This is a genomic window from Streptomyces sp. NPDC005551, assembly GCF_042871785.1.
Taxonomy (GTDB): domain Bacteria; phylum Actinomycetota; class Actinomycetes; order Streptomycetales; family Streptomycetaceae; genus Streptomyces.
Map to the genome: position 1 here is coordinate 115344 of NZ_JBIAJE010000014.1, position 57021 is coordinate 172364.

48 protein-coding genes and 2 tRNA genes (1 of these 50 cut by a window edge) are annotated in these 57021 nt (G+C 71.5%); 8 read left to right on the forward strand and 42 right to left on the reverse strand.

Translation table 11 applies throughout. The features are described from left to right. Nucleotides 1-52: 52 nt before the first annotated feature. From ACFYP4_RS31580 to ACFYP4_RS31605, 6 genes are all read right to left on the reverse strand, one after another. Nucleotides 53-898 carry a shikimate dehydrogenase gene (locus ACFYP4_RS31580; protein WP_358855548.1) on the reverse strand — a complete coding sequence of 282 codons (846 nt, stop codon included), beginning with the start codon at nucleotides 896-898 and terminating at the stop codon, nucleotides 53-55. Beyond that, nucleotides 895-2703 carry an endolytic transglycosylase MltG gene (gene mltG, locus ACFYP4_RS31585; RefSeq protein ID WP_388790104.1) on the reverse strand — a complete coding sequence of 603 codons (1809 nt, stop codon included), beginning with the start codon at nucleotides 2701-2703 and terminating at the stop codon, nucleotides 895-897. Before mltG ends, ACFYP4_RS31580 begins: the two co-directional genes overlap by 4 nt. Before the next feature lie 120 nt (nucleotides 2704-2823). Next, nucleotides 2824-3288, reverse strand: coding sequence for a Holliday junction resolvase RuvX (gene ruvX, locus ACFYP4_RS31590; protein WP_358855550.1), 465 nt, complete (start codon nucleotides 3286-3288; stop codon nucleotides 2824-2826). 10 nt (nucleotides 3289-3298) lie between these two features. Continuing rightward, the gene (gene alaS, locus ACFYP4_RS31595; protein WP_358855551.1) at nucleotides 3299-5971 is read right to left on the reverse strand and encodes an alanine--tRNA ligase; all 2673 of its coding nucleotides are present in this window, start codon (nucleotides 5969-5971) and stop codon (nucleotides 3299-3301) included. Beyond that, nucleotides 5971-6309 carry a DUF6167 family protein gene (locus ACFYP4_RS31600; protein ID WP_358855552.1) on the reverse strand — a complete coding sequence of 113 codons (339 nt, stop codon included), beginning with the start codon at nucleotides 6307-6309 and terminating at the stop codon, nucleotides 5971-5973. The genes alaS and ACFYP4_RS31600 overlap by 1 nt, the downstream gene beginning before the upstream one ends. Before the next feature lie 7 nt (nucleotides 6310-6316). After that, nucleotides 6317-6751, reverse strand: coding sequence for a DUF948 domain-containing protein (locus tag ACFYP4_RS31605; protein ID WP_358855553.1), 435 nt, complete (start codon nucleotides 6749-6751; stop codon nucleotides 6317-6319). A gap of 164 nt (nucleotides 6752-6915) precedes the next feature. On the opposite strand from ACFYP4_RS31605, the gene ACFYP4_RS31610 reads away from it, so the two are divergent. Next, nucleotides 6916-9099, forward strand: coding sequence for an ATP-binding protein (locus ACFYP4_RS31610; protein WP_388790109.1), 2184 nt, complete (start codon nucleotides 6916-6918; stop codon nucleotides 9097-9099). 33 nt (nucleotides 9100-9132) lie between these two features. Here ACFYP4_RS31610 and rpsD read toward each other — a convergent pair whose 3' ends face one another. The 5 genes from rpsD to ACFYP4_RS31635 form a co-directional block, all read right to left on the reverse strand. Further along, nucleotides 9133-9747: a 30S ribosomal protein S4 gene (gene rpsD / locus ACFYP4_RS31615; RefSeq protein ID WP_358855555.1), complete on the reverse strand. Its 615-nt coding sequence runs from the start codon at nucleotides 9745-9747 to the stop codon at nucleotides 9133-9135. A 335-nt stretch (nucleotides 9748-10082) separates the two neighbouring features. Continuing rightward, the gene (locus tag ACFYP4_RS31620) at nucleotides 10083-11438 is read right to left on the reverse strand and encodes a replication-associated recombination protein A (RefSeq protein ID WP_358855556.1); all 1356 of its coding nucleotides are present in this window, start codon (nucleotides 11436-11438) and stop codon (nucleotides 10083-10085) included. 66 nt (nucleotides 11439-11504) lie between these two features. Then, nucleotides 11505-12143, reverse strand: coding sequence for a vitamin K epoxide reductase family protein (locus ACFYP4_RS31625; RefSeq protein WP_388790113.1), 639 nt, complete (start codon nucleotides 12141-12143; stop codon nucleotides 11505-11507). A 451-nt stretch (nucleotides 12144-12594) separates the two neighbouring features. Continuing rightward, nucleotides 12595-13857 carry a histidine--tRNA ligase gene (hisS, locus tag ACFYP4_RS31630; protein WP_388790116.1) on the reverse strand — a complete coding sequence of 421 codons (1263 nt, stop codon included), beginning with the start codon at nucleotides 13855-13857 and terminating at the stop codon, nucleotides 12595-12597. A gap of 11 nt (nucleotides 13858-13868) precedes the next feature. After that, complete coding sequence (locus ACFYP4_RS31635) at nucleotides 13869-14579, reverse strand: MBL fold metallo-hydrolase (RefSeq protein ID WP_358854270.1); 711 nt, start codon at nucleotides 14577-14579, stop codon at nucleotides 13869-13871. 187 nt (nucleotides 14580-14766) lie between these two features. On the opposite strand from ACFYP4_RS31635, the gene ACFYP4_RS31640 reads away from it, so the two are divergent. Together ACFYP4_RS31640 and ACFYP4_RS31645 are read left to right on the forward strand one after the other, a co-directional pair. Continuing rightward, on the forward strand, nucleotides 14767-15588 hold the full coding sequence (locus tag ACFYP4_RS31640) for a peptidylprolyl isomerase (protein ID WP_388790118.1): 822 nt from the start codon (nucleotides 14767-14769) through the stop codon (nucleotides 15586-15588). A gap of 135 nt (nucleotides 15589-15723) precedes the next feature. After that, on the forward strand, nucleotides 15724-16953 hold the full coding sequence (locus ACFYP4_RS31645; protein ID WP_358854268.1) for a DUF349 domain-containing protein: 1230 nt from the start codon (nucleotides 15724-15726) through the stop codon (nucleotides 16951-16953). Between the two features lie 78 nt (nucleotides 16954-17031). Here ACFYP4_RS31645 and ACFYP4_RS31650 read toward each other — a convergent pair whose 3' ends face one another. The 18 genes from ACFYP4_RS31650 to pgsA form a co-directional block, all read right to left on the reverse strand. Further along, on the reverse strand, nucleotides 17032-18180 hold the full coding sequence (locus ACFYP4_RS31650) for a caspase family protein (protein WP_358854267.1): 1149 nt from the start codon (nucleotides 18178-18180) through the stop codon (nucleotides 17032-17034). Further along, a complete protein-coding gene (locus ACFYP4_RS31655) occupies nucleotides 18161-18583 on the reverse strand; it encodes a hypothetical protein (protein WP_358854266.1) in 423 nt (140 codons plus the stop codon). The genes ACFYP4_RS31650 and ACFYP4_RS31655 overlap by 20 nt, the downstream gene beginning before the upstream one ends. Beyond that, the gene (locus tag ACFYP4_RS31660; RefSeq protein ID WP_358854265.1) at nucleotides 18576-20012 is read right to left on the reverse strand and encodes a serine/threonine-protein kinase; all 1437 of its coding nucleotides are present in this window, start codon (nucleotides 20010-20012) and stop codon (nucleotides 18576-18578) included. The genes ACFYP4_RS31655 and ACFYP4_RS31660 overlap by 8 nt, the downstream gene beginning before the upstream one ends. A gap of 23 nt (nucleotides 20013-20035) precedes the next feature. After that, the gene (locus ACFYP4_RS31665; protein WP_358854264.1) at nucleotides 20036-22588 is read right to left on the reverse strand and encodes a RelA/SpoT family protein; all 2553 of its coding nucleotides are present in this window, start codon (nucleotides 22586-22588) and stop codon (nucleotides 20036-20038) included. Between the two features lie 253 nt (nucleotides 22589-22841). Beyond that, entirely contained in the window at nucleotides 22842-23381 is a 540-nt protein-coding gene (locus ACFYP4_RS31670; protein ID WP_358854263.1) for an adenine phosphoribosyltransferase, read from the reverse strand. Further along, the gene (secF, locus tag ACFYP4_RS31675) at nucleotides 23378-24502 is read right to left on the reverse strand and encodes a protein translocase subunit SecF (RefSeq protein ID WP_358854262.1); all 1125 of its coding nucleotides are present in this window, start codon (nucleotides 24500-24502) and stop codon (nucleotides 23378-23380) included. Before secF ends, ACFYP4_RS31670 begins: the two co-directional genes overlap by 4 nt. Nucleotide 24503: 1 nt before the next feature. Continuing rightward, a complete protein-coding gene (secD, locus tag ACFYP4_RS31680; protein ID WP_358854261.1) occupies nucleotides 24504-26279 on the reverse strand; it encodes a protein translocase subunit SecD in 1776 nt (591 codons plus the stop codon). Between the two features lie 140 nt (nucleotides 26280-26419). Then, on the reverse strand, nucleotides 26420-26902 hold the full coding sequence (gene yajC / locus ACFYP4_RS31685) for a preprotein translocase subunit YajC (RefSeq protein ID WP_358854260.1): 483 nt from the start codon (nucleotides 26900-26902) through the stop codon (nucleotides 26420-26422). Between the two features lie 164 nt (nucleotides 26903-27066). After that, a complete protein-coding gene (ruvB, locus tag ACFYP4_RS31690; RefSeq protein ID WP_358854259.1) occupies nucleotides 27067-28137 on the reverse strand; it encodes a Holliday junction branch migration DNA helicase RuvB in 1071 nt (356 codons plus the stop codon). A gap of 61 nt (nucleotides 28138-28198) precedes the next feature. Further along, nucleotides 28199-28810, reverse strand: a complete 612-nt coding sequence (gene ruvA, locus ACFYP4_RS31695) for a Holliday junction branch migration protein RuvA (RefSeq protein ID WP_358854258.1) — start codon at nucleotides 28808-28810, stop codon at nucleotides 28199-28201. Beyond that, a complete protein-coding gene (ruvC, locus tag ACFYP4_RS31700) occupies nucleotides 28807-29337 on the reverse strand; it encodes a crossover junction endodeoxyribonuclease RuvC (RefSeq protein WP_388790126.1) in 531 nt (176 codons plus the stop codon). Before ruvC ends, ruvA begins: the two co-directional genes overlap by 4 nt. Before the next feature lie 109 nt (nucleotides 29338-29446). Next, nucleotides 29447-30199, reverse strand: a complete 753-nt coding sequence (locus tag ACFYP4_RS31705) for a YebC/PmpR family DNA-binding transcriptional regulator (protein WP_388790129.1) — start codon at nucleotides 30197-30199, stop codon at nucleotides 29447-29449. A 48-nt stretch (nucleotides 30200-30247) separates the two neighbouring features. Beyond that, a complete protein-coding gene (gene pdxT, locus ACFYP4_RS31710) occupies nucleotides 30248-30853 on the reverse strand; it encodes a pyridoxal 5'-phosphate synthase glutaminase subunit PdxT (RefSeq protein WP_358854255.1) in 606 nt (201 codons plus the stop codon). Nucleotides 30854-30859: 6 nt separating this feature from the next. Beyond that, complete coding sequence (pdxS, locus tag ACFYP4_RS31715) at nucleotides 30860-31783, reverse strand: pyridoxal 5'-phosphate synthase lyase subunit PdxS (RefSeq protein ID WP_388790133.1); 924 nt, start codon at nucleotides 31781-31783, stop codon at nucleotides 30860-30862. A 193-nt stretch (nucleotides 31784-31976) separates the two neighbouring features. Further along, nucleotides 31977-32522 (reverse strand): hypothetical protein, encoded by a 546-nt coding sequence (locus ACFYP4_RS31720; RefSeq protein ID WP_358854253.1) that lies wholly within the window; start codon nucleotides 32520-32522, stop codon nucleotides 31977-31979. A gap of 302 nt (nucleotides 32523-32824) precedes the next feature. After that, nucleotides 32825-33985 (reverse strand): glycosyltransferase family 4 protein, encoded by a 1161-nt coding sequence (locus ACFYP4_RS31725; protein WP_388790136.1) that lies wholly within the window; start codon nucleotides 33983-33985, stop codon nucleotides 32825-32827. After that, entirely contained in the window at nucleotides 33982-34908 is a 927-nt protein-coding gene (locus ACFYP4_RS31730) for a phosphatidylinositol mannoside acyltransferase (RefSeq protein WP_388790139.1), read from the reverse strand. Before ACFYP4_RS31730 ends, ACFYP4_RS31725 begins: the two co-directional genes overlap by 4 nt. Beyond that, entirely contained in the window at nucleotides 34905-35627 is a 723-nt protein-coding gene (pgsA, locus tag ACFYP4_RS31735) for a phosphatidylinositol phosphate synthase (RefSeq protein WP_358854274.1), read from the reverse strand. The genes ACFYP4_RS31730 and pgsA overlap by 4 nt, the downstream gene beginning before the upstream one ends. A 216-nt stretch (nucleotides 35628-35843) precedes the next feature. Here pgsA and ACFYP4_RS31740 point away from each other — a divergent pair, with 216 nt between their 5' ends. Both ACFYP4_RS31740 and ACFYP4_RS31745 read left to right on the forward strand, forming a co-directional pair. Further along, entirely contained in the window at nucleotides 35844-38042 is a 2199-nt protein-coding gene (locus tag ACFYP4_RS31740; RefSeq protein ID WP_358854250.1) for an elongation factor G-like protein EF-G2, read from the forward strand. Nucleotides 38043-38215: 173 nt separating this feature from the next. Then, entirely contained in the window at nucleotides 38216-39889 is a 1674-nt protein-coding gene (locus ACFYP4_RS31745; protein WP_358854249.1) for a hypothetical protein, read from the forward strand. A gap of 52 nt (nucleotides 39890-39941) precedes the next feature. On the opposite strand, the gene ACFYP4_RS31750 is transcribed toward ACFYP4_RS31745, so the two are convergent. Beyond that, the gene (locus ACFYP4_RS31750) at nucleotides 39942-40505 is read right to left on the reverse strand and encodes an HIT domain-containing protein (protein WP_358854248.1); all 564 of its coding nucleotides are present in this window, start codon (nucleotides 40503-40505) and stop codon (nucleotides 39942-39944) included. Nucleotides 40506-40572: 67 nt separating this feature from the next. Here ACFYP4_RS31750 and ACFYP4_RS31755 point away from each other — a divergent pair, with 67 nt between their 5' ends. Next, nucleotides 40573-41229 carry an ion channel gene (locus ACFYP4_RS31755; protein ID WP_358854247.1) on the forward strand — a complete coding sequence of 219 codons (657 nt, stop codon included), beginning with the start codon at nucleotides 40573-40575 and terminating at the stop codon, nucleotides 41227-41229. Nucleotides 41230-41256: 27 nt separating this feature from the next. On the opposite strand, the gene thrS is transcribed toward ACFYP4_RS31755, so the two are convergent. From thrS to ACFYP4_RS31770, 3 genes are all read right to left on the reverse strand, one after another. Further along, nucleotides 41257-43233, reverse strand: a complete 1977-nt coding sequence (gene thrS / locus ACFYP4_RS31760; protein ID WP_358854246.1) for a threonine--tRNA ligase — start codon at nucleotides 43231-43233, stop codon at nucleotides 41257-41259. 121 nt (nucleotides 43234-43354) lie between these two features. Further along, nucleotides 43355-44572, reverse strand: a complete 1218-nt coding sequence (locus ACFYP4_RS31765; RefSeq protein ID WP_388790146.1) for a hypothetical protein — start codon at nucleotides 44570-44572, stop codon at nucleotides 43355-43357. Beyond that, nucleotides 44569-45135 (reverse strand): DUF4365 domain-containing protein, encoded by a 567-nt coding sequence (locus ACFYP4_RS31770; RefSeq protein ID WP_358854244.1) that lies wholly within the window; start codon nucleotides 45133-45135, stop codon nucleotides 44569-44571. The genes ACFYP4_RS31765 and ACFYP4_RS31770 overlap by 4 nt, the downstream gene beginning before the upstream one ends. A 168-nt stretch (nucleotides 45136-45303) precedes the next feature. Between ACFYP4_RS31770 and ACFYP4_RS31775 the strand changes: the two genes are divergently transcribed. After that, the gene (locus tag ACFYP4_RS31775) at nucleotides 45304-46029 is read left to right on the forward strand and encodes a 3'-5' exonuclease (protein ID WP_358854273.1); all 726 of its coding nucleotides are present in this window, start codon (nucleotides 45304-45306) and stop codon (nucleotides 46027-46029) included. A 58-nt stretch (nucleotides 46030-46087) separates the two neighbouring features. On the opposite strand, the gene ACFYP4_RS31780 is transcribed toward ACFYP4_RS31775, so the two are convergent. Together ACFYP4_RS31780 and ACFYP4_RS31785 are read right to left on the reverse strand one after the other, a co-directional pair. Further along, nucleotides 46088-46159, reverse strand: a tRNA-Val gene (locus ACFYP4_RS31780). Nucleotides 46160-46198: 39 nt separating this feature from the next. Next, complete coding sequence (locus ACFYP4_RS31785) at nucleotides 46199-46645, reverse strand: SRPBCC family protein (protein WP_358854243.1); 447 nt, start codon at nucleotides 46643-46645, stop codon at nucleotides 46199-46201. An 87-nt stretch (nucleotides 46646-46732) separates the two neighbouring features. Here ACFYP4_RS31785 and ACFYP4_RS31790 point away from each other — a divergent pair, with 87 nt between their 5' ends. Beyond that, nucleotides 46733-49162, forward strand: coding sequence for an SCO7613 C-terminal domain-containing membrane protein (locus tag ACFYP4_RS31790; protein ID WP_388790149.1), 2430 nt, complete (start codon nucleotides 46733-46735; stop codon nucleotides 49160-49162). Nucleotides 49163-49178: 16 nt separating this feature from the next. On the opposite strand, the gene ACFYP4_RS31795 is transcribed toward ACFYP4_RS31790, so the two are convergent. The 7 genes from ACFYP4_RS31795 to ACFYP4_RS31825 all read right to left on the reverse strand — a co-directional run. Then, nucleotides 49179-51911 (reverse strand): Tat pathway signal sequence domain protein, encoded by a 2733-nt coding sequence (locus tag ACFYP4_RS31795; RefSeq protein ID WP_358854241.1) that lies wholly within the window; start codon nucleotides 51909-51911, stop codon nucleotides 49179-49181. A gap of 82 nt (nucleotides 51912-51993) precedes the next feature. Beyond that, entirely contained in the window at nucleotides 51994-52629 is a 636-nt protein-coding gene (locus ACFYP4_RS31800) for a hypothetical protein (protein ID WP_358854240.1), read from the reverse strand. A 1-nt stretch (nucleotide 52630) separates the two neighbouring features. Then, the gene (locus ACFYP4_RS31805) at nucleotides 52631-53503 is read right to left on the reverse strand and encodes a carbohydrate ABC transporter permease (protein ID WP_358854239.1); all 873 of its coding nucleotides are present in this window, start codon (nucleotides 53501-53503) and stop codon (nucleotides 52631-52633) included. Further along, nucleotides 53500-54468: a sugar ABC transporter permease gene (locus ACFYP4_RS31810; RefSeq protein ID WP_358854238.1), complete on the reverse strand. Its 969-nt coding sequence runs from the start codon at nucleotides 54466-54468 to the stop codon at nucleotides 53500-53502. The genes ACFYP4_RS31805 and ACFYP4_RS31810 overlap by 4 nt, the downstream gene beginning before the upstream one ends. Continuing rightward, complete coding sequence (locus tag ACFYP4_RS31815; protein ID WP_388790162.1) at nucleotides 54468-55754, reverse strand: ABC transporter substrate-binding protein; 1287 nt, start codon at nucleotides 55752-55754, stop codon at nucleotides 54468-54470. Before ACFYP4_RS31815 ends, ACFYP4_RS31810 begins: the two co-directional genes overlap by 1 nt. A gap of 693 nt (nucleotides 55755-56447) precedes the next feature. Then, nucleotides 56448-56519, reverse strand: a tRNA-Val gene (locus tag ACFYP4_RS31820). A gap of 81 nt (nucleotides 56520-56600) precedes the next feature. After that, nucleotides 56601-57021 carry the 3' portion of a TIGR02611 family protein gene (locus ACFYP4_RS31825; RefSeq protein ID WP_358854237.1) on the reverse strand. The gene runs 14 nt beyond the window's last position, so only the last 421 of its 435 coding nucleotides appear in the window; its start codon lies off the right edge, out of view; it ends in the stop codon at nucleotides 56601-56603.

Here is a 57021-nt window from a genome sequence, read left to right on the forward strand (position 1 = left end):
GACCGGCCCCAGGTCCATCAGGCGGACGGCAGCGCGGAGCTGCCCGGGGGTCTCAGTGCCCCGCGAGCGCGTGCTCGCCCGCCTTGCGCATGGCGTCCAGCGGCGCGGGCGAACGGCCGGTCATCAGCTCGACCTGGAGCACCGCCTGGTGCACGAGCAGGTCGAGGCCGCTGACGACGGCGCCGCCGTACGCCGACCAGCGGGCGGCCAGCTCGGTGGGGAACGGGTCGTACAGCACGTCGAACAGAGTGGCGGGGCGCTCGGGCACGGCGGCGGCGAGCGCGTCCGTGGCACCCGCGGGGGTGGTGGCGATCACGAGGGGCGCGTGCAGGGCCTGTGCCGCGTCCTGCCAGCTCGCCGTCCGCACGTCGATGCCGAGCCGCTCGCCCCACTGCCGCATCTCGGCGGCACGCGTTTCGCTGCGGACGTAGGCGACGACCTCGCCGGTGCAGATCCGCGCCAGCGCGGCCAGCGCCGAGGAGGCGGTGGCACCGGCGCCGAGCACGGCGGCGGAGTCGACCTGCTCGATGCCCCGTTCCCGCAGGGCGGCGACCATGCCGGGGATGTCGGTGTTGTCACCGGTGCGCCGGCCGTCCTCGGCGAAGACGACCGTGTTCACCGTCTCGACGGAGGCGGCCGTCTCGCTGATCTCGTCGAGCAGCGGGATGACGGCCCGTTTGAGCGGCATGGTCAGTGACAGCCCCGCCCATTCCGGTCCCAGCTTCCCGACGAAGGCGGGCAGCGCCTCCTCGTCGACCTCGAACCGGTCGTAGGACCAGCCGCCGAGACCCAGCCGCTCGTACGCGGCCCGGTGCAGCACCGGGGACAGGGAGTGGGCGATCGGAGAGCCCAGTACGGCGGCTCTGCGCTTGCTGACGTCGGTGCCGGTGCCGCTCATTGCCCCTTCTGTTCTTCGAGGTACTTCTCACGGTTGCGGTTCTGCTCCGCGTTCGTCTCGGCGAACAGCGTCCTGTCCTCGCTGACGGAGACGAAGTAGTACCAGTTGCCCTTGGCCGGCTTGAGCGCGGCCTCGATGGCCACCTCGCCGGGGTTGCTGATCGGTCCCGGCGGCAGACCCTTGATCTTGTACGTGTTGTACGGGTCGTCGAGCCGGCGCAGTTCGTTGACGGAACCCGTCGCGAGCTTGGACTCGCCGCGGAGGTAGTTGACGGTCGAGTCGAAGTCGAGCAGTCCGTAGGTCTCGGTGTTGTCCGGCTTCAGGCGGTTGTAGACGACCGTCGCGACCTTCTCGAAGTCGCGCTTGTACTTGCCCTCGGCCTGGACGAGGCTCGCGACCGTCAGCACCTCCAGGGGGTTCTTCAGCTTCAGGTCGTCGGCCTTGGACTCGATGCCGAGCTCGGCGTACTTCTCCTTGGCCAGGTCGACCATCTGCTCCAGGACCTCCTTGGGCTTCATGCTCTTGGCCACCGGATAGGTCGACGGGAAGAGGAATCCTTCCAGCGGGTCCTTGATGTTCTTGCCCGTGTTCGCCCAGGAGGGCAGGCCGAGGTCAGGCCATTCCTTCCGGGCGACGCCCCGGGTGGTGCCCTTCTTGATCTCGAGGGCCTTGTCGACGGCCGCGTAGACCTGGGCGTTGCGCTCACCCTCGAAGACCGTCAGGTTGTTCCGGCTCTTCGGGTCGAGCATCAGGGCCACGGCGCTCTCCGCGGACATCCGGGTCTTGAGCAGGTAGGAGCCCGCCTGGATCTCGTCGCCGTCGGGGTTGTTCGTCTGCGCGCTCACGAAGGCGTCGACGCTCCTGACGACGCCGGCCTCCTTCAGCTTCTGGCCGATCGCGGAGCCGAAGGCGCCCTTCGGGATGACGACCGTCACCTGGTCGTCCGTGCCGTCCCCCGCGTAGTCGGGCGCCGAGCCGAAACGATTTTGGTAGAACTGGTAGCCGAAATATCCGACTCCGCCGAGGCCGCCGCCGAAGACGAGGACGACCACGAGGCAGGCGCACCCGTTGCGGCGCTTGCGGTCCTTGCCGCCGCCCCGGCCCCGCCGGTCCCCGCGCCGGCCGCGGCCGTCCGCGTCGTCGTCGGAGTCGTCGTCATCGTCCGCGAAGAAGGCGTGCTCGCCCTGGTCGGGTCCGGGATCCCAGTCGGTCTGCGGCTCCGGTTCGGCACGGCGCCGGGCGGGCGGCTCGGGCGGCGGGTACGCGTCCGGGGTGTTGTAGAAGTCGGGCTGCTCACCGCCGGCGTAGGGGGCCGCGTGGGCACCGTAGGGGTCGACCGGGTCGGCGGGGTACGGGACCTGGGCGTTCGACCCGGTGTTCCAGCCGCCGTCGTCGGACTCCTGCTGTCCCTGGCCGGCGTACTGCCGCTGTTGTCCCTGGTCGGGGTACTGCCCGCCCTGCCCCTGGAACTGCTGCCGGTCCTGGTCGTACTGCGGCTGTCCGCCCTGGCCGTACTGCTGATGATCCTGCTCGCCGTACTGCTGCGGGGCCTGGCCGTGCTGGTGGTTCTGCTCTGCGTAGGGCTGCCGGCCCCGGTCGCCGTACTGCTGCCGGTCCTGCTGCTCGTACGTGGCCCGGTGGCCGTTGTCCCAGTCGCCGTACTGCGGCTGCTGCGGATGCTGCTGCGGCTGGCCGCCGTAGGGGGACTGGCCCTCCTGGGCCTGCCCTCCCCATCCGCCGTCCCCGTACAACGGGTCCTCCGGATGCCACGGTTCGGAGCCTGGGCCCCGGCCATACTCAGTCATCGATCCCCTAGAGCCGCGAGGCGGTGGCTACTGGCGCCTGGCACGGCTCCTGTCCGCCTCTTCTCTGTGCGGCGACTGTTCGAACACCGCCGCATCGCGCGGAACGTTACCGTATCGCGATCAGATGACCACTTCGACGCCCTCGCCGGGCGCCCCGCCTGACGCCCGTTCGGACTCCAGGGCCTGCTGGAGGATGATGACGGCGGCCGCCTGGTCGATGACCGACCTGCCCTTCTTGGACTTCACGCCCGAGGCGCGCAGTCCCTGACTGGCCGTCACCGTGGTCATTCTCTCGTCGAGGAGCCGCACCGGGACGGGTGCGATGCCCCGGGCGAGCTCCTGGGCGAAGGCGCGGACCTTGACCGCGGCCGGGCCCTCGCCCCCCTTGAGGGAGCGAGGGAGTCCGACGACGACCTCGATCGGCTCGTACTCCTCGACGAGCTGCCGCAACCGGCGGTGCGCGGCCGGGACATCGCGTCCCGGCACCGTCTCCACCGGGGTGGCGAGGATCCCGTCGGGGTCGCACGAGGCGACCCCGATGCGGGCGTCCCCGACGTCGATCGCGAGCCGACGTCCTCTGCGCATCTCCAGACCCTTACTTGGCCGTCTCGGCGACGAGGCGCTCGACGGCGTCCACGGCGTCACCGATGGCGGCCGGGTTCTGGCCGCCGCCCTGGGCGACGTCCGGCTTGCCGCCGCCACCGCCACCGAGGGTCTTGGCGGCCGTACGGACGAGTTCACCGGCCTTGAGGCCGCGCTCGCGGGCCGCCTCGTTGGTGGCGATGACCGTGAGCGGCTTGCCGCCCACGGTGCTGAACAGGGCGACGACGACGGCCCGTCCGCCCTGGATGCGGCCCCGCACGTCGAGCACGAGCCTGCGCAGGTCGTCGGCGGTCGTGCCGTCCGGGACCTGCCCGGTCACCAGCGCGATGCCGCGTACGTCCTTGGCGGACTCGGCGAGACCGGCGGCGGCCTGGAGGACCTTCTCCGCGCGGAACTTCTCGATCTCCTTCTCGGCGTCCTTCAGCTTGCCGAGCATGGCGGAGATCTTCTCCGGGAGCTCCTCGGGGCGGCCCTTGACCAGCTCCTGGAGCTGGGCCACGACCGTGTGCTCACGGGCGAGGAAGTTGTAGGCGTCGACACCCACCAGGGCCTCGATGCGCCGCACGCCGGAGCCGATGGACGACTCGCCGAGCAGCTTGACCAGGCCGAGCTGGGCCGTGTTGTGGACGTGCGTGCCGCCGCACAGCTCCTTGGAGAAGTCGCCGATGGTGACGACGCGCACGCGCTCGCCGTACTTCTCTCCGAACTCGGCGATGGCGCCCTGCTTCTTCGCCTCGTCGATGCCCATGACCTCGGCGTGCACGTCCAGGTCGCGGGCGAGCACCTCGTTGATCTGCTGCTCGACGTCCGTCATCACGGTCGTGGGCACGGCCGACGGGGAGCCGAAGTCGAAACGGAAACGGCCGGGCTGGTTCTCGGAGCCGGCCTGGGCGGCCGTCGGGCCGAGAGCGTCCCGCAGGGCCTGGTGGGTGAGGTGCGTGGCCGAGTGGGCGCGGGCGATCGACGTGCGGCGGCGCACGTCGATGGTGGCCTGGGCCTTGGCGCCGACGGTCACCTCGCCGACCTGGACGACGCCCTTGTGTACGTACACGCCGGGAACCGGCTTCTGGCAGTCGCGGACCTCGATGACGGCGCCGGTGTCCACCCGGATGCGGCCGGTGTCACCGATCTGGCCGCCGCCCTCGGCGTAGAACGGCGTGCGGTCGAGGACGATCTCGACCTCGTCGCCCTCGGTGGCGGCCGGCGAGGAGGCGCCGTCGACCAGGATGCCGACGATCGTGGACTCGCCCTCGGTCTGCGTGTAGCCGACGAACTCGGTCTCGCCGGCGGCGTCGGCGATTTCGCGGTAGGCACCGAGGTCGGCGTGGCCGGTCTTCTTGGCCTGGGCGTCGGCCTTGGCGCGCTCCCGCTGCTCCTTCATCAGGCGGCGGAAACCGTCCTCGTCCACGGAGAGGCCCTGTTCGGCCGCCATCTCCAGGGTGAGGTCGATCGGGAAGCCCCAGGTGTCGTGGAGCAGGAACGCCTTGTCGCCGGAAAGCACCGTGCCGCCGGCGGACTTCGTCTCGGTGACGGCGGTGTCGAGGATGTTGGTGCCGCCCTTGAGGGCCTTGAGGAACGCGGCCTCCTCGGCGAGGGCGACGGTCTCGATGCGCCGGCGGTCGGAGACGAGCTCCGGGTACTGCCGGCCCATCATCTCGATCACGACGTCGATGAGGTCCTTGACCACCGGGCCGGTGGCGCCGAGCAGCCGCATGTTGCGGATGGCGCGGCGCATGATGCGGCGCAGGACGTAGCCACGGCCCTCGTTGCCGGGGCTGACGCCGTCGCCGATGAGCATCACGGACGTGCGCATGTGGTCGGTGACCACGCGCAGCGAGACGTCGGAGTTGTGGGCGGCGCCGTACTCGACGCCGGTCAGCTCGGTGGCCTTCCTGATGACGGCCATGGAGGTGTCGATCTCGTACATGTTCTGCACGTTCTGCAGAATCATCGCGAGGCGTTCCATGCCGAGGCCGGTGTCGATGTTCTTCTGGGGCAGCTCGCCGAGGATCTCGAAGTCCTCCTTCGAGGTGCCCTCACCGCGCTCGTACTGCATGAAGACCAGGTTCCAGATCTCCACGTAGCGCTCGTCGTTGACGGCCGGGCCGCCCTCGACGCCGAACTCGGGGCCGCGGTCGTAGTTGATCTCGGAGCACGGGCCGCAGGGGCCGGGGACGCCCATGGACCAGTAGTTGTCCTTCTTGCCGAGGCGCTGGATGCGCTCGGCGGGCACGCCGATCTTCTCGCGCCAGATCTGCTCGGCCTCGTCGTCGTCGAGGTAGACGGTCACCCACAGGCGCTCCGGGTCGAGCCCGTAACCGCCCTTGTCCTGGGGCGAGGTGAGCAGCTCCCAGGCGTGCGTGATGGCGCCTTCCTTGAAGTAGTCGCCGAAGGAGAAGTTGCCGCACATCTGGAAGAAGGTGCCGTGGCGGGTGGTCTTGCCGACCTCTTCGATGTCGGGGGTGCGCACGCACTTCTGCACGCTGGTGGCGCGCGGGAACGGCGGCTTGACCTCGCCGAGGAAGTACGGCTTGAACGGGACCATGCCCGCGGGGACCAGGAGCAGAGTCGGGTCGTCCGCGATGAGCGACGCCGAAGGGACGACGGTGTGACCGCGCTCCTCGAAGAAGCTCAGCCAGCGGCGGCGAATCTCGGCCGACTCCATCAGTGGTCCTCATTCCGGTTGTACGAGTGCGTCGACCTCTCGACGTACTCGGGGTTGCTGCGGTTCTCGATGGCGGCCAGGCGCCGCGGGGCGGGCAGTCCGGGGTCCGTGGCGGCGTTCAGCCCGAGTGCCTCGTCGAGCTCGGCCTCGCGCTGGAGCATGCCCTCACGGACGTCGAGGGCGAAGTCCTTGAGCCGGTGGCCCGCCTCGATCGCCTTGTTCGCGGCCTGTGCCGCGAGGCTCTCGGGAGTCAGCTGCCTGATCTTGCGGTTGACCTTGGTGGTGGCCCATACGCCGGCGGCTGCGCCCGCGGTGAACCAGAACGTACGGCGGAACATCGCTGCGTCAGTCCTTCTTCCGCTTTCCCCGTCGCGCGGACGGGACGGTGCGTCCCACGATCACGGTGCGGCGGGACGCCTTGGGGGGCTCGTTCTCACGTCGGACACCGAGTGCCCGGCGGACGCCGTAGCCGAACGCCGCGACCTTCACCAGGGGGCCGCCGAAGGTGGACGCGACCGTCGTGGACAGCGCCGACGCGTTCGACGTGACCTCCTGGACGTCGGAGGCGATGGCGTCCACCCGGTCGATCTGGGTCTGTGCGGAGCGCACCGCCGAGGAGGCGTCGGCCAGCAGCGGGACGGCCTGGTCGGTCACGTCCGCCACGAGCTTGGTGGTCGCCCTGAGCGTCTGGGCCAGTCTCGCCAGTGCCACGGCGAGGAAGGAGACCAGGATCGCCCAGAACACGGCCACCAGGATCCCGGCCACCTCTCCACCGGACACTCTGATTGCACCCGCTCCCTGATACGTGCCTGAACTTCGAAAAGTCGTCCCCCGAGCCTATCGCGCCGGGGCCGCCGCTCCGCACCCGATTACCGCCGCCCCCGCCCGGAGTTCGCGCGAACCGATTGTACGGAGCGCGCACGTGTCAGTACGCTCCGTGTCCCATGCGCCCTTCTCACCCGCCCCGGCCCGCGGGCTCCCCGTCCCCCCGCAATCTCCCCCTGGAACTCAACGCGTTCGTGGGGCGCTCGGCGGAACTGAAGCGGCTGGACGAGGCACTGGAGTCGGACCGGCTGGTGACCGTGACGGGCATGGGGGGCGTCGGCAAGTCGCGGCTCGCGGCACGCGCGGCGGCACGGACGGACCCGGGCGACGGAGCGTGGCGGGTGGAGCTGGCCGCGGTCCGTGAGCCGGAGCTCGTGGAGTACGCCGTGCTGGAGGCCCTGGGACTGACGGACACCACGTCCCGGCTGCCGCGCGAGGTACTGCTCGACCATCTCGCCGGGCGTCGGCTCCTGCTGCTCCTGGACGGTTTCGAGCATCTGGTGGACGCGTGCGCCCCGCTGGTGGGCGAGCTGTTGCGGGCCGTGCCGGGTCTGCGGGTGCTCGCCGCGGGGCGCAGGCCGCTGGAGGTCGAGGGCGAGCAGTTGTTCCCGCTGGCGCCGATGACCGGGGCGGAGGCCGTGGAGCTGTTCGGGGTGCGGGCCGCGGCCCGGGTGCCCGGGTTCGCGGTGGACGACGCGAACCGGTCCGCCGTCCTGGAGCTGTGCCGGCGCCTCGACGGGATTCCGCTCGCCGTCGAACTGGCCGCGGGCCGGCTGAGCACGCTCTCCCCCGCGCAGCTGCTGTCGCGCCTGGAGGACCGGTTCCGGCTGCTGACGGGCGGTGGGCGGGACGTGCCGCCGCGCCACCGGACGCTGCGTACGGCGATCGGCTGGAGCCACGAGCTGTGCACACCGGAGGAACGGCTGCTCTGGTCGCGCCTCTCGGTGTTCGCCGGGCGGTTCGACCTGGAGGCCGCCGAGTACGTGTGCAGCGGTGACGGGCTGCGCGCCGAGGACGTCCTCGACGTCCTGGGCGCACTGCTCGCCCAGTCCGTGGTCACCCGCGAGGAGGGCCCCGCCGGCGTCCGCTACCGCATGCTCGCCACGGTCCGCGCGTACGGCGCCGAGTGGCTGGAGGCGATGGGGGACGCGGGGCGGCTGCGCCGCCGCCACCGCGACTGGTTCATGGGCCTGGCCACGTGGTGCGAGCTGGACTGGTTCTCGCCGCGCCAGGGAGAGGTCGCCGCGCGCATCGAGGCGGAGCTGCCGAATGTGCGGTGCGCTCTCGAGTACTGCCTGACCGAGCCGGGCGAGACACACCTGGGCCAGTACCTGGCGGGAAGCCTCTGGTTCTTCTGGGTCGGCTGCGGCCGGCTCGCCGAGGGGCGGCACTGGCTGGACCGCAGCGTCGAACCGTCCTCGCAGGACGGGGCGTACGAGCAGTCGCGGCTCAAGGCGCTCTGGGTGCTCGGCTACGTGGCGGTCCTCCAGGGGGACGCGGTGCCCGCGCTCGCCGCGCTCCAGGAGTGCCGTGCCGAGGCCGAGCGGGCCGGGGACCCCACGGCGGTGGCGTACGCGGAGCACCGCACCGGCTGCCTGGCGCTGGTCACGGACGACATGCCGCGCGCGGAGGGCCTGCTGCGCTCTGCGCTCGGCCGCTACCGCGAGATCGGCGAGCTCAACAGCAACGTCCTGATGGGGCAGGTCGAGCTGGCGATGGCGAGGGCGTTCCAGGGCGACCTGCCGGGTGCGGTCGAGCTGTGCGAGGACGTCCGCCGGGTCTGCGAGGACCACGGGGAGCGCTGGGCGCTGGCGTACGCGCTGTACGTGCTGGCCTACGGGGCATGGGCCGGGGGCGACCGGCGGCGGGCGCGGGATCTGCTGGAGGAGTGCCTCGGCATCGGGCACGCCTTCCACGACCTGCTCGGCACGGTCCTCGCCGTCGAGCTGCTCGCCCTGGTGACCGCGGAGGACGGCGATCCGGCCGAGGCGGCGCTGCTGCAGGGCGCGGCGTCCCGGATGTGGCCGTCGGTGGGGCTGCCGCTGTTCGGTTCGGCGTACTACAACGCGCCGCACGAGCGCTGCGAGGCGACGGCACGGGAGCTGCTGGGCGACGAGCGGTACGAGGAGTGCGTCCGGGAGGGCGCCCGGCTGGAGCAGGAGGCGGCGGTGGCCCGGGCGCTCGGGCGGGCCGGGAAGCGGACGCTCGCCGCGGTGCCGGCGCCGCGGTCGACGCGGGCACGCGGGGACATGCGGAAGCCCGCCGCCTCGCCCACCCCGAAGGGCGGCGAGACGGCGGGCTGACACGCAGGTGGTGCTACATCCGCCGGAAGACGATCAGCGGGCGTAGTACTCGACGACGAGCTGCTCGTCGCAGATCACCGGGATCTCCTTGCGGTTCGGCTCGCGGTCCAGGCGGAAGGCCAGGGCACGGAGGTTCACCTGGAGGTAGCGCGGGGTCTCGCCGTCGGGGGCGAAGCCACCCTCACGCGCGACCTCGAACAGCGGCTTCTGGCGGCTGCGCTCGCGGACCATGACGACGTCGTCCGGCCGGACGCGGAAGGACGGCTTGTCGACCTTCTGGCCGTTGACCTCGATGTGGCCGTGGACGACCATCTGGCGGGCCTGGTAGATCGTGCGGGCGATGCCCGAACGCAGGACCAGCGCGTCGAGACGGCGCTCGAGCTCGATGACCAGGGCCTCACCGGTCTTGCCCTGGGTCTTCGCGGCACGCTCGTAGGCGCGGACGAGCTGACGCTCGGACACGTCGTACTGCGCGCGCAGACGCTGCTTCTCGAGCAGACGGACCTTGTAGTCCGAGTTCTGCTTGCGGCCGCGGCCGTGCTCGCCCGGCGGGTAGGGGCGGGCCTCGAAGTACTTGACGGCCTTCGGGGTCAGCGCGATGCCGAGGGCACGCGACTTCTTGACCTTGGGGCGGGACTGGTTCGGCATGAACCAAACACCTCGTGTTTCTGATGTGAATACGGCTTCACCAGGGTTAGGGGAGGTCGCAATCCGCAGCCGGGGAAACCCTGCGGGTCCGTTGCGGGACCTGCCGGGCAGCCGCTCTCCGGTCTGGGCACATACGTGCAGCACGCGAGTGGCCCACCGACCTGTTCCCGGTGGTCCGGGAGGGTGGTGGGCTGCCCGCGACACCTTCGACGGTGCGCGACGCTCCTGGATCCCCTGTGCCTCGCGGCGCACGGGTTCCGGCTGGATGTCCCGTTCTGGTGGTGCCGACCGGAGCCGGACACGGGACGCAGCGCTTCAGGGAGTCTACAGGGTGGTCAGGGCCGTCCTCGACCGAGGTGCTTCCTGGTCCACTCGACGGCGTCCGCGTAGCGCGCCTCCGCGCCGTGGCGGGTGGGTGTGTAGTACTCCCGGTCCTTGAGCTCCTCCGGTGCGTACTGCTGGGCGGCGATGCCCTCGGGGAGGTCGTGCGGGTACACGTACCCCTGCGCGTGGCCGAGCTTGGCCGCGCCCTTGTAGTGCCCGTCGCGCAGGTGGGCGGGCACGGGGCCGGCGTGGCCCTTGCGCACGTCCTCCATGGCGGCGCCGATGGCGGTGGTCGCGGCGTTCGACTTGGGGGCCAGGGCGAGGGCGATGGTGGCGTGGCTGAGGGTGAGCGCGGCTTCCGGGAAGCCGATCATGGCGACGGCCTGGGCGGCGGCGACCGCGATCGGCAGCGCGTTCGGGTCGGCGAGGCCGATGTCCTCGCTGGCGGAGATCATCAGGCGTCGGGCGATGAAGCGGGGGTCCTCGCCGGCCTCGATCATCCGCGCCAGGTAGTGCAGGGCGGCGTCCACGTCCGAGCCGCGGATGGACTTGATCAGGGCGCTCGCGACGTCGTAGTGCTGGTCGCCGTCGCGGTCGTACTTCACGGCGGCGCGGTCGACCGTCTCCTCCAGGGTCTGGAGGGTGATCTCGGGCTCGCCCTTGTCGAGCGCGGAGCCGGCCGCGGCCTCCAGGGCGGTGAGGGCCCGGCGGGCGTCGCCGCCGGCGATCCGCAGCAGGTGCTCCTCGGTGTCCTCGGGGAGGGTGACGGCCTCCTTGAGGCCGCGCTCGTCGGTGAGGGCCCGGCGCAGCAGTCCTCGCAGGTCGTCGTCCGTGAGCGGTTCGAGGGTCAGCAGCAGGGAGCGGGACAGTAGGGGGGAGATCACCGAGAAGTACGGGTTCTCCGTGGTCGCGGCGATCAGGGTCACCCAGCGGTTCTCGACGGCCGGGAGCAGGGAGTCCTGCTGGGCCTTGCTGAAGCGGTGGATCTCGTCGAGGAAGAGGACCGTCTCCTTGCCGAAGCCGCCCGTGGCCCGGCGGGCGCCCTCGATGACCGCGCGCACTTCCTTGACGCCCGCGGTGATCGCGGACAGCTCGACGAAGCGCTTGTTCGTGGCCTTCGAGACGACGTACGCGAGGGTCGTCTTGCCGGTGCCCGGCGGGCCCCAGAGGATCACGGAGGACGGTCCGGCGGGGCCGCCGCCGCTCTCGCCCACCAGTCTGCGCAGGGGCGAGCCCGGCTTCAGCAGGTGCTGCTGACCCACGACCTCGTCGAGGGTGCGCGGGCGCATCCGGACCGCCAGGGGACTGCTGGACGGGTCCTTCTCCTGGCGTTCTTCTGCTGCGGCGGTGAACAGGTCGGGCTCCACGCACAAAACCCTATGCCACGCCACTGACAACGCCGCCGGGCCCGGTCGGCCGGGGGCCCGCCGGGGTCAGCTGGTCCAGAAGTCCCACCAGCGGGTGAGGATCAGCATGCCGATGATGCCGATGTGCAGCACGGGCAGGACCCAGGTGAACTCGCCGAAGAAGCTCTTCACCGGGCGCGGTGCCGGCAGGAAGCCGTGGCGGATGTTCGAGGAGGTCACGTACCAGAACATGAGGATCGTGGCGACCCAGGCCAGGCTGCACCACAGGCACAGCGAGTTGATCCGGTACAGGGACTGGAACTGCAGCCAGGTGCAGAAGGCGACGCCGAAGAGGGTGCCGGCGTTGAAGGTCAGCCAGTACCAGCGGGGGAAGGTCGCCCGGGCGAGCAGGCTGACGCCGACGCAGATCACGATGCCGTACGCGACCAGTCCGAGCATCGGGTTGGGGAACCCGAAGACGGAGGCCTGGTCGCTCTTCATGATGTTGCCGCAGGAGACGACCGGGTTGAGGCTGCAGCCCGGCACGAAGCCCGGGTCCTCCAGCAGCTTGAACTTGTCGATCGTGATGACCCACGCGGCGAGCAGACCGGCCGCGCCGGTGATCACCAGCAGCAGGGCGAAGGCCGGGCTGCCGCCCACGGTCCGCGGAGCGCCGCCGCGCTCCCGGTCGAGGGAGACGCCGTCCTTGACTGTCGTCTTGCTCATCACGCCGATCCGTTACTGGGAGTGGGCTCTGCGGGCACGGTCATTGTGCCGCACGCACGCGCGTGTCCACCGTTCGATGGACATAAGGAGGTACGGAAGGCCGTGCCGTCGCGTTCGCCGCTCCCGGGAGCCGGTCGGCCCGACGGAACACGCGATCAACTCGCGGCGGGCCCACGGAGACCGCCCCAGCAGGACGGGTAGGTGATCGCGGTCGACCCCGCCGGCCTCGGATTCCGGCACGGAGAGGTGTTCCGCCCGGCCCGGACCCCGGCAGCGTCCGGCAGGGGGAATCCGCACCCGTGAAGTTGACGGCCCGGCCGACCGTGAGGCATTCGTCCCGATAACGCCGGAAGTCGCATGACCGCCGGGTGGCCGTCGCCGCGAAAACGCCGGACGGGCCGGGGCCTCCCGGTGCGGGAGGCCCCGGCCCGTCCGACGGGACCGGCGGCCGTCAGCCCAGGCGGGATTCCAGCTCCGCCACGATCTCGTTGACCCCGATCGGGGTCTGCTCGCCGGACTCCATGTCCTTCAACTGGACGACACCCTCGGCGAGATCGCGCTCGCCGGCGACGATCGCGTAGCGGGCGCCACTGCGGTTGGCGTTCTTCATCGCGCCCTTGAGGCCCTTGCCGCCGTACGAGAAGTCGGCCGCGACGCCCACCTTGCGCAGCTCGTTGACCTTCGCGAAGAGGAACCGCCGGGCCTCGTCTCCGAGCGGCACCGCGAAGACGCTGGTCGCCGACGGGATTTCGAGCGAGACGCCCTCCGCCTCCAGTGCGAGGACCGTGCGGTCGACGCCGAGCGCCCAGCCGACGGACGGCAGCGCGGGGCCGCCGATCATCTCGGACAGCCCGTCGTAGCGGCCGCCGCCGCCGACCGCGGACTGCGAACCGAGTCCGTCGTGGACGAACTCGAAGGTCGTGCGCGTGTAGTAGTCGAGGCCGCGCACCAGCTTCGGGTCGTCCTCGAAGGAGACGCCCGCGGCCGTGATCAGCTCGCGCACCTCCTCGTGGTACGCCTTGCACGCGTCGCACAGGTAGTCCCGCAGCAGCGGAGCGCCGGTCAGCTGCTTCTGGACGTCGTCGCGCTTGTCGTCGAGGACCCGCAGGGGGTTGATGTCGGCGCGGCGCAGCGTCTCCTCGTCGAGGTCGAGGCCGCGCAGGAAGTCCTGGAGGGCGGCGCGGTAGACGGGACGGCACTCCTTGTCGCCCAGGGAGTTCAGCAGGATGCGGAACTCGCGCAGCCCCAGCGAGCGGTACGCCTGGTCGGCCAGGATGATCAACTCGGCGTCGAGCGCCGGGTCCTCGGCGCCGATCGCCTCGGCGCCGACCTGCGAGAAGTGGCGGTACCGGCCCTTCTGCGGGCGTTCGTAACGGTAGTACGAGCCCGAGTACCAGAGCTTGACGGGCAGGTTGCCGGCCTTGTGCAGGTTGGCCTCCAGCGCGGCGCGCAGCACGGAGGCGGTGCCCTCGGGGCGCAGCGCCAGCATGTCGCCGCCCTTGGTCTCGAAGGCGTACATCTCCTTGGTCACGATGTCGGTGGACTCACCGACACCGCGGGCGAACAGCTCGACGTTCTCGAAGCCGGGCGTCTCGATGTACCCGTAGCCGGAGGTGCGCAGCGGGGCGGCGATGGCCTCGCGCACGGCGAGGTAGGCGGCGCTGTCCGGCGGGATCAGGTCGTACGTGCCCTTGGGGGCCTTGAAGGTGCTCACGGAAGGTCTCGTCACATTCCTCGTCGGGGAGCCTCGGGTGCTCCCTGGCCGGCGGCGGCCACCTGCCGCAGATACGGGTTGGTGGCGCGCTCCTGGCCGATGGTCGTCTGGGGGCCGTGGCCGGACAGCACCACGGTCGAGTCGTCGAGCGGCAGGCACACACGGGCCAGCGAGTCGAGCAGCTCGGCCGCGTCGCCGCCGGGCAGGTCGGTGCGTCCGACGGAGCCGGCGAACAGCAGATCCCCGGAGAAGAACACGGACGGGATGTCCGCGCTCTCGGGCATGCGGAAGGTCACCGACCCCTTGGTATGGCCGGGCGCGTGCGCGACGGAGAGGTCGAGGCCCGCGAGCCTGAGCTCGGCGCCGTCGGTGAGTTCCTTCACGTCGTCGGGCTCCCCCACGGTCAGTTCGCCCATCAGCGGCATCCCGATGGAACGGCCGAGCGCCTTCTCCGGGTCGCTCATCATGTAGCGGTCCCGGGGGTGGATCCAGGCCGGTACGTCGTGCGCTCCGCAGACCGGTACGACCGAGGCGACGTGGTCGATGTGGCCGTGGGTGAGGATGACCGCGACAGGCTTGAGCCGATGCTTGGCGAGTGCGTCCTCGACTCCCTGGGCGGCCTGGTGGCCCGGGTCGATGATCACGCACTCCTCACCCGCGGCGGGGGCGACCAGATAACAGTTGGTCCCCCAGGCCCCGGCGGGGAACCCGGCAATGAGCACGATCGTCCTTCGTTTGTGTCGTACGAGGTCATACGGCGTCGTACGGGGCGGGTGGCTGCGGATCAGAGCCTACCGGCGCTGCCGTTTCCTCAGCGAACCCATATACGGTACGGGGCACACGCAGGCGGTCGGCTCTCTGAACGCACGCGTCCCCTTTGCCGAACGAGACGCACGAGGAGAAAACCCGGTGGTCAGCCAGGAGCAGCGGCGGCGTCAGCTCGCCCGGGAGAAGTTCTTGCGGCAGCAGCAGCGGCGTACGGCCGCGCGGCGCAGGACGCACGCACGCAACGCGGTGATCGCGTCGGTCCTCGGCGTCGTCGTGGTGGGCAGCGTCGTGTCGTACGCGACCGGGGTCTTCAAGAACGACGACAAGAAGACCAACGCGGGTGCGGAGGTGACGCCGAGCCCCTCGGCGCCGAGCAAGGCGCCGGACCCGTGCAAGAAGGCCGCCCCGGGCAAGGTGGAGTCGCTGAGCTGGAAGAAGGAGCCGGCCGTCACCATCGACAAGTCCGCGGACTACGCGATGAAGCTGGCGACGACCTGCGGCGACATAGACGTCGACCTGAAGACGGCCGCGGCGCCGCACACGGTGAACTCGTTCAACTTCCTCGCGGGCAAGGGGTTCTTCGACCACACCAAGTGCCACCGGCTGGTGACGAAGAACATCTACGTGCTGCAGTGCGGTGACCCCCAGGGCACCGGCAGTGGCGGCCCGGGCTACACGATCCCGGACGAGAACCTGAAGGACAAAAACCTGAAGGGCGGCATCTACCCGGCGGGCACGGTCGCCATGGCCAACACCGGCCAGAAGCACACCGGCGGCAGCCAGTTCTTCCTCGTGTACCGGGACAGTCAGCTGCCGCCCAATTACACACCGTTCGGGACGATCTCGAAGTCCGGCATGACCGTTCTGAAGAAGATCGCCGCGGCCGGGGAGAGCTCCGGCCAGGGCGACGGCGCACCCAACGCGACCGTCGTGATCAACAAGCTGACCGTGACGAAATCCTGACCGCCAGCTGCGAAACTTCGGTCGCGCGGGATGCGGACAGCCGCCCCGCCGGTCGCCTATGTTGGCCGTGACGAAACTGTGGACGATGCCCGGGGGCGCGGAAGCCTCCCGCGGGCATCATGTGGAGGAGGCGCTGTGAGCAGCGACCCGTGGGGCCGCGTCGACGAGACGGGGACCGTGTACGTGCGTACGGCCGAGGGTGAGCAGGTCGTCGGTTCCTGGCAGGCCGGCTCCCCCGACGAGGCGCTGGCCTACTTCGAGCGCAAGTACGAGGGCCTGGTTGTGGAGATCGGCCTCCTCGAGAAGCGAGTGAAGACCACCGACCTGTCGGCGAAGGACGCCCAGGCCGCCATCGCGCACATCCGTGAGCAGGTGGACGCCCACCACGCGGTCGGTGACCTGGACGCGCTGCGCGTGCGGCTGGACAAGCTCGTCGAGACGGTCGACGCGCGCCGTCAGGAGCGCAAGGAACAGCGGGCCAAGCAGTCCGACGAGGCGCGGCACGCCAAGGAGGCCCTGGTCACCGAGGCGGAGGAGCTGGCGCAGAGCGAGCAGTGGCGGTCGGCCGGTGAGCGGCTGCGCGCGCTGGTGGACACCTGGAAGGGGCTGCCGCGGCTCGACCGCAAGTCGGACGACGAGCTGTGGCACCGCTTCTCGCACGCGCGCTCGGCGTTCTCCAAGCGGCGCAAGGCGCACTTCGCGTCGCTGGACGCGCAGCGCGAGGAGGCCCGCAAGACCAAGGAGAAGCTGGTCGCCGAGGCCGAGGCGCTGTCCGCTTCGACGGACTGGGGTCCGACGGCGGCCCGCTACCGCGAGCTGATGGCGGACTGGAAGGCCGCGGGCCGTGCCCAGCGCGAGCACGAGGACGATCTGTGGAACCGCTTCCGCGGCGCCCAGGACGTCTTCTTCGCGGCGCGCGGCTCGGTGTTCGCCGAGCGGGACGCGGAGCAGTCGGAGAACCTGAAGCTCAAGGAGGAGCTGGCCGAGGAGGCCGAGAAGCTCGTCCCGGTGCAGGATCTCAAGGCCGCCCGTGCCGCGTTCCGTTCGATCAACGAGCGCTGGGAGGCCATCGGCCACGTGCCGCGCGACGCCCGGCCGAAGATCGAGGGCCGGATGCACGCGGTGGAGCGGGCTCTGCAGGAGTCCGAGGAGACCGAGTGGCGGCGGACCAATCCCGAGGCACGCGCGCGTGCGGAGGGGCTGACCGGCCAGCTGCAGGCCGCCGTGGACAAGCTCACGGGTCAGATCGAGGCGGCGCGCTCCGCGGGCAACACCGCCAGGGCCGACAAGCTCCAGAAGGAGCTCGACGGCCGTCAGGCGCTGCTGGACCAGGCCCTGAAGGGTCTGCAGGAGTTCGGCGGCTGACGTCGGCCGGCTGACGGCGCGCGGCTCTTCTCCTGTGCGGCCCGGCGGTGGATCTTCCACCGCCGGGCCGCACCGCGTTCATGACGGGACGCGCGGTCCGCCCTGTTCGGCGATGTGGAGGGCGTGCTTGAGGACCTCGCAGGCCTGGATGTGGTTCCCGCACTCCTGGAGGAGATCGGCGAGCCGCCGGCACACGAGGACGGCCTCGGGCCCGTACAGCCGGTGGACCTGCCGGAAGGCCAGCTCCAGGACCTCGATGGCCTCCCCCACCTGGCCGGACTCCGCGAGCAGCTCGGAGAGTTCCAGCTGTACGGCGAGCAGGTCGCCCCGGCCGTTCGTCGTCTGTTCCTGGAGGGCGAGCCGCAGCACGGGAAGCGCGTCCCTGGTGTTGCCCGCGGCGCGCAGGGCCCGGGCCACGTTGAGGCCGGTGGCGACCATCGCGGCGCGTACGTCGGCGGCGAGGACCGGTCCGGCGGGGGCGCGGTGGCCGGCGCGGGCCTTGTTGCGGGCGAAGGCGAGCCGTCCCACGCCGTTCTCCTGGGAGCGCTGCGGCAGCGGGCGGTTCTTGGCCCGCAGCCGCTCCTCCAGGACCCGGTAGAGGGTGTCGAGGTCGATGAGTTCGGGTCCGTCGTGGACGCCGTCGCGCAGGACGGTGAGGAGTTCACCGGTGAACGCGGTGTAGCGCTCGCCGTCGGGTGCGAGCGCCAGCCGGTCGCGCGGGGACGCGGTGAGCACGAAGGCGCCGTCGACGGCGGCCTGCGCGGCGAGTACGTCACCGCCGCCGACGAGGGTGCGGGCGGCCCGGCCGCTGAAGCAGCAGTCGAGGACGACGACCTTGCGGCGGGCCCGTGAGGCACGCAGGGCGGAGCGCAGGTGCTGGTAGGCGACGGCGGTGTAGCCCAGGTGGTCGCGGGAGTCGCCGAGCGCGAGGTACAGGTCCGCGGACTCGGAGTCGCGCATGCCGTGCCCGGCGTAGTACACGATCAGGGTGTCGGTGGCCTCGTCGCCCGCCTGGTGCACCGGGTCGAGCATGGCGAGCGGACTCTGCGGGTCGGTGACGACGGTGCAGTGCTGGACCGGGAGCCCCCAGACCGTGGCGTCGCACAGTTCGGCGGCGAGGTCGACCACGTTCGCCTCGACGGCGGGCAGTTGGGGCAGGTGCCGGTAGGAGGCGGTGCCGATCAGGACCGCTCTGGAGCGGGCCGGGTCAGGGAGCGTCGAGGTCACTCTCGGCTTCCTCCCCGTCGAGGAGTCCGACGATCCGGCGCAGGGTCTCCTCGTCGCGCGCCGCCTCGGCGGTGAGCAGCACCTCGACCTCGCCGCGGCGCAGGGTGACGGCGGGAGCCCGGCGGCGCGAACTCTGCCACTGGAGCACGGAGACGACCAGCGACGCGGTGGACAGCCCGCTGCCGAGGGCGAGTTGCAGCAGGTCGAACCCCGAGCCCATGTGCTGTGCGGCGGCCGGCTCGCCGCCGATCCGGGCGCGTACGTCGAGCGTCTCGTCCGCGTGCAACCAGCGCAGCAGGGAGCGGAGTTCGTCCTCGCTGCCGAGTGCTTCCCCGGTGTCCGGCGTCCGCTGGGCCCCCGCGGCCGCCGGGACCTCCGCGATCCCCGCGACGAAGTCAGTCATCGATCCCGTCCGTTCGTCGGCCTACACGTTTGTTCACCTGCGAGAACAGGTCGAGTGCCTGGTCCCCGGCGTCCAGCCGGGCCAGGCACACGGCCTGCCAGTACTGGCTGGTCAGGGTGGTGAGGTGGTCGGGGCCGAGCGACGACAGGCACACCGGCACGATCACCGACAACATCTGGGCGGCTTCGCGGAGTTCACCGCGCAGCACCAGATTGACCGCCTCGCGCTGCCGGGACAGCGCGTTCGACGCGGTCATGCTGCTCAGGACGAGCCGCCGGGTGGCGTCGCTGAGGGTGGGCGGCGCCAGAGCGCGGCGGGCCCTGCGGAACGATGGCCCCGCGTCCTGCTCGGATAAGGCGCCGCCGTCCGGCGCTCCGGCCCCCCACCCCGCACCGGCGAGGCCCTGGGGCAGCGGCGGCACGGCCGACTGGTCCCAGTCGTACTCGGGCGCCTCGACCGGCGGCTCGGACGGGCCCTGGCCTTTGCGGGCGGGCGGGCCGCCGTCCGGGGGCGAACCCAGTGCGCCGGGCGGCTCGGCGAGGCCTTCCAGCACCTCGGCGCGGATGTGCCGCGCCAGCAGGCCGGCCAGCAGTGCGGTGCCGCCGTCGGCGAGGCCCCTGAGTTCCTCCTCGACCGTCTCGACCCGCTGCGGCCGGTCGGCGGGATCCTGCTCGCAGAGCCGGTCGACGAGGACGGTCAGATCGACGGGGTACGGCGGTGTCCGCCCGGCCAGCCGCGGGATGCCGTCGCCCAGGGCCTTCTCCACGATGGCTCCGACGTCCATGGTCGCGCCGAACGGCAGTTCGCCCGTGATCATCAGGTACATGCAGGCGCCCAGCCCGTAGAGGTCGGCGGCGGGCTCCGGCAGCGCCCCGCGGATCGCCTCGGGCGCGATGAACTGCGGTGTGCCCATCAGCATGCCGGTCCGGGTGATCACCGCCTCCCCGGCGAGGCGGGCGAGTCCGAAGTCCTGGAGGACGACCCGTCCGCCGCGGTCGATCCCCACGTTCGAGGGCTTGACGTCCCGGTGCAGCACACCGGCCGCGTGGGCGGCGGCGAGCGCGTCGGCGACCTGGGAGGCGACGGAGGCGACCGCGGCCGGCGGCAGCGGGCCCGTCGCCGCGACCAGGTCGGCCAGGGTCATGCCGTCGAGCACCTGCATGACCAGGTACGGCGTGCCGTCGTGGACCCCCGTGTCGTACAGCGTGACGACCGAGGGGTGGTCGATCCTGGCCAGCGCGCGGGCCTCGCGCATGAAGCGCTCGAGTGCCTCGCTGTCGGCGGCCAGTCCTTCCACGGCGGTCAGCATCTTCACCGCGACGCGGCGCCCGAGCACCTCGTCGACCGCCTCGTACACCACGCCCATGCCGCCCCGCCCGAGGAGCCCCACCGGGCGGTAGCGGCCGGCCACTAAGCCGATGCCGTCCATCTCGTCCCCCGTCGTCCGGTCGGTCAGGGCCTGCGGGCCGACGTCACGCGGTACACGTCGTACACGCCCTCCACGCCCCGTACGGCCTTCAGGACGTGCCCGAGGTGCTTGGGGTCGCCCATCTCGAAGGTGAAGCGCGAGGTGGCGACGCGGTCGCGGGAGGTCTGCACGGCCGCGGAGAGGATGTTGACGTGCTGGTCCGACAGGACGCGGGTGACGTCCGACAGGAGCCTAGAGCGGTCCAACGCCTCGACCTGTATGGCGACGAGGAAGACCGAGGACTGGGTGGGCGCCCACTCGACCTCGAGGATCCGCTCGGGTTCCCGGGACAGCGAGTCGATGTTGACGCAGTCGCTGCGGTGCACCGAGACGCCGCTGCCGCGGGTGACGAAACCGATGATCGGGTCGCCGGGCACGGGAGTGCAGCAGCGGGCCAGCTTGACCCAGACGTCGTCGACGCCCTTGACGACGACGCCCGGGTCGGCGTTGGAGCGCCGCTTGCGGCTCCGGCCGCGGGCGGGCGGGATGCTCTCGTCGATCTCCTCGCTGGCCGCCTCCTCGCCGCCGAGCGCCTGCACCAGTTTCTGCACGACGCTCTGCGCGGCCACGTGCCCCTCGCCGATCGCCGCGTACAGCGACGAGATGTCGGGGTAGCGCATCTCGTGCGCGAGGGTGACCAGGGAGTCGCCGGTGAGGATGCGCTGGATCGGCAGGTTCTGCTTGCGCATCGCGCGGGCGATGGCGTCCTTGCCCTGCTCGATCGCCTCGTCGCGGCGCTCCTTGGAGAACCAGGCCCGGATCTTGTTGCGGGCCCGCGGCGACTTGACGAAGCCCAGCCAGTCCCGGGACGGGCCGGCGCCCGCGGCCTTGGAGGTGAAGACCTCGACCAGGTCGCCGTTGTCGAGGGTGGACTCCAGCGGCACCAGCCGGCCGTTGACGCGGGCCCCTATGGTCCGGTGGCCGACCTCGGTGTGCACGGCGTAGGAGAAGTCCACCGGGGTGGCGCCCGCCGGGAGCGCTATGACGTCGCCCTTCGGCGTGAAGACGAAGACCTCGTTGCGGGACAGGTCGAAGCGCAGGGACTCCAGGAACTCGCCCGGGTCCTCGGTCTCCTTCTGCCAGTCGAGGAGCTGGCGCAGCCACGCCATGTCGTTGAGGTGGTCGTCCTTGCCGGTGGTCCGCGGCACGTCCGAGCGCACCTTGGAGGTGCCGGCGACGGCCTCCTGCTTGTACTTCCAGTGCGCGGCGATGCCGTACTCGGCACGGCGGTGCATGTCGAACGTACGGATCTGGAGTTCGACCGGCTTGCCGTTGGGGCCGATGACCGTCGTGTGCAGCGACTGGTACATGTTGAACTTGGGCATCGCGATGTAGTCCTTGAACCGGCCGGGGACCGGATTCCATCGCGCGTGCACCGTGCCGAGGGCCGCATAGCAGTCGCGGACGGTGTCCACGAGGACGCGGATGCCCACCAGGTCGTAGATCTCCGCGAAGTCACGGCCGCGGACGATCATCTTCTGGTAGACGCTGTAGTAGTGCTTCGGGCGGCCGGTCACCGTCGCCTTGATGCGGGCGGCGCGCAGGTCGGACTGCACCTCGTCGGTCACTATGGCGAGGTACTCGTCGCGCTTGGGGGCGCGCTCGGCGACGAGGCGCACGATCTCGTCGTACATCTTGGGGTAGAGGATCGCGAAGGCGAGGTCCTCCAGCTCCCATTTGATGGTGTTCATGCCCAGCCGGTGGGCGAGCGGCGCGTAGATCTCGAGGGTCTCGCGCGCCTTTTTCTCCTGCTTCTCGCGCTTGAGGTAGCGCATGGTGCGCATGTTGTGCAGGCGGTCGGCGAGCTTGATGACCAGGACGCGGGGGTCCTTCGCCATCGCGACGACCATCTTGCGGACCGTCTCGGCCTGCGCGGCCTCGCCGAACTTGACCTTGTCGAGCTTGGTGACACCGTCGACGAGGAGGGCGACCTGGTCGCCGAAGTCGCGGCGCAGGGAGTCGAGCCCGTACTCGGTGTCCTCGACGGTGTCGTGCAGCAGGCCGGCCATCAGCGTCGCCGGGTCCATGCCGAGCTCGGCCAGGATGGTGGTGACGGCCAGCGGGTGCGTGATGTACGGGTCGCCGCTCTTGCGCTTCTGACCGCGGTGCCAGCGCTCGGCGACCTGGTAGGCGCGCTCGATCTGGCGGAGCGTGGACGTCTCGATCTTCGGGTCGTTGCCGCGCACTATCCGCAGCAGGGGCTCCAGCACCGGGTTGTACGGGTTGGAGCGCTGGACGCCGAGCCGGGCGAGGCGGGCCCGTACGCGGTTGGAGGAGCCGCCGCCGGTCCGCGCGGGCTGGCCGGCCGCGGGACGGGCCACCGGGGTGCTGGACTGCCCGCCCTCACCGGGCGCCGGCTTGGGGCGCGGCTCCTCCGCCGCCTTCCCCTCGGGCGCGGACTGGGCGTGCTCGACCGGCCCGTGCGCGACGCTCTTCGCGGGCTCGGCCGCGGGGCCCGAAGTCGGTACGGGCTTGGCGGCCGGAGTTCCCCCCGGGCGGTCGGCACTGGGGGCGAGTGGCTGGGCCTCGTCTGGCAAGAGGGCTCCTCGTACACTTTCCGGGTCCCCCGGTCAGGCTCCGGAAACCCCATGGTAGCGATCCCCGGCTTCGAACTCGCCTTCGGCCGGGTGGGACGGCCTGGTACTGCGGAAACAGCGGAGGCGGGCACCGGATTCCTCCGGGCCCGCCTCCGCGGTGTCGAACGGGTGTCCTCAAGGTGCCTCGCGGGTGCCGGAGGACGGCGTCCGGGTACGGCGCCGTGTCGTACCGCGACGCGGCGCCGGGGCGTCCTCAGACCCTGAGGAGGGCCTCCAGGGGGGCGCCCGCGAGGGCCGGCTCCAGGCGGGCGCGCCCGCCGAGGAAGCCGAGCTCCATCAGGACCGCGACGCCCGCGACCTCGGCGCCCGCCCGGCGGATCAGCCGGAGCGAGGCCTCGGCGGTGCCGCCGGTGGCGAGGACGTCGTCGACGACCATCACGCGGTCCCCCGCGGCCAGGTCCTCGGCGTGCACCTCGATCTCGGCGGAGCCGTACTCCAGGTCGTACGACTGGCTGAGGGTCGCTCCGGGGAGCTTGCCCGCCTTGCGTACGGGGATGAAGCCGACGCCCGCGCGGACCGCCGCGGGCGCGCCCAGGATGAAGCCGCGGGCCTCCAGACCGACGATCTTGGTGGCGCCGTTGCGCACGGTGATCTCCGCCAGGGCGTCGGTCAGCGCGGTGAACGCCGCCGGGTCGGCCAGCAGCGGCGTGATGTCCTTGAACATCACTCCCGGCTCCGGGTAGTCGGCGACGTCCCGGATGCGGCTGAGCAGCAGCTCCTCGATGCCGGTCATCGGCGCTTCCCCGAGGGGCGGCCGCGGCCCCGGGTGCGGGACGCGGGCTGGTTGCGCGGGCCCACGACCGCGGGCGCGGCGTCCTGCGGCTCGTCCTCGTCGTCGTACGCCTCGGGGGCGGACTCCGGCGCGTCCAGCGACTCGCCCCGGGCGGCGGCCTGCGCCCGCTTGGCGAGGACCCGCTTCTTCAGGGCCTTCATCTGCGGCTCGCGCTCCTTGAGGTCGGCGACGAGCGGCGTGGCGATGAAGATCGACGAGTACGCTCCGGCCGCGAGACCCACGAACAGCGACAGCGAGATGTCGTTGAGCATGCCGGCCCCGAGGACACCGCCGCCGATGAACAGCAGGGCCGCGACGGGCAGCAGCGCGACCACCGTCGTGTTGATGGAGCGCACCAGGGTGCTGTTGATCGACCGGTCGGCGACCTCGCTGTAGGTCCAGCGGGTCTGCTTGGTGAGGTCCTTCGTCTGTTCCTTGAGGCTGTCGAAGACCACGACCGTGTCGTAGAGCGAGTAACCGAGGATCGTGAGCAGACCGATCACGGTGCCCGGGGTGACCTCGAAGCCCACCAGGGCGTAGATGCCGACCGTGATCGTGATGTCGTGGATCAGCGCGACGAGCGCGGCCAGGGCCATGCGCCACTCGAAGGCGATCGCCAGGTAGATCACCACGAGGACCATGAAGATCGCCAGGCCCTGCCAGGCCTTGTTGGCGATCTGGTCACCCCAGCTGGGGCCGACCAGGTCCGCGTTGATCGACTCGGAGTCGACCTTGAGGTCCTTGGCCAGCTCGTCCTTGATCTGGTCCGACTTGCCGGTGTCGATGCCGGCGATCTGGATGCGCAGACCGCCGTTGCCGAGCTTCTGGACGATCGCGTCGTGCCCGGAGGCCTCCTCCGCGTACGTCTCGGCCTGGGACACCGAGACGCTGGTCCGCTCGGTGGTGAGGACGGCTCCGCCCTGGAACTCGATGCCCATGTTCAGGCCGCGCACCGTCAGGCCGAGGATGGCCGTGATGGTGATCAGGATCGAGACGCCGTACCAGATCATGCGCTTGCCGACGAAGTCGTAGCCGATCTCGCCGCGGTGGAGCCGGGCGCCGAGGGTGCCGAGTTTCGACATCTCACGCCTCCTTCGTGTCGACGGGGGCGGACGCGCGACGGGTGCGGCGCAGCGGGGGCTGGGCGCCCAGTCGCTTCGGGTCGAGGCCCGACCAGCTGTGGCCGTTCGCGAAGAACTTCTTGCGGGCGAGGATCGTCATCAGCGGCTTGGTGAACAGGAAGACGACGACGACGTCGAGCAGGGTGGTCAGACCGAGGGTGAACGCGAAGCCCTGGACCTTGCCGACCGTGACGATGAAGAGCACCGCGGCGGCGAGGAACGACACGAAGTCGGAGACCAGGATGGTGCGCCGGGCGCGCGGCCAGGCACGCTCGACGGCGGGCCGCAGCGAACGGCCCTCCCGGATCTCGTCACGGATGCGTTCGAAGAACACGATGAACGAGTCCGCTGTGATGCCGATCGCGACGATGGCACCGCACACGGCCGGCAGGTTCAGCGCGAAGCCGATGGTGGGACCGAGCAACGCCATGATCACGTACGTGAGGACGGCGGAGACGAGCAGCGAGGCGACGGCGATGAGCGACAGACCCCGGTAGTAGACCACCAGGTAGATGACGACCAGGGCCAGGCCGATCGCGCCGGCGATCAGACCGGCGTGCAGCTGCTCGCCACCGAGGGCGGCGGTCACCGTGGTGACGCTCGCCTCCTTGAAGGTGAGCGGCAGCGCGCCGTACTTCAGCATGTTCGCCAGGTCCTGCGCCTCGGTCTGGTCGAAGCTGCCGGAGATCTCCGCGCTGCCGCCGGTCAGCGCCTGGCTGACGTACGGGTCGGAGACGACCTCGTTGTCGAGGACGATGGCGAACTGGTTCTGCGGCTGCTGGTTCTGCGCGAGCTTGCCGGTGATGCTGGCGAACTTCTTGGCGCCACCGGACGTGAAGTCCATGGTGACCTTCCAGCCGGCACCGCTCTGCGTGTCGTAGACGGCGGCGGCCTTCTTGACGTCCGTACCGGACACCTCGGCCGGGCCGAGCACGTACTTCTGCCACTGGCCGTCCGAGTTCTGGCCGCAGGCCACGGTGGAGTCGGAGGGCTTGGCGCCCACGCCGGCCTTGGCGCGGTCGGCCGGCTTGGAGCAGTCGAGCGCGGCGTACTGGGCCTGGAGCTTGGCCGTCGCCGGGTCGGCGCTCGCGGGAGGGGAGGCGTCGGCGGAGGCCGAGGACTTCGCCGAGGCACTCGCGGACGGCGTGGCGTCGTCCTTCAGGGCGTCGGTGACGGCGCGGCCCTGGGAGGTGGCGTTGGCCGAGGGGGTCGCGGAGCCGGACGGGGTGGCCTTGTCGGTGGCCTTGTCACCCGCCTTCTCGCTCGCCTTGTCCGTGGGCTTCTTCGAGGCGCTGCCGCTCGGCGAGGGGCTGGCCTTCGCGGCGCCGCCGGTGACCTCCGTCGCGACGACGGGGCGGAAGTAGAGCTTGGCGGTGGTGCCGACCTGCTCCCGGGCCTGCTTGGAGTTCGTGCCCTTGGGGATGTTGACGATGATGTTCTTGTCGCCCTGGGTCTGCACCTCCGCCTCGGACACGCCAAGACCGTTGACGCGGCGGTTCATGATGTCAACCGCGGTGTCCATGTTGGTCTTGTTGATCGCGTTCGGCTGGCCCGGCTCGTTCTTCGCCTCGAGCGTGATGCTCGTGCCGCCGGCGAGGTCGATGCCGAGACGCGGGGTGGGGTGCCCGGAGAGGAACATCCCCCCGGTGAGCGCCACGATGGCGATCAGGATGAGGGCCAGCGAGCGCCCCGGCCTGCTCTGGGCGCTCGCGCTCCGGCCCTTCTTCGGTGCTGCCACCTTCTCGTACTCCCTCTCGGGCCACCCGACGCCGGGTGAGCGCCGGGGCGGCCATGACATGGTGTCGGGATACCGTGCGGAACCGCACGTCCCGCGGAACGCCGGTCGCGAGCGGGTCGCGCCGCGCTCCCGGGTCGTGCCTACTTCGCGTCGGACTCGCCGTCGGTCCTCTTCGGCTCGGCCGCGTCGGTCTCGGTGGGCTCGACGGCCCGCGCGTCCGTGTCCTTCTTGCCGAGGTCGAGAGGCTTGTCGTCGGAAGCGACCACGGGCTCGTCCGTCCCGGTGAGGGAGGAGGCGTCGTCCGGCACGACAGTGGCGTCGTCGTCCTTGAGATCGGGGTCGATGCCGTGGACGAGGCGGTTGTATTCGTCGTCGGTCAGAACGGCCCCGATCGAGTTCTTCGCGAAGATCAGGTGGACGCCGGGGGCGGCGTCGAGGAGGACCGTGTCCTCGCTGACCTCCTTCACCGTCGCGTACATGCCCCCGATCGTGCGGACGCCGGTGCCGGGCTGCATCTCGTTGCGCATCTGCGCGGCCGCCTGCTGCTTGCGCTTGGCCGAGCGGGTCATCAGGAACATGGCCCCGATGAGCACGACGAGCGGGAGGAAGGTCAAGGTATTCACGGGACGGGGTTCCTTCGCACGACCGCGCGGGGGGCGGCCTGGTGGATGGGGGTTGGTCGGCGCCGCCCACAAGGGCGGCATCGGCGGAGTCTAAGCGAGTCCGCACTCATGGAACAACGCTCAGCATGGCACCGGGGTTCCTCTCCGGGCAGCGGCCCGCGCCGTCACGCCCCGAACAGGTCTCCTTGTCCGATTCCCCCCGGGGCCTGGCGCGGCGGGGCCAGGCCGAGGTGCGCCCAGGCGGCCGGTGTCGCCACCCGGCCACGCGGAGTGCGGGCCAGCAGCCCCTCTCGCACCAGGAAGGGCTCGGCGACCTCCTCGACGGTCTCGCGCTCCTCCCCCACGGCCACCGCGAGCGTGGAAAGACCGACGGGACCGCCTCCGAAGAGCTTGAGCAACGCCTCCAGGACGCCGCGGTCGAGCCGGTCGAGGCCGCGGGCGTCCACCTCGTACACCGCGAGGGCCGCTCCGGCGATGTCCCGCGTGATGATCCCGTCGGCCTTGACCTGCGCGTAGTCGCGTACGCGGCGCAGGAGGCGGTTCGCGATACGGGGCGTGCCCCGGGAGCGGCCGGCGATCTCGGCGGCGCCCGCGGTGTCGATCTCGACGTCGAGGAGATGGGCCGAGCGGTGGATGACGCGCTCCAGTTCGGCCGGCTCGTAGTACTCCATGTGCGCGGTGAAGCCGAAGCGGTCGCGCAGCGGGGGCGGCAGCAGACCCGCGCGGGTGGTGGCGCCGACCAGCGTGAACGGCGGCAGTTCGAGTGGGATCGCGGTGGCACCGGGGCCCTTGCCGACGATGACGTCGACGCGGAAGTCCTCCATGGCCATGTAGAGCATCTCCTCGGCGGGCCGGGACATGCGGTGGATCTCGTCGAGGAAGAGGACCTCGCCCTCCTGGAGGGAGGACAGGATCGCGGCGAGGTCGCCCGCGTGCTGGATGGCCGGGCCGCTGGTGATGCGGATCGGGGCGCCCATCTCGGCGGCGATGATCATCGACAGGGTGGTCTTGCCCAGTCCGGGGGCGCCGGACAGGAGCACGTGGTCGGCGGTGGCGCCGCGCGCGCGGGCGGCGCGCAGGACCAGGTCGAGCTGCTCGCGGACCTTCTCCTGTCCGATGAACTCGTCGAGGTCCTTCGGGCGCAGTGCCGCCTCGACGGCCTGGTCCTCGTGGTCGGCGACCGAGCCCACCAGCCGCTCGTCGGCGGTCTCGTCGGTCGTGTCGTCCCAGTTCATCGCTTGTGCCTCGCGGTCGCAGTGGGGTCGGTCGAACGGGCGTGGGGCGCTCGGAGCGCGGTCAGCGCGTCCGGTTGAGGGTCTGCAGGGCCGCCTTCAGCAGCTGGCCCACCTGGGGGCTGCCGCCTGCGGCCTCGGCCTGGGGCTCGACCGCGGAGACCGCCTCGTCCGCCTCGCGGGTCGCGTATCCGAGACCGATCAGGGCGGCGTGCAGCTGGTCGCGCCAGCCGGCGGTGACGGACCTGCCGATGGCGGGGCCGCCGGGGCCGAGGGGCTCGCCGAGCCGGTCCTTGAGTTCCAGGAGGAGCTTCTGGGCGCCCTTCTTGCCGATGCCCGGGACGGCGGTGAGCGCCTTCTCGTCACCGGTGGCCACCGCGCGGCGCAGGGCGTCGGGGCTGTGCACGGCCAGCATGGCCTGGGCCAGCCGCGGGCCGACACCGCTCGCGGTCTGCAGCAGCTCGAAGACCTGGCGCTCGTCGTCGTCCACGAAGCCGTACAGCGTCAGTGAGTCCTCACGGACCACGAGGGAGGTGGCGAGCCTCGCGTCCTGTCCCGTACGGAGTCCGGAGAGGGTGTTGGGCGTGCACTGGACGGCGATGCCGATGCCGCCGACCTCGAGGACCGCGGAGTCGGGGGCGAGTGCGGCGACCGGGCCGCTGACGAAGGCGATCATGCGGGACGCCCTTTCGATGCGTGCAGGGCGACGGCCTGCTGGAGTCTGTTCTTTGCGGGTGCGCGCCAGATGTGACAGATGGCGAGGGCCAGGGCGTCGGCGGCGTCGGCGGGTTTGGGCGGTGCGTCGAGCCGGAGCAGGCGCGTGACCATCGCGCCGACCTGGGCCTTGTCCGCGCGCCCGCTGCCGGTGACGGCGGCCTTGACCTCGCTCGGGGTGTGCAGGGCGACGGGGATGCCGCGCCGGGCGGCGCAGAGCATGGCGACGGCGCTGGCCTGGGCGGTGCCCATGACCGTGCGTACGTTGTGCTGGCTGAACACCCGTTCCACAGCGACGAATTCGGGCCGGTACTCGTCGAGCCACCGCTCGATGCCCTGCTCGACGGCGACGAGGCGCAGCCCCAACTCGGCGTCGGGCGGGGTCCGTACGACACCGACGCCGCACATGGTCAGGGGGCGGCCCGCGAGTCCCTCGACCACTCCGACACCGCACCGGGTCAAACCCGGGTCAACACCCAGTACCCGCACCCCGAACCCCTTCGTCGATCTCCTGTTCGTGCAGGCTATCGGGTACCGCCGACAAAGCCGCGGGCCGACGGAGTGGGTGTTCCGTCGGCCCGCGGCTGGTGCCGTCCGCTCAGGCGTCGACGCTCGCCATCACCTCGTCGCTCACGTCGAAGTTGGCGAAGACGTTCTGCACGTCGTCGCTGTCCTCGAGCGCGTCGATCAGCTTGAAGATCTTGTGGGCCCCGTCCTCGTCCAGCTCGACCTGCATGGTCGGGACGAAGTTGGCCTCGGCGGAGTCGTAGTCGATGCCGGCCTCCTGGAGCGCGGTGCGGACCGCGACCAGGTCGGTGGCCTCGGACAGGACCTCGAAGGACTCGCCGAGGTCGTTGACCTCTTCGGCACCCGCGTCGAGCACGGCGCCCAGCACGTCGTCCTCGGACAGTTCGCCCTTGGGGACGATCACGACGCCCTTGCGGTGGAACAGGTACGACACGGAGCCCGGGTCGGCCATCGAGCCGCCGTTGCGGGTCATCGCGACGCGGACGTCGGAGGCGGCGCGGTTGCGGTTGTCGGTGAGGCACTCGATGAGCACCGCGACACCGTTCGGGCCGTAGCCCTCGTACATGATCGTCTCGTAGTCGGCGCCACCGGCCTCGAGACCGGCGCCGCGCTTGACCGCGGAGTCGATGTTCTTGTTCGGGACCGAGCTCTTCTTGGCCTTCTGGATGGCGTCGAAGAGGGTCGGGTTACCGCCCGGGTCGGCGCCGCCCGTACGGGCCGCGACCTCGATGTTCTTGATCATCTTCGCGAAGAGCTTGCCGCGCTTGGCGTCGATCACGGCCTTCTTGTGCTTCGTCGTAGCCCATTTAGAGTGGCCGGACATCTGCCTGTCTCCTTCGCGTAACCCAACTCTTTCCGAACGCCAGAGATCCTACAAGGACTCCGCTGTCCGGTTCGCGCGCACCATGTCGACGAAGAGCCCGTGCATGCGGTGGTCGCCGGTCAGTTCCGGGTGGAACGACGTGGCGAGCGCGGTGCCCTGGCGTACGGCGACGATGTGGCCCTCGTGCCGGGCGAGCACCTCGGCGGCGGCGCCGACGGACTCGACCCAGGGGGCACGGATGAAGACGCCCTCCACCGGACCGCCCGCCACGCCCGTCACGTCGACGGCCGCCTCGAACGACTCGTTCTGGCGCCCGAAGGCGTTGCGGCGCACGATCATGTCGATGCCGCCGACGGTCTCCTGGCCCGAGCGCGGGTCGAGGATCTTGTCGGCGAGCATGATCATGCCCGCGCAGGTGCCGTAGACGGGCATGCCGTCACGCACGCGCGCGCGGAGGGGCTCCATCAGTCCGAAGAGCACGGCCAGCTTGGAGATGGTGGTGGACTCGCCGCCGGGTATGACGAGACCGTCGACCTCGGCGAGTTCCTCGGGGCGCCGCACCTGCCTGGCCACGGCGTCGGCCGCGGCCAGGGCGATCAGGTGCTCCCGTACGTCGCCCTGCAGTGCCAGGACGCCCACGACAGGAGTGTTCATGGGTGACTACCAGCCGCGGTTGGCGTAGCGCTCGGTCTCGGGGAGGGTGTCGCAGTTGATGCCGACCATGGCCTCGCCCAGGTTGCGGGACGCGTCCGCGATGATCTTCGGGTCGTCGTAGAAGGTGGTGGCCTTCACGATGGCGGCGGCACGCTTGGCCGGGTCGCCCGACTTGAAGATGCCGGAGCCGACGAAGACACCCTCGGCGCCGAGCTGGCGCATCAGCGCGGCGTCGGCCGGGGTGGCCACGCCACCGGCGGAGAACAGCACGACCGGCAGCCTGCCGAGGTCGGCGACCTCCTTGACGATCTCGTACGGGGCACGCAGCTCCTTGGCCGCGGCGTACAGCTCGTTGTTGTCGAAGCCGCGCAGCCTGGCGATCTCGTTCTTGATCTGGCGCAGGTGGCGGACGGCCTCGACGACGTTGCCGGTGCCGGCCTCGCCCTTGGAGCGGATCATGGCCGCGCCCTCGGCGATGCGGCGCAGGGCCTCGCCCAGGTTGGTGGCGCCGCAGACGAAGGGGGTGGTGAACGCCCACTTGTCGGAGTGGTTGACCTCGTCGGCCGGGGTGAGGACCTCGGACTCGTCGATGTAGTCCACGCCGAGGGACTGCAGGACCTGGGCCTCGACGAAGTGGCCGATGCGGGACTTGGCCATGACCGGGATGGAGACCGCCTCGATGATCTCCTCGATCATGTTCGGGTCCGACATCCGGGCCACGCCGCCGTCCTTGCGGATGTCGGCGGGCACCCGCTCCAGGGCCATGACGGCCACGGCGCCGGCGTCCTCGGCGATCTTCGCCTGCTCGGCGTTGACCACGTCCATGATCACGCCGCCCTTGAGCTGCTCGGCCATGCCGCGCTTGACGCGCGCGGTGCCGGTCGCGGGGTTGTCGGCGCGCTGGGCGGAGTTGGAAGGCGTGCTGGACACGGGTGTACCTCACTCGGTGGAAAAAGAGAGCTGCTGCAGCACCGAGGAAACGCCGGCGGACCAGTCCACAGCAAGGGCCAATGATGAGCCGGTGGCTCATTTTTCGTCCACCCTGCGTAAAAGCCCAGGCCACGGGCCTGTCATCGGCTCGCCTCCCCGAACGGGGGGCACGGCTGTGGTGGGTCCGGCGGGCCTACGAGGTGGGCCGGTCCGCCAGGGCCACCGGGGGTTCGTCGTCCATCTCGAAGGCGAGCGGGAACGGCGCATGCCCCGCGAGCCGGAACCAGCGCACCTTGCGGTGCCGGCGCAGTGCGCGGGCGGCGCGTACCGCGTCGTTGTGGAACCGCCGGGCCATCGGCACCCTGCGGACCGCCTGGGCCAGCTCGTCCGCGGCCTCCTCGCCGCCGGGCGCCGCCCGGACGGCCTCGACCTGGGCCGTCTCGCCGAAGACCGCCCGCAGGGCCTGGCTCAGCTCGCTCTCGGCGACCTCGCGCTGCTCCGGCTCGGCCTGCCGGGCGGCGTGGGCCGCCTCGTAGAGCACGATCGAGGCGGCCGGATCCAGCACTCCGGACGTCGCCAGTTCCTGGGCGACCGACGCGCGGCGCAGCAGCTGTGCGTCCAGGGCCGCCCGCGCGGCGTCGATCCGCACGTGCAGCCGGTCGAGACGCCCTGCGGTCCAGCTCAGGTAGAGGCCGATGGCGGCGAGGCCGACGAGGATCCAGATGAGGGTTGCGGTCACGGGCGGCAAGGCTACCGGTGACCACTCGGCGCCCCGCAGGCACCGTGCGCGACGGAACGCCACGTGCGGCCCCGGCGTCACGGAACGCGGGGTGGACCCCCGGCGTCACGGAACGCGACGTGGACCCCTGGCGTCAGGGACCGGCCACCCGGCGGTCCTGGACCGTACGGCGGGCCCCCCTCACGGGGACAGCGGGCCCCGTGATCCTCCCGGCACCGGCGGACGGTGGACCCCGCCGGACTCCCGGCACCGGGGGCAGCGGGCCCCGCCGGACTCCCCGCACCGGGGGCGGCGTACGGCGTTCAGTCCCGGGCGAGCCCGAAGCGGGCCATCAGGCCCGTGCGTTCGTCGGCCGCGACCGCCGCCGCCCCGTCGGTCACCGTCTCGTACACGGAGAGGATGTCCGCGCCGACCGTCGACCAGTCGAAGCGCCGCACATGGGCGCTCCCCCGCTGCCGCAGTCCGGCCCGGCGCCCGTCGTCACCGAGGAGCCGCAGGGCCGCCACGGCCAGCGCGTCCGCGTCCTCGTTGGCGAACAGTTCCCCGGCCGCCCCCTGGTCCAGCACCTGGGCGAACGCGTCGAGGTCGGAGGCGAGCACCGCCGCCCCCGCCGACATCGCCTCGACGAGGATGATCCCGAAGCTCTCGCCGCCGGTGTTGGGCGCGACGTACACGTCGACACTGCGCAGGAAGCGCGCCTTGTCCTCGTCGCTGACCATGCCGAGAAACTCCACGCGCGAGCGCATCTCGGCCGGCAGGTCCTCCACGGCCTCCTTCTCGTCACCGCGTCCGGCGACCAGGAGCCGGGTCCGCGGACGCGCGGCGAGGATCTTCGGCAGCGCCTTCATCAGCACCGGAAGTCCCTTGCGGGGCTCGTCGATGCGGCCCATGAAGCCGAGGGTGTCGCCCTGCCACTCGGGGTTGGGCTTGGCGCGCGCGAAGAAGTCGACGTCGACGCCGTTCGGGATGACGACGGCGTCGCCGCCGAGGTGCTCGACGAGCGTGCGGCGGGCGTACTCGCTCACCGCGATCCGCGCGCTGATCTTCTCCAGCGCGGGCTGGAGGATCGGGTACGCGGCGATCATCGCCCGGGAGCGCGGGTTCGAGGTGTGGAAGGTGGCGACGATGGGTCCCTGGGCCGCCCAGCACGCGAGCAGTCCCAGTGACGGCGAGGTCGGCTCGTGGATGTGGATCACGTCGAAGCTGCCGTCGTGGAGCCAGCGCCGGACCCGGGCGGCGCTCAGGAAGCCGAAGTTGAGGCGCGCGACCGAGCCGTTGTACGGCACCGGGACCGCCCGGCCCGCCGAGACGACGTAGGGCGGGAGGGGTGTCTCGTCGTCGGCCGGGGCGAGGACGGACACCTCGTGCCCGAGGCGGATGAGGTGCTCGGCCAGGTCGCGGATGTGGAACTGGACGCCGCCCGGGACGTCCCAGGAGTACGGGCAGACGATGCCGATCCTCACGGGCCCTCCCGGTCGGACGGCTCGGGGCGGGGCTCCAGGTCGGCGAGCCACAGACGCTGCAGCATGTGCCAGTCCTCCGGATGGTCGGCGATTCCCGTGGCGAAGGCGTCGGCCAGCGCCTGCGTCATGACGGACGTCTTCTCCGCGCGGGTGCCTGTCGCGGGGATCTCGACGGGCGGATGGATCCGGCCCTTCATCACGGGCGAGTCGTCGAACCAGAGCGTCACGGGCAGGAGCAGGGCGCCGGTCTGCTGCGCCAGCAGGGCGGGTCCCGCGGGCATCCGGGCCTTCTCGCCGAAGAACTCGACCTCGACACCGGACGAGGACAGGTCGCGGTCGGCGACCAGGCAGACCAGGCCGCCGGCGCGCAGCCGCCGGGCCAGCGTGCCGAACGCGGAGCCGCCGCTGTGCGGCAGGACCTCCATGCCCAGGCCCTCGCGGTAGGCGACGAAACGGTCGTACAGCGACTCGGGCTTGAGCCGCTCGGCGACCGTCGTGAAGGGGATGCCGAGCCCGGTGGTGGCCCAGGCGCCCGCGAGGTCCCAGTTGCCAAGGTGCGGCAGCGCGACGACCACGCCCTTGCCCGCGGCGAGCCCGTCGGTGAGGTGGTGCAGGTCCTTGGGGTCGAAGCCCGTCCGCACCCGTTCCGCGCTCCAGGCGGGCAGCCGGAAGGACTCCATCCAGTAGCGCAGGTACGAGCGCATGCCCGCCCTGGACAGCTCGGAAAGCCGCTCCGGGGTCGCGTCCGGCACCACCCGCGCGTAGTTGCTCTCCAGCCGCCGCACGCCGCTCCCGCGCCGCTTCCAGGCGAGGTCGGCGATGATCCGGCCGAGCCGGACGGCGACGGGCTCGGGGAGCTTCTTGACGGTGCTCCAGCCGAGCGCGTACGCCCCGTCCGCCAGCCGGTCCCGCAGCTTGCTCACGAGGTGGCCTCACTGCCCTGGGCGGCGGCCGCCGCGTCTGCCTCGGCGGCCTCCCGGCGCACCGTGACGACCCGCTGGATCAGCGTGACGAGGCTGCCGACGGCGACGATCCACAGCGCGATCGGCAGCAGCCACTGGATGCCGGGGACCCCGAACTTGTGCAGCCCGGCGAGCCCGGCCGCGACCAGCGAGATCACCAGCCGCTCGGCGCGCTCGACCAGGCCGTTGACCGCGACCGGCAGGCCGATCGACTCGCCGCGGGCCTTGGTGTACGAGACGACCTGGCCGCTGGCCAGGCAGAAGATGGAGACCGCGCACAGCACGTTGTCGTCGCCGCCGCCCGCGTACCAGAGGGCGAAGCCGCCGAAGACCGCGCTGTCGGCGACCCGGTCCAGGGTCGAGTCGAGGAAGGCTCCCCAGCGGCTGGAGCGGCCGAGCTGGCGCGCCATGTTCCCGTCGACCAGGTCCGAGAACACGAACAGCGTGATCACGACCGTGCCCCAGAAGAACTCGCCCATGGGGTAGAAGACCAGCGCGCCCGCCACCACTCCGGCCGTGCCGAGGAGCGTCACGGTGTCGGGGCTCACCCCCCGGCGGACGAGAAACGCGGCGAACGGTGTGAGGACACGCGTGAAGAATGCACGCGCGTACTTGTTCAGCATGGCCTTCCCGAGGGTCGGTGTCGCCGTGCGGCCCCTGCTGGCCACCGGCTGGCCCATCGTAGCCACGCGCGCGCCGGTGCGACCGCCGGGCACCCTCGCCCCGTGTCACCGCGGCCCCCCGCCGACGTCACGCCGGGAGTGCGTCCCTCGTATGGACGCACCGTGAGGTGAGTGGAAAGCTCGAAGAACCGCGGGCGTCACCGGAGCCGCCACCGCACGCGGACCCGGATGTCCGCGCCCACAGTGACCTCACCGTGCACGGGAGGCAGGACCATGGGCGACAAGGCGAACGCACACCCCGGAGCCGCCGGCAGGGCTACGGCGGCCGACCACCCCGCGTCCGTACGGAATGTGGTGCTGGTCGGCCACAGCGGATCCGGCAAGACGACGCTGGTGGAGGCTCTCGCGCTGACGGCGGGGGCGGTGAACAGGGCGGGCCGCGTGGAGGACGGCGGCACCGTCTCCGACTACGACGAGATCGAGCACCGGCAGCACCGCTCGGTGCAGCTCTCCCTGGTCCCCGTCGAGTGGGACGGATACAAGATCAATCTGCTGGACACACCCGGTTACGCGGACTTCGTCGGGGAGCTGAGGGCCGGTCTGCGCGCCGCGGACGCGGCCCTCTTCGTCGTCTCGGCCTCCGACGGCGTGGACGGCCCGACCAGGATGGTGTGGGACGAGTGCGCGGCGGTCGGCATGCCGCGGGCCATCGTGGTCACGCACCTGGAGGCCGCCCGGGCCGACTTCGAGGAGATGACCCGCGTCTGCGCGCAGGCCTTCGGAGCCGACGACCCCGACGCCGTACTGCCGCTGTACCTGCCGCTGCACGGCCCGCAGGGCCCCGACGGGCACGCGCCCGTCACCGGACTGACCGGACTGCTCTCGCAGCGGCTGTTCGACTACTCCTCCGGGGAGCGCAAGGAGTCCGAGCCGGGCCCCGAGCAGCTGCCGCTCATCGCGGAGGCCCGCGACCGGCTGATCGAGGGGATCATCGCCGAGAGCGAGGACGAGACCCTCATGGACCGCTACCTCGGCGGCGAGGAGATCGACCTCGGGACGCTCGTGCGGGACCTGGAGCGGGCCGTGGCGCGCGGGACCTTCTTCCCCGTGCTGGCCGCCGCCCCCGCCGCCGAGGGCGCCCGGCAGGGCATCGGCACGGTCGAACTGCTCGAACTGATCACCGGCGGCTTCCCCACACCCCTGGAACGCCCGGCGCCCGCGGTCACCACGCCCGACGGCCGGGCACGCGAGGTGAAGCCCTGCGATCCGGACGGGCCGCTGGTCGCCGAGGTGGTCAAGACGTCCGGCGACCCCTACGTGGGCCGTGTCTCGCTGGTGCGTGTCTTCTCCGGCACGCTGCGCCCCGACGCGACCGTGCACGTCTCCGGGCACGGACTGTCCGACCGCGGCCACGAGGACCACGACGTCGACGAGCGCGTCGGCGCCCTGTCCGCCCCCTTCGGCAGGCAGCAGCGCCCGCTCACCCACTGCATCGCGGGCGACCTCGCGTGCGTGGCGAAGCTGAACCGCGCGGAGACCGGCGACACCCTCTCGGCCAAGGACGATCCGCTGCTCATGGCGCCGTGGCGGATGCCCGACCCGCTGCTGCCGCTCGCCATCGAGGCGCACAGCAAGGCGGACGAGGACAAGCTCTCCCAGGGCCTCGGCCGGCTGGTCGCCGAGGACCCCACCATGCGCCTGGAACAGAACCAGGACACCCACCAGGTCGTGCTGTGGTGCCTGGGCGAGGCACACGCCGACGTCGCGCTGGAACGGCTGCGCAGCCGGTACGGCGTCCGGGTGGACGTGGTCCCGCACAGGGTGCCGCTGCGGGAGACGTTCGCGGCCGCCGCCACGGGGCGCGGCCGTCACGTGAAGCAGTCCGGCGGTCACGGACAGTTCGCGGTCTGCGAGATCGAGGTCGAGCCGCTGCCGAACGGCTCCGGCATCGAGTTCGTGGACAAGGTGGTCGGCGGTGCCGTGCCGCGGCAGTTCATCCCGTCCGTGGAGAAGGGCGTGCGGGCCCAGGCCGCCAGGGGTGTGGTCGCCGGGTATCCGCTCATCGACGTCCGGGTCACGCTGCTGGACGGCAAGGCGCACTCGGTGGACTCCTCCGACGCCGCGTTCCAGACCGCGGGAGCGCTCGCCCTGCGGGAGGCCGCGGGCGGCGCCGCCATCCATCTGCTGGAGCCGGTGGCCGAGATGACGGTGCTGGTGGGCGACGAGTACGTGGGCACCGTGATGAGCGACCTGTCCGGACGGCGCGGCCGGGTCGTCGGGACCGAGCAGGCGCCCGGCGGACGCACCGTCGTACGGGCCGAGATCCCGGAGATCGAGATCGGCCGGTACGCGGTCGACCTGCGCTCCCTCTCGCACGGCACCGCGCGCTTCGAGCGCCGCTACGCACGGCACGAGCCGATGCCGGCCCAGGTCGCCGAGCGGGTACGCGAACAGACCGGGGCCGGCTCCTAGTTCGGGCCGGAAGCGCGTGTCGGCGGGCGGCTTTCGGCCGTCCGCCGACGGACGCCTCCGGCTGCCGATACGCTGATGACCTGATCAAGTTGCGACTCGATCAGCACGATGACCTGATCAACAGGTGTGCGAGGCACGGAAGTCGGGAAAAGCCGCAGCAGCGGACGGCGGCGATGGGGGCGGCAGTGGCCACTGACGGATTCGATTTCAGTCCCGGGGCACAGGTGCCGCTCTCGGGCTCCGCGGGACAGACCGCGGCCACCTACGCCCTGGCGTCGGCCGCGTACCGGGACAACGAGGTCGTGGAGATCCTCAAGACCAACAACGAGTGGCACAAGTCGGTGGTCACCCCCGGGCGCAGGTGGGCGTCCCTGTGGCGGCCGAATCTGGGTGAGGCCTTCGCCCGGGCCGTCCAGGACCGCATGCTGGGCGCCGGCCGCAAACCGCTCATCCAGTCCTTCGGCACGGAGCCGCAGGTCGTCGTCGAGCACTGCCTCGCCGCGAACCGCATCCGCCGGGAGCGGGACAACTGGCTCACGGCGGTCTGGGTGCTGTGCGGCCTGCTCTTCCTGCCGGGCCTCCTCGTGTGGCTGCTCGTCTTCCAGATCCGCTCGGCGGTCACCAGGCGGGGCGACAAGCGCGCCCCCACCCTCGCCACCGTCCTGCTGCTCGCCGTGGGCGCCCTCGCCGTGCTCTTCGTACTGAAGATGCCCTTCGGCGGCTTCTGGGGGTGGTACGGACGCGCGACCGTCGTGATGCCGGTCGTCGGGTGGTTCTGGGCCAAGCGGATCTGCGAGCGGACCGCCCAGGACCTGCGCGAGCGCTGGGACAGCCTGCTGGCCGGCGGCGGTCTCGGCGCCAAGATCCCCGAGGCGGTGCCGGGCAGCCCCGGCGAGAACGCGGCCGAGCGGCTGCGCCAGGCCCTGGCCCGGCTCGGCGCCGAGCAGCAGTCCAACTCCGTGTTCTACGCCGGGCCCAAGGGCATACTCGGCATGGGCACGCGGTGGGGCAGCTGGCAGCTCGCCGAGGATCTGGTGCCGCGTGACGCCGACCGCGAGATCCACCCGTTCCGCAGCTGGGACGTCATCCGGTCCATCCACGACCAGCTCCGCATGCTGGAGCGCGGCCCGCTCAACACCGGCGGTTTCCCGAAGCCTTCGATCAAGCACTGGATCGTCACGCCCATCGGTGAGAACGCCAAGGCGGTGTCCCGTCCCGAGGGCACGGACGTGGACGCGTACCAGATCAGAAACCACGCCATCCAGGACATCTGCAACAAGCAGCAGTTCGGCGGCGGCGACCGGCACTACCTCGGCGTGCAGTGGACCCTCTGGGACGGCCAGCTCGTCCTCACCATGCTGATCACCGTGACCGTGCTGCACGAGACGCTGCGGATCGAGGTGACCGGCCACGCGCTGGGTCCGGTCAACTCCCTCTTCACCACCAAGCCCGAGGCCCCCACGAAGGAGGTCGCCAAGTCCGTCAGGTTCTGGGAGACCCGCAAGGTGACCCTGCCCCTGGTCGACACGGACGAGGTGGTCCGCCTCACCGCGCGCGCCCCCTTCACCTGGTACCCGCCGTTCCTGAACTGGCTGGGCGGGTCGCTGGTCCTGCCCGAGCCGTTCGGCCTGCGGCACGCCTGGGCCGACCAGCCCTGGCGGCACCGCTTCATGGCCGACGACGCGCTCCGGGCCGCGACCCCGGTGCTGCGTGTGGTCCACGCGGCGGCGATCAAGGTCCTGGAGGAGAACGGCGTGGACACCGAGAAGTTCGGCACCCGCTCGTCCTTCCTCAGCACCGCGGTCCAGGACCCGACGCCGAGGAAGGCGGACGTGTACGACGCGTAGCGCGCCGGGCGGCCCGCCCTCCCGGGGAGCCCGGCCGCCCCGCCGCGGGGGTCTAGGCCGTCGCCGGCCAGGCGTCGGCCAGCATCTTCCGGGTGTCGGCGAGCAGCTGCGGCAGCACCTTGGTGTGGCCGACCACCGGCATGAAGTTCGTGTCCCCGCCCCAGCGCGGCACGACGTGCTGGTGGAGGTGCGCGGCGATGCCCGCGCCGGCGACCCCGCCCTGGTTCATGCCGATGTTGAAGCCGTGCGCCCCGGAAGCCGTCCGCAGCGCGGACATGGCCTGCTTGGTCAGCTCGGCCAGTTCCGCGGTCTCCGGCCCCGTGAGGTCGGTGTAGTCGGCGACGTGCCGGTAGGGCACCACCATCAGGTGGCCGCCGTTGTACGGGTAGAGGTTGAGCACCGCGTACACCTGCTCGCCGCGGCGGACGACGAGCCCGTCCTCGTCGGACATGGCGGGGATCGCGCAGAAGGGACAGCCGTCATCGGCACCCGGGCCGGTGGGCTTGTTCTCGCCCTGGATGTAGGCCATCCGGTGGGGCGTCCACAGGCGCTGGAACGCGTCCTGCGTCCCCACTCCGATCTGCTGCTCCGGCTCACTCGTCATGAGATGCAGCATATGACTTCGCCCGTTCGCGGCGTGTCGCCGGGGTTCGGGGAAGTGCCCTCCGGGCGAAGCTGGGCCGGTGGACCCCGACAGCCCCACCGCCCGCTGGCAGCGGCGCACCGAGCTGCTGCTCACCGCGGCGTCGCTCGCCTTCCTCGGCTCGTACGCCTTCCTGGTCCTGGCACACGGAGCGTCCGACGCGTGGCGGGGCGTGGCGCTGTGCGTCCTGCTGGCCGCCTGGGCGGCCTTCGCCGTCGACTACGGGGTGCGCTGGCGCCTCAGCGGGCGGCGGTTCGGTTTCGCGCGGTCGCACTGGCTGGACACCCTCGTGCTGGTCCTGCCGCTGCTGCGGCCGCTGCGGATCGTCCGCATCTACGAAGCCGTCCAGCACCGGCGCGGCGGCCCGCGGCTCAGCCTGCACGCGCGGGTGGTCGCCTACGCGGGACTCTCGGCCTCCCTGCTCGGTTTCACCGGCGCCCTCGCCGTGTACCAGCAGGAGCGGGGTGCACCGGGCGCGAACATGCGCACCTTCGGGGACGCGCTGTGGTGGGCCTGCTCGACGCTGTCCACCGTCGGCTACGGCGACATCGTGCCGGTCACCACGGGGGGACGGGTGGTCGCCGCCGCCATGATGGCCTGCGGTCTCGGCCTGCTCGGCGCGGTGACCGGGTCGTTCTCGTCCTGGCTGCTCCAGGTGTTCGCCCGCGGGGACGAGGACGGGCCCCCGGCGAGGTGAACCTGCCGGGGGCCCGCTCGGCCGGCGTCAGACCTGCACGCGGTCCTGCACGACCTTGAGGATCTTGGCGATCGCGTCGTCGACGGGAATGCCGTTCTCCTGGGAGCCGTCGCGGTAGCGGAAGGAGACGGCGCCGGCCGCCATGTCCTCGTCGCCCGCGATGACCATGAAGGGCACCTTCTGCTTCTGCGCGTTGCGGATCTTCTTCTGCATCCGGTCCGAGGACGAGTCGACCTCGACGCGCAGCCCCTGCTTCTTCGCCTCGGCGGCGAACTTCTGCAGGTACTCGACGTGTGCGTCGCCGATCGGGATGCCGAGCGCCTGCACGGGCGCCAGCCACGCCGGGAACGCGCCCGCGTAGTGCTCCAGGAGCACCGCGAAGAAGCGCTCGATGGAACCGAACAGGGCGCGGTGGATCATCACCGGACGCTGCTTGGAACCGTCGGGGCCGGTGTACTCCAGGTCGAAGCGCTCGGGCAGGTTGAAGTCGAGCTGGATGGTCGACATCTGCCAGGTGCGGCCGATGGCGTCCTTGGTCTGGACGGAGATCTTGGGCCCGTAGAAGGCGGCGCCGCCCGGGTCCGGGACCAGCGGAAGGCCCTGCTTCTCGGCCACCTGCCGCAGCGTCTCGGTGGCCTCCTCCCACGCCTCGTCCGAGCCGACGAACTTCTCCGGGTCCTTGGTGGACAGCTCCAGGTAGAAGTCGGTCAGGCCGTAGTCGCGCAGCAGGCCGAGGACGAAGGTGAGCGTCCTGTCGAGCTCCTCCGCCATCTGCTCGCGGGTGCAGTAGATGTGCGCGTCGTCCTGCGTGAAGCCGCGTGCCCGGGTCAGTCCGTGCACGACGCCGGACTTCTCGTAGCGGTAGACGGTCCCGAACTCGAAGAGACGCAGCGGCAGTTCACGGTAGGAGCGGCCGCGCGCGTCGAAGATCAGGTTGTGCATGGGGCAGTTCATGGGCTTGAGGTAGTAGTCCACGCCCTCGTCGAGCTGCATGGGCGGGTACATGCCGTCGGCGTACCAGTCCAGGTGGCCCGAGGTCTCGAAGAGCTTCCCCTTCGTCGCGTGCGGGGTGTAGACGAACTCGTAGCCCTCCTCCTCGTGGCGGCGCCGCGAGTAGTCCTCCATGACGCGCCGGATGACGCCGCCCCTGGGGTGGAAGACGGCGAGGCCGGAGCCGATCTGGTCCGGGATGGAGAACAGGTCGAGTTCGCTGCCCAGCTTGCGGTGGTCGCGCTTCTCCGCCTCGGCGAGGAACTCCAGGTGCGCCTTCAGCTCCTCCTTGGAGGGCCAGGCGGTGCCGTAGATGCGCTGGAGCATCGGGTTCTTCTCGCTGCCGCGCCAGTAGGCGGCGGCGTTGCGCATCAGCTTGAACGCCGGGATGTTGCGGGTGGTGGGCAGGTGGGGCCCCCGGCAGAGGTCCTTCCAGCACAGCTCGCCGGTCTTGGCGTCGAGGTTGTCGTAGATGGTCAGCTCACCGCCGCCCACCTCGACGTCCGCGCCGTCGTCGGCCGAGGCCGAGCCCTTGATGCCGATGAGCTCCAGCTTGTACGGCTCCCGCGCCAGCTCCTCGCGGGCCGCCTCGTCGCTCACCACACGCCGCGAGAAGCGCTGGCCGCGCTTCTGGATCTCCTGCATCTTCTTCTCGACGGCCTTGAGGTCCTCGGGCGTGAACGGCTTCTCGACGTCGAAGTCGTAGTAGAAACCGTCCTTGACCGGCGGGCCGATGCCCAGCTTGGCCTCGGGGAAGAGCTCCTGCACGGCCTGCGCCATGACGTGCGCGGTGGAGTGGCGCAGGATGTTCAGGCCGTCCTCGGAGGAGATGTCGACGGGCTCGACCTCCTCGCCGTCCCCGACCTCGTACGCCAGGTCCTTCAGCTCCCCCGCGACGCGGGCCGCGACGACGGTGCGCTCGCCGGCGAAGAGTTCGGCCGCCGTAGTGCCCGTCGTCACCACGCGCTCTTCCCGCTCGGAATCGCGTTGGATGATCACACGGACGTCTGACACCGGTCTCTCCTGACTGAAGGGGACGCGCGCATCTTCACCTGCGCGCGTCGTCACAAGGGCGATCGTACCGAGCCCGGGGTCCCCACCGCGAAACGGTTTGCGCTCGGCGCCCGCACGGCGGTCAGTCCCCGCCGCAGGCCTCCTCGAAGAAGTCCAGGTTCTCCTGGAGCGACTTCAGCAGCCGGTCCCGCTCCGCCTCGTCGACCTGCACGGGTACGACCCCGGTGGCACCCGTCAGCCTCCGGAAGCCGCCGCGGCTCTCCAGGCGGCCGTGCACCCGCACCGGGAGCCCCACCAGATGGGCGTGCCCGGCCAGGCGGTACGCCTCCTCGTCGAGGGTGGTCCGGACGTGCGGGATCTCGGCGCCCGCGATCACCCGCAGCCGTACCGCGCCCGCTCCGCGCGCCGTCGACCTGCGCATCCGCACCACGACGCCGGTGATCCGCACCGGCACCGACGGCTCCTCGCGCAGATAGCGGGCGCCGGCCTCGCGCAGGGCGGGCAGGTCGCCGGGCGAGAACTCGACGGGCTCCGCCGTCGCGGCACACCCCGGCGGGACCCCGGCGGCGGGCGCCCACGCGACGGAGACCCGGGCGCCCTCGGTGCCGCGCACGAGGCAGACCAGTGCCTCCGTGAGTTCGTGGCTGACGCCCGCTTCGACGGCCGCGTCGAAGGCGTCCGTGCCGCCGGTGGCGCGCTGGTAGTCGATCGCCTCGCGGGCCGCGTACAGCGCCTGGTGCAGCCGTACGGCGAGCGGGCGTCCCGTCGCGACGGGCACGAAGGCGGTGAGCCGGCGGCCGTCGGGAGCGGCGCCGACGAGGACGCTCTCCAGGGAGGCGGCGGCGGGCCGCCGGTGCCTGGCGCCGTGGTAGCCCGCACGCGCGCGCGTGGCCAGCGCCCCGGCGAGCAGCGTCTGCCGGGCGGCCGTCCGCAGTTGCTCCTCCACCGTCCAGGCAGCCGCGCCCGCCGGTCCGGCCGGGGCGTCCCGCCACCAACGGATCTCGTCGCTGGGCACCGCGAGTCCGAGCAGGATGTCGCGGGCGGACGCCGAGGCGCTGCGCGACAGCGCGAGGAGCGCATCGCCGAGCAGGTCGTCGCTGTCGGGGAAGGCACGGTTCTCGGGCACCAGCAGGCTCGTGCCGCCGCCCCCGGGCCCTGGTGGGGTCCAGCGGCCGTAGCGTCCGGGGGCTCCGCCGCGCCGCTGCCAGCCGTGCCGGTGCAGCAGCGCGCCGAGCACGGCGGGGTCCACCCGGCCGGGTTCGGGCGTCCGGTCGTGGACGGCCTCGCCGGGCCGGAGGCCGGCGGGCCGCCCGGGTTCGTGGATGGGGCGGTGCGTCATGGTCTGCCTCCCGCCCCGACGCGCGTCATGATCTCGCACAGGGCCCGGTCGTCGAAGATGCGCGCGGTCGGAATCCGGACGGTGGTCCGGCGCCGGCCGGTGACGGCGTGGCCGGCGAGGTTGGTCCAGTAGCAGCAGTGCCGCAGGTCGAGGCGGTCGTGACCGGCGCGCAGCCACTCGTCCTGGGACCGCGGGACGAGCATCACGACCAGGATCTTGTGCACCGAGACCGGGGTACGGGCCAGCTTCGCCAGATGCGTGTTGTCGAGCGTGAAGGAGAAGGCGGGGCCCGGGGGGTCCGGCGGGATCTGGTACGTGCACTTGAGCTGCACCTTGATGGTGACCTCGTCGTCGACCGTGTGCCCGGGGGCGCTGTGGCTGACGTGCCAGTCGATGCCGTTGTCCGGGAAGGGCTGGGACAGGGAGCAGCCGGCGGCGGCCGCGACGGCGTGGAGATAGCCGACCTGGAGTGTCTCCATGCATGCGGTGGTGGCGAGTGTGCCGCGCTGCGGTGCCGTCCGCCGGGGCAGCAGCCCGCCCCGCTCGGGCTGCGCGATGGCCATGTCCCACCGCCTTCCGAGCCGGGGGTTTCCCCACTGCGGGTCGCTGAACTGCAAAGACCCGTACCTGTGTTGTCTCCTTCCGGCGTACGCCGCAAACAGCCCGGGTATCACCCGAACGGGCAGCGGACGGGACGTCAGCTGCCGTAAGTGAGCGAGGAGTTGTGGCATATGACGTGCTGGTACGAGGGCCCCCTGGCCGCGTTCGACACGGAGACGACGGGAGTGGACGTCGAGACCGACCGGATCGTGTCGGCCGCCGTCGTCGTCCAGGACTGTCCCGGCGCCCGGCCGCGGGTGAGCAGGTGGCTGGTGAGCCCGGGTGTTCCGGTGCCCGAGGCGGCGACGGCGGTGCACGGACTGACGGACGACCATCTGCGGCGCAACGGCCGCTGGCCGTCGCCGGTGATGGACGAGATAGCCAGGGCACTGGGTGAGCAGGCCGCGGCGGGCCGCCCGCTCGTGGTGATGAACGCGCCGTTCGATCTGACGCTGCTGGACCGGGAGTTGCGCCGCCATCGCGCGTCGTCGCTCGGCCACTGGTTCGCGTCGACGCCGCTGCACGTCCTGGACCCGCGGGTCCTGGACAAGCACCTCGACCGCTACCGCAAGGGCCGGCGCACGCTCACCGACCTGTGCGCGCACTACGGCGTGGAGCTGGCCGGCGCGCACGACGCGGCGGCCGACGCACTGGCCGCGCTGGACGTCGTACGGGCGGTGGGGCGGCGTTTCGCGGCCCGGCTGGAGCGCCTCTCACCGGCCGAGCTGCACACCCTCCAGTCGACCTGGCACGCGGCGCAGGCCCGGGGTCTGCAGGCGTGGTTCGCGCGCAGCGGGACCCCGGAGGCGGTGGACCCCGCGTGGCCGCTGCGGCCCGAGCTGCCCGCGGCGGCATGAAAGGCGCGGGAGCGCACAGAAAAGCCGGTCCGTCGATGACGGACCGGCCTTCTCCGGGTGGGCGATACTGGGTTCGAACCAGTGACCTCTTCGGTGTGAACGAAGCGCTCTCCCACTGAGCTAATCGCCCGGGAACGCACTGAACCATACAGGTCCCGGCGGGTCTCGTTCAAACCGCCCGGAGGTACGCGCCGAGTCCGCGCCGTCCGGCTCTCATCATCAGCGCGTGGTTGGCGCGGAAGACGGGCCGCCCCGGCACCGCGAGCCGCCGCATCAGGGGCTTGTTCACCTCGACCTCCTGGTCGTACCGGGCCCGGGTGCCGGGCCCGTCGGCGGTCAGCGTCCAGCGGGCCCAGCCGTCGAGATCGCCGGTCATCGCGATCTCCAGCACGCCCGCCCGCGGGTCGCGCCTCACCTCCCGCGCGGTGAACACCAGGTCGTAGGGAACGAGGGAGCGGATACGGATGTCCGCGCGCGTCTCGTCGATCCGGTCGACCTCGCGCACCTGGGGCCACCAGCGCGGGTAGTCGTCGGCGCGTTCGAGGGCGGTGTAGACGTCGGCGAGCGGCGCGGGCACGACCCACAGGCTGCGGAAACGGTAACGGCACCAGTCCATGTGCGGAGTCTGCCCGCCGGGGATCCGAGTACCGCGTGAGTACACGCACTCATGTCCGGGAAGGTGACGGCGGCCACACTCCGGAGCATGACCCACATCCTGCCACCGGCCGAGGAGTTGCGGCTCCTCGACGCCGAGCTGTGGCAACTCGACGCCCGCCGGGCCCAGTTGCTGGCACGCCGCGCCTGGCTGCTCCAGGCCCTCCGCTCGGCAACCGCCCAGGCGCCGTCCCCGCTCGGCCCCGTGACGCCGCCGGCCCGCCGGCCCGAGACGACAGCTCCCGGCGTGCAGAACGTGCTGCTGCTCCTCGGCGGCACCCTGCTCACCATCGCCGCCCTGGTGTTCACGCTGGTCAGCTGGGGTGACCTGGGAATCGCCGGGCGGGCGTCGGCGCTGGGCGCGGTGACGCTGGCCGCGCTCGGGGCACCGGTGCCGCTGCTGCGCCGCGGGCTGCGCTCCACCGCCGAGTCGGTGGCGGGCATCGGACTCGCGTTGACCGTGCTCGACGTGTACGCGCTGCACGAGGTCGCGTTCCCGGACCTCGACGGCCTCGGGTACACGGCCGGCGCGTCGGCGGTGCTGGCCGCGGGGTGGGCGGGGTACGGACTCGGGCTCGGCGCGCTGTCCCGGGCGGGCGGGCTGGGGACGGGCGTGAGCGCACCGCTGCGGCTGACCCTGCCGGCGGCGATGGCGGCGGCCCAGTTGCCGCTGCTGCTGTGGGTGGTGGCAGCCGGTACGGGTGCATGGACCACGACGGCGGCTCTGCTGGTCACGGCCGCGCTCGACACGGCGGTGGCGCCGCGGGTGCCCGTGCGGTCCGTGCGGAGGGTCGCGGTCGCCGGCGCGTACGCCATGGGCGTCTGCGGCACCCTGGCGGCCGGCCGGCTCTCCTGGGAGGCGACGGGGCCGGGCGCGGCCGCGAGCGCGGCGGCGCTCCTTCTCCTCGCCGCGGCCATCGCCCTGGCCGCCGCCCTGCGCGTGCCGGATCCGCACACCGCCGCCTCCCTCTCGCTGGCCGGCGGCCTGGCCGCGGTCGGCGGGCTCGGGGGCGTCCTGCGCGTGTGGCTGTCGGACGACTGGACGGTGCCGGGGTTCCTGGTGTGCGGTGTGGTGCTCGCGGCGGCCGTCCGCACCGGACTTCCCGGGCCCGTGCGGCGTGGCCTCGCCCTGGCCTCCGGTGCGGTGCAGGGCCTCGCGGTGCTGTGGGCGCTGCCGGTGGCCGCCGTCGCCCTGCTGGGTCCGGCGAGCCGGGCGGGGCAGGTCTGGTCCGGGATCCCGGCGGACGCCCGGGCCGCGGTGACGCTCGAAGCTCCCTGGCCCGCGCACGCGACGGCGGCGCCGCTCGTGCTCGCGGTGGTCAGCGCGGTGCTGGCGGTGGCGGCACGCGGCACGGACTGGCAGGACAAGGCGTCGGCGGGCTCGTCGGCGCTGGCGTGGGCGACGGTCCTCACCCTTCCCGCGACACTGGAACTGCCGTACGCGGCGGGCCTGTCGGTGCAGGTGGTCGTCTGTGCGGCGGCGCTGGCCGCGGCGGCGTACCGGCGTCCGGCGCAGCCCGCGTCGGCGCCTCTCCCCCTCGTCTGCCTGCTGCTGGCCCTCGCCGGCTCCCTGAGCCTCGCTCTGCTGTCCCTAGCCTCCGAGGCCGCGACGCTGGGGGTGCTCGCGGCGCTGACAGCCCTGTTCGCGGCGGCGGCCCGGCGACCGCGCCTCGGCCCGGTGGCCGCGCCCGCCTCCCTGGCGTTCGCCGCCGCCCTCGCCTGCGCGGTGGGCGGGTCCCTCGGCCGGCAGCCGCAGCACACCGCTCTGCTCGTGCTGGCGGTGCCGGCCGGCGCGGCGCTGCTGGCGGCCCGCCTGGGCAAGTCGCCCCTGACGGTCCCGGTGGAGGTGACCGGGGCCACCGCGGCGCTGCTCGCCGTCGGCCTGACGGTCACGCATCCGCGGATGACGGCACTGCTGCTCGCCCTGTGCGGGGTGATCGCCGCCGGCACCGCGGTCCGCCCGGACCGCGGGAACGTCGGCTACGCGGCCACCGCCCTGTTCGTGCTGGCCGCCTGGGTGCGTCTGGCGTCCTGGGACGTCGGTTCGCCGGAGGCGTACACACTGCCGGTGACCGTGCCGGCCCTGTTCCTCGGAGCCGTCAGGCGCCGCACGGACGCGCGGATCTCGTCGTGGACGGCGTACGGGGCGGGCCTGTCCGTGACGCTGGTGCCGAGTCTGGCGGCGGCGTGGGCCGGCCCGCACTGGCTGCGCCCGTTGCTGCTGGGCGGGGCGGCGCTGGCGGTCACGCTCGTGGGTGCCCGTCACCGGCTGCGGGCCCCGCTGGTCCTCGGCGGCGGCGTGCTCGTCCTGGACGCGCTGCACGAACTGGCGCCGTATCTCGCCCAGATGGCCGACGCGCTGCCCCGTTGGGCGGCTCCCGCACTCGCCGGTCTGGTGCTGCTCGCGCTCGGTGCGACGTACGAGCAGCGGATCCGTGACGCGCGGCGGGTGCGGGAGGTGCTGGGGAGGATGCGCTGAGGCATCCCTGGCCCGGTTACGGCATCTTGTCGCCGAGCAGGGCCAGGTTCTCGATGGCGGCGAGACCGTAGAGGGCGGTGTCGTTGGTGTAGACCCAGTCGGCCTCGCTGCCCGGCACCAGCGTGACGGGGCCGCTCAGCTTCTCGGTCTTCCAGGGCGAGGACTCCGTGTAGCCGTCGGAGCCGTAGAACTTGGCCCACGCGCGCTTGGCGAGCGCCGCGTCACCTGTCTGTACGGCGGCGTAGGCGTCGAGGCGCGAATGGCCCTGGAAGAGCAGCAGCGAACCGAAGTTGCTGCCGTAGCGCGCCGCCTGCTCGGCCTTGGTGGCGTTGAAGTACCGGCAGTAGTCGAGATAGGCGTCCTTGAACTCCGGCAGGTCGACCAGGTCGATCAGCTCGGCGCACAGCTCGTTGAGGCCGAAGACCGCCGACAGGTGCGAGACGCTCACCGCGGGCTTGTCGGCGATCGCGAACCTCCCCGTGTCGAGGTCGTAGAGCCCGGTGCCCTGCACGAAGCCGTTGGGCTGGGCGGCGATGGTCTCCATCGTGGACAGCACGCGTGCCCTGGCCTTCTCCCACTTGGGCCCCTTGCGTTCCCACTCGGTGAGCCACGCCGACACGAGACCGCTCCAGTCGGTGCCGAAGCCGATCGACAGGGCGTGCCGGTCGGGCGTGTACGGCTCGGTACGGATCTTGCGGACCGGGTCGAGGACCAGGAAGGTCTCGTCGGAGTCGACGTTGGCGTGCATGAGGTCGCCGACGCGTTCGTCCGCGGTGAGGAAGTAGTAGTAGCGGCGGTAGGTGGTGTTGGCGATGCGCTGCTGCTTGGCGCTGTCGGCGTAGTGCTGCACGCCGTGCCGGGTGCCGAGGCCGGCCCACTTCCCGAGGTGGTAGACGTCGACCTCTCCGGTGTGCCGGGTCATCGCCTCGGCGAAGCGGAAGATGTCCGCGCGCCCGGAGCGCAGGTAGGCGAACCAGAGCCACAGGTCCGGGGAGAGCTCGGAGTTGTCCCAGGCGTAGCCGCCGACGTCGTAGCGCCACTGGTGCCGCACCGGGTCGTACGAGTGCATGATGTCGCCGTAGTCCCAGAATCCGTACCAACGGCGCATCTCCACCTGGTCCTTGTAGTAGGTGAAGAGGAAGTCGAGGTGGTCCTCGATCTTCGCCTTGGCGGCGGTGGAGCGGTCCGGCTCGGAGAAGAGGCCGCCGAAGACCCTGGCCTTGACGAGCTGGCGGGGCGGGGCCGCGAGCTGCGGCAGTACGCGCACGGCCTCTACCTGCTCGGCGAGCTCCTCCGGGGCGGGCGTGGACTCGTTGGCCCAGAAGAGGAGTTCGGAGGTGCGGGCGATGCCGTAGGGCGTGCCGAAGCCGGGTTCGTAGTCCTCGTAGGTGATGTTGAGGCCTTCGAGCTGCTCCGCGTAGGTGTCCTGGCCCATGCCGTCGTGGTAGAAGCGCAGGTCCATGGGCTGCGCCTCGGGCGACCAGAGCCAGAGGGTGACCTCGGCCTCGTCGGTGTGGGCGCCGCGGACGTCGAGCTGGGCCGGGTGCTTCTCCCAGAAGTCCCGCAGCCCGAAGGAGAATCCGCCGCTCGGGCCGCCCACGTAGCCGAAGCCGGACGCCCGCCGGCCGCCGCCCGCGCCGATCCAGCCGTACCCCTTCTTCGTCCGCTTGCGCAGGGTGAAGCCGTCGGCGGAGAGCTGGGCGAGGGTGTAGTCGCCCCACTCGGGGATGTATTGCAGCCGGGTGGTCACCCGCTGGTCCCAGGTGGACGGGTCGGGCAGCCTCTCGCCGGCGAACTGGGCGGCCTGCACGGCCGCGCCGGGGTCGCGGCGCAGTCCGGTGACGCCCTTGACCGCCTCGCGCAGCAGACCGGTGCCGTCGCCGCCGATCCGGATGTGGCGGTCGTACGCGGCGTCCCGCATCGGCACGGTGAAGCGGACGCCGAGCCCGCGGATGAAGTCGCCGCTCGCCCTGCCGGGTTCCTGCTTCCCGTCGAACGTGATGGTGTGCACCATGCGGAACGACTCGGCGCCCGCGTAGAAGTAGAGCCGGACCGAGAAGGGCAGCCAACTCCGTTCGCCGCGGCGGTGCTTGCCGTCGATGCGGACGACTGCGCGGACCGGTCCCTCCTGCTCGGCCTCGACGCCGGTGATGTGGCTGTCGAACCGTTCGTACTTCTCGGCGCCCTGGTCGCCGTCCTCGATCTCGGGCTGGCGGATCAGCACGAGGCGGCCGTTCTTCGCGATCTCGGTGGAGCCGCGCCGTACGGACTTCACCAGTGCGGAGCCGCTCCTGCCGATCGTCGCGGTGATGACTCCGGTCGAGACGGTGACGGTGCCGCCGCTCTTGCCGACGGTGACCTTCCGGGTGGGAGCGGCGGGTTCGCCCGCGGTCAGCGTGAGCTTGCCGGATCCGGAACTGACGGCGTGCGCGGTCCACTTGAGGGAGCCGTCAGGCCAGTGGGCGAGGGGCCAGGACTGCACCGGGACGTCCTTGCCCTCGGCGTCCCTCAGCGCGAAGGTCTGGTCGTCCTCGTACGCCCCCTTCGGCCACGGCACGCCGACGGTGGAGCCGGGGGCGGCGCCGAGGCCGCCGTCCTCCAGCCAGTCCAGGATCACGGGATCCGCGTCCGCGGTCTCCGCTCCCGGGACGGCCTGGGCGTCCTTGGCGCCCAGGGCCCAGCTGAACTGGGCGGCGGCTCCGGCGACTGCGGCCGCCTTGAGCAGGGATCTGCGGGGGATGGGGGACATGGCCTTTCCTTTCCGAGCAGGGAGGTCAGGGGCATGACAGGAGGAGCCGGCGCGGGAGCGGCGGCCTGTACGGGGTGACGGCTCAGCGGGGCCTGGACCACTCCGGTGCGGCGGCGCGGCGCCGGTGGCGCTCGTCCACGGCGACGGCCGCGGCCGCGACGGCCCCGAACACGGGGACCGCAAGCGGCGCGACGAAGAGGCCGGAGCAGACCACCACGACGAGTCCGCCGACGAGCAGGAACGATCCGGCGGGGTCGAGGACGGTGCGCCGCCCGGCGGACGCCAGCAGCGTCCGCCAGGACGCGCCCGGCCCCCAGGCCGCCGCCGCGCGCAGCCCGGCGACGGCCAGTCCGATCAGGGCGAAGAGGCCGACGGAACCGACGAGCGGGCCGCCCGGGAGCCCGGCGCGGACGGCCTGGACGTCCACCCAGACCACCCCGGCCGCGGCCCACCCGGCGAGCCCGACGAGCCAGCCGCCCCGCAGGGCCGCCCGGTAGTCCGCCGCGAACTCCCGTACGCCGCCGCCCTCGTGCGCCGTGCGCCGCCGCAGATGCCGGGCGCCGGCCGCGAACGCGGCGGGGTAGGTGACCAGCGGCAGCGCCGCCACCGTGATCCACACGCCGGTGAGCAGGCACTCGGCGAACACGGCGAACCGTTCGGCGAACACGGATGCGCGGGGCGTCCTGGCCGCCCTGACACGGGGCTGTCCGGTGGCCATCTCAGCCCTTCAGTCCGGAGGTCGCCATGCCGTCGATGAGATACCGCTGGAAGGCGAGGAAGAACAGCAGCACGGGCAGCAGCGCCACCAGGGACATGGCGATCAGTCCGCCGTAGTTGGCGGCCACCCCGTCCGAGTCGCGGAACATCATCATGCCGAGCGAGACGGTGTACTTGCCCGGCTCGTTCAGGTAGATCAGCGGGCCCATGAAGTCGTTCCAGGCGTTGATGAACGTGAAGATCGCGCTGGTGATGAGCGCGGGCCGGCACAGCGGCAGCACGATCGACCAGTAGATCCGCAGATGACCGCAGCCGTCGAGCCGCGCGGCCTCGTCCAGCTCCCGGGGCAGGTTCCGCATGAACTGCACCATCAGGAAGACGAAGAACGCCTCGGTGGCGAGGTACTTGCCGATCAGCAGCGGCACGTACGTGTTGATGAGCTCCAGCTTCTGGAACATCACGTACTGCGGGATCAGCAGCACGTGGTACGGCAGCAGGAGCGTGCCGATCATCAGCGAGAACAGCAGGTTGCGCCCGGCGAACCGGATCTTGGCGAAGGCGTACGCCGTCAGCGAGCAGGAGACGAGGATGCCGGCGACGGAACCGAGCGCGTAGAAGAGGGAGTTCTGGAAGAAGGTGGCGATCGAGATGTCGGCGATGCCGTCGGCCAGCCCCTTGAAGTTGTCCAGGACCGGACGTGTCGGGAACAGCTGCAGACTGCCGATGACGTCCCGGCTCGGTTTGAATGAGGCGCCGACGACCCAGGCGACGGGATACAGGACGACGGCCAGGACCAGTACGGCGCCCAGGTGCCAGACGAGCGAGCCCGTCCGCCTGCGGGCGGGCTCGGCGGGCTTGCGCAGGGTGGTGCTCATCGGGAGGCCTCCTCGTAGTGCACCCACCGCTTCTGGGACCAGAAGAGGACGGCCGTCACCAGCGCCACGGCGAGCAGCAGCATCCAGGCCATCGCGGAGGCGAAGCCCATCTGGGCCTCCTTGAAGCCCTTCTGGTACAGGTAGCAGGTGTAGACGAGCGTGGCGTCGGCGGGACCGCAGCTGGTGTTGGAGACGACGTACGCCGAGCCGAAGATCTGGAAGGAGTGGATGGTCTCCAGCAGGACGTTGAAGAAGAGCACCGGCGAGATCATCGGCAGCGTGATGCTCCAGAACCTCCGGAACGGCCCGGCGCCGTCCACCTGCGCCGCCTCGTACAGCTCCTTCGGCACCTGCTTGAGCCCCGCCAGGAAGATCACCATCGGGGCGCCGAACTGCCAGACGGTGAGCGCGACCAGGCTGTAGAGCACCCAGTCCGGGTCACCGACCCAGCCGCCCGAGTGGAAACCCAGGAACGACTGCGTACGGTCCACCACGGCCTCGTCCGAGAACAGCGCGCGCCACACGAAGCCGACGGAGACGCTCGCCCCGATGAGCGAGGGCGCGTAGAACGCGGCCCGGTAGAAGGCCTGGCCCCGGCGGCTCTGCGCGAGCAGCAGCGCCACCCCGAGTGCCAGCAGCAGCTTGAGGGGCGTACCGATGACGACGTACTTGGCCGTCACCTCGACCGACTTCTGCCACCGGGGGTCGTCGAACATCCGGGTGAAGTTGTCGACGCCGACCCACTTCGGTGAAGTGAAGAGGTTGTAGTCGGTGAAGGCGAAGTAGAGCGACGCGGCCATCGGGCCCGCGGTCAGCAGCAGGAAACCCGCGATCCACGGGGACAGGAAGAGGTAGCCGGCGAGATTCTCCCGGCGGCCCCGCCGCTTGTCGGCGGCGGGGGCTGCGGGGAGCTTCTCCGGGGAGTCGGGCGGAGAGTCCTTGACGAGCGTCACTGCGGTTCCCATCAGGCGGCGAGGGCGGTCTTCGCCTCGGAGAAGAACTGCTTGACCGCGTCGGAGACCTTGGTCTTGCCCTGTGACATGTCGCCGGCGATGCGCAGGAAGGCCGCCTCGACGGTGTCCGCGCCGGACGGGTGCGGGGTGATGGTCCCAAGGACCCCGGCGGCCGCGGTGTCCTCCTCGTACGCGGCAATGGCCTTGTTGGGCGCGTCCGTCGGCTTGTACGCGTCGAACTGGTCGGTGGTGGCGAGGATGCCGCGGTCGTAGCCCATGATCTTGCCGACCTCCGGGTCGTGGACCATGAAGTCGATGAACTGGGCGACCTCCTTGGGGTGCTCGGTCCGGGCGGAGGCGCTCAGCATCAGCGAGGCGAGGTACTGCCCCGTCTCCTTGCCGTCGGTCGTGGGTATCGGCGCGAGACCGTAGGTACTGTCGCCCTCCGCGGCGTAACGCACCGTGAAGTTGTCCCAGGTGAACTCCGCCGCCGCGAGGCCCGCCGACAGGGCCGACTTCGGCGCGACCTGCGCGACCTTCTTGGGGTCGGTGACGATGCCGGCCTTCACGCGGTTGTACCCGTCCGTCCACCACTCCGTCAGATCGGCCTCCTGGAAACCGAGTCCGTCCTTGGTGAAGAACGCCTTTCCGTTCTGCCGCAGATAGAGGTCGTAGAGATACATGATCCCGAAGTAACCGGTGTCGCCCGCCACTTTCTGGGTGTCGTGGATCTTCTTGAGAGCGGCGAAGTACTCGTCCCAGGTCCAGCCTTCCTTCGGCTTGATCCCGGCCTTGCCGAAGAGCTTCTCGTCGATGACAAGTGACATGGTGTTGGATCCGACCGGAATACCGAGCTGCTTTCCGTCGACCTGCCCGACCTTCTCGACTCCGGCCCGGAAGTCGTCGAGGCTCAGGTTCCCCGCGTCCATCTGGGACCTGAGATCGAGGAGAACGCCCCTCTTGTCGTACTTCCGAAGGAATCCGACGGCGTTCTGGAATACGTCCGGCGGATTCCCGCCCGCCGCCTGGGTCTGGAACTTCTCCCAATAGGCCGCGTAATCCTGGAAGTCGGTCTTCACCTTGATCTTCGGGTACTTCTTCTCGAAGAGCTCGATGGACCGGTTGATCTTCTGCGCCCGCGCTTCGGCACCCCACCAGGCGTAACGGATCGTCACCGGCCCGTCCCCGGACCCACCGTCGCCCCCGCAGCCGGTCGCGGCCGCCAGCCCCACCGTGGCCAGCGAAGCTCCGGCCGCCCTGAGGACCGTACGCCTCTCAACACTCCCGCTCATCCCCATGGTCGAGCCCTCCTCGTGCCACCTCGGCCGCTTCATGAATCGTTTCAAGTAAGCGCTTGCTGCCACAAGGTACGGAGGCCCTCCGGGCGCGTCAATGACTCGGACAGGAATTCGTGGGAGGCCACGCGACGACATCCCGGCGCCCGCCAACGTGGCCGCGTCGGAACGGGCTCCCGACGGTGCAGGTCGGACGCTTGCGGCCGACGGGCCGAACAATGTGTGCCGTTTTCCGCATCGCCCGCCCCGGGCCGGAAAACCCCTGTCGTGCGGGTTGCCGACGGCCACTGAGCAAGGGGTGGGGTATTCCGGAATGACCGGGCCGTGAGGGTCCGGGTGAGCCGGGGTGACTCGCCCGGTCGCGGCGGCCGCCGGCGCCGGGCCGTCGCTAGGCAGCGCCCGCGGCCACACCGACCAGGCCGCCTGGGCGGCGCGGCCGGCCGCCGACGGAGTCGGCCGCCACGAACTGAGGACGCGGCCCGTCCGTCCCGTCGCCCCGCAATGGGCGATCGGCTCGAGGACGCCGCCCGCCCCCCTTGATGGCGGATCGAGCCGGACACCCCCGAGCGAGCGGCACAGTACGGCGGAGGGCCCTTCGCGGGCGCAGGACGCGCGAGGCCCGCGTCGCACCCCGCGGAAACGACGGAGGCGGCCCCCGTCCACGGACTACGTGGACGAGGACCGCCTTAGGTCCTGTGGGCGATACTGGGTTCGAACCAGTGACCTCTTCGGTGTGAACGAAGCGCTCTCCCGCTGAGCTAATCGCCCGGGCGCACGGAGAACATTACCCCATGTCAGAGGCTGCCCGGACCAGCCCGGCAGGCCGGGGGCGCACCGAGCGGGCCCGCGTCATTCCTTGATCTTCCACGGCATCTCGAAGCCGAATCGCCACACGTAGACCGCGACGAGAACCGCGACGATCACGAGCCCGACGGTCGTCAGGACGATGTTGCGACGGCGCACCCGGGGGTCGAGCGCGCGCTGCGTCGCCTCGGTCACCTTGCGCTTCGTCCACCGCAGGACCAGCTGCGCCCAGACGAACTCGGTCGCCCAGATCGCCATACCGCCGAAGATCACCAGCCAGCCCGGGCCGGGCAGCGGAAGCATGACCACGCCCGCACCGACGACCGCGAGGCCGACGACGAAAACTCCCACCTGCCAGCTCAGGTGCAGCGCGCGCCGGGCCTGGACGAATTCCGGCGCCCGCGAACCGAGCGGTCGTTCGCTCGACGATTCCTCATCCGCCACGGCGACCTCGCCGGGCTCGTCA

What these genes read in the sequence shown, in the direction of transcription:
- ACFYP4_RS31580 (WP_358855548.1), bottom strand. Translation starts at nt 898, where the DNA reads ATGAGCGGCACCGGCACCGACGTCAGCAAGCGCAGAGCCGCCGTACTG.
- mltG (WP_388790104.1), bottom strand. Translation starts at nt 2,703, where the DNA reads ATGACTGAGTATGGCCGGGGCCCAGGCTCCGAACCGTGGCATCCGGAG.
- ruvX (WP_358855550.1), bottom strand. Translation starts at nt 3,288, where the DNA reads ATGCGCAGAGGACGTCGGCTCGCGATCGACGTCGGGGACGCCCGCATC.
- alaS (WP_358855551.1), bottom strand. Translation starts at nt 5,971, where the DNA reads ATGGAGTCGGCCGAGATTCGCCGCCGCTGGCTGAGCTTCTTCGAGGAG.
- ACFYP4_RS31600 (WP_358855552.1), bottom strand. Translation starts at nt 6,309, where the DNA reads ATGTTCCGCCGTACGTTCTGGTTCACCGCGGGCGCAGCCGCCGGCGTA.
- ACFYP4_RS31610 (WP_388790109.1), top strand. Translation starts at nt 6,916, where the DNA reads ATGCGCCCTTCTCACCCGCCCCGGCCCGCGGGCTCCCCGTCCCCCCGC.
- rpsD (WP_358855555.1), bottom strand. Translation starts at nt 9,747, where the DNA reads ATGCCGAACCAGTCCCGCCCCAAGGTCAAGAAGTCGCGTGCCCTCGGC.
- ACFYP4_RS31625 (WP_388790113.1), bottom strand. Translation starts at nt 12,143, where the DNA reads ATGAGCAAGACGACAGTCAAGGACGGCGTCTCCCTCGACCGGGAGCGC.
- ACFYP4_RS31655 (WP_358854266.1), bottom strand. Translation starts at nt 18,583, where the DNA reads ATGACTGACTTCGTCGCGGGGATCGCGGAGGTCCCGGCGGCCGCGGGG.
- ACFYP4_RS31660 (WP_358854265.1), bottom strand. Translation starts at nt 20,012, where the DNA reads ATGGACGGCATCGGCTTAGTGGCCGGCCGCTACCGCCCGGTGGGGCTC.
- ACFYP4_RS31670 (WP_358854263.1), bottom strand. Translation starts at nt 23,381, where the DNA reads ATGACCGGCATCGAGGAGCTGCTGCTCAGCCGCATCCGGGACGTCGCC.
- secF (WP_358854262.1), bottom strand. Translation starts at nt 24,502, where the DNA reads ATGTCGAAACTCGGCACCCTCGGCGCCCGGCTCCACCGCGGCGAGATC.
- ruvB (WP_358854259.1), bottom strand. Translation starts at nt 28,137, where the DNA reads ATGAACTGGGACGACACGACCGACGAGACCGCCGACGAGCGGCTGGTG.
- ruvA (WP_358854258.1), bottom strand. Translation starts at nt 28,810, where the DNA reads ATGATCGCCTTCGTCAGCGGCCCGGTCGCCGCACTCGCCCCCGACTCC.
- ACFYP4_RS31705 (WP_388790129.1), bottom strand. Translation starts at nt 30,199, where the DNA reads ATGTCCGGCCACTCTAAATGGGCTACGACGAAGCACAAGAAGGCCGTG.
- pdxT (WP_358854255.1), bottom strand. Translation starts at nt 30,853, where the DNA reads ATGAACACTCCTGTCGTGGGCGTCCTGGCACTGCAGGGCGACGTACGG.
- pgsA (WP_358854274.1), bottom strand. Translation starts at nt 35,627, where the DNA reads ATGGGCCAGCCGGTGGCCAGCAGGGGCCGCACGGCGACACCGACCCTC.
- ACFYP4_RS31740 (WP_358854250.1), top strand. Translation starts at nt 35,844, where the DNA reads ATGGGCGACAAGGCGAACGCACACCCCGGAGCCGCCGGCAGGGCTACG.
- ACFYP4_RS31745 (WP_358854249.1), top strand. Translation starts at nt 38,216, where the DNA reads ATGGGGGCGGCAGTGGCCACTGACGGATTCGATTTCAGTCCCGGGGCA.
- ACFYP4_RS31750 (WP_358854248.1), bottom strand. Translation starts at nt 40,505, where the DNA reads ATGCTGCATCTCATGACGAGTGAGCCGGAGCAGCAGATCGGAGTGGGG.
- ACFYP4_RS31765 (WP_388790146.1), bottom strand. Translation starts at nt 44,572, where the DNA reads ATGACGCACCGCCCCATCCACGAACCCGGGCGGCCCGCCGGCCTCCGG.
- ACFYP4_RS31770 (WP_358854244.1), bottom strand. Translation starts at nt 45,135, where the DNA reads ATGGCCATCGCGCAGCCCGAGCGGGGCGGGCTGCTGCCCCGGCGGACG.
- ACFYP4_RS31775 (WP_358854273.1), top strand. Translation starts at nt 45,304, where the DNA reads ATGACGTGCTGGTACGAGGGCCCCCTGGCCGCGTTCGACACGGAGACG.
- ACFYP4_RS31785 (WP_358854243.1), bottom strand. Translation starts at nt 46,645, where the DNA reads ATGGACTGGTGCCGTTACCGTTTCCGCAGCCTGTGGGTCGTGCCCGCG.
- ACFYP4_RS31790 (WP_388790149.1), top strand. Translation starts at nt 46,733, where the DNA reads ATGACCCACATCCTGCCACCGGCCGAGGAGTTGCGGCTCCTCGACGCC.
- ACFYP4_RS31795 (WP_358854241.1), bottom strand. Translation starts at nt 51,911, where the DNA reads ATGTCCCCCATCCCCCGCAGATCCCTGCTCAAGGCGGCCGCAGTCGCC.
- ACFYP4_RS31800 (WP_358854240.1), bottom strand. Translation starts at nt 52,629, where the DNA reads ATGGCCACCGGACAGCCCCGTGTCAGGGCGGCCAGGACGCCCCGCGCA.
- ACFYP4_RS31805 (WP_358854239.1), bottom strand. Translation starts at nt 53,503, where the DNA reads ATGAGCACCACCCTGCGCAAGCCCGCCGAGCCCGCCCGCAGGCGGACG.
- ACFYP4_RS31810 (WP_358854238.1), bottom strand. Translation starts at nt 54,468, where the DNA reads ATGGGAACCGCAGTGACGCTCGTCAAGGACTCTCCGCCCGACTCCCCG.
- ACFYP4_RS31815 (WP_388790162.1), bottom strand. Translation starts at nt 55,754, where the DNA reads ATGGGGATGAGCGGGAGTGTTGAGAGGCGTACGGTCCTCAGGGCGGCC.